Origin of the sequence: Massilia sp. UYP32, from assembly GCF_050434365.1 — a bacterium.
Classification (GTDB): Bacteria; Pseudomonadota; Gammaproteobacteria; order Burkholderiales; family Burkholderiaceae_D; genus Telluria; species Telluria timonae.
Genome location: NZ_JBNDIK010000027.1, coordinates 57672 through 109017, shown reverse-complemented (window position 1 = coordinate 109017; position 51346 = coordinate 57672). Strand labels below are relative to the sequence as shown.

The following is a 51346-nucleotide window of genomic DNA, read 5'->3' as shown; positions in this document are numbered from 1 at the left end:
ACGGTGCCGCGGCCCGAGATCGAGAACACGTCTTCGACTGGCATCAGGAAGGCGCCGTCAACAGCACGTTCCGGGGTTGGGATGTAGGTGTCCAGGGCTTCTGCCAGACGGGCGATGCACTCTTCGCCCATTTCGCCTGGCTGGCCTTCCAGCGCCATACGTGCCGAACCCTTGATGATTGGCAGGTCGTCGCCTGGGAACTCGTACTTCGACAGCAGTTCGCGGACTTCCATTTCGACCAGTTCCAGCAGTTCTGCGTCGTCGACCAGGTCGCACTTGTTCAGGAACACGATGATGTATGGAACGCCAACCTGACGCGCCAGCAGGATGTGCTCGCGGGTCTGTGGCATTGGGCCGTCAGCGGCCGAGCACACCAGGATCGCGCCGTCCATCTGCGCAGCACCGGTAATCATGTTCTTGATGTAGTCGGCGTGGCCTGGGCAGTCAACGTGAGCGTAGTGACGGTTTTCGGTTTCGTACTCGACGTGCGCGGTGTTGATGGTGATGCCGCGTGCTTTTTCTTCCGGAGCCGCGTCGATCTGGTCGTAGGCCTTGGCTTCGCCGCCGAATTTCTTCGACAGGACGGTAGCGATTGCAGCCGTCAGGGTGGTTTTGCCGTGGTCAACGTGACCGATGGTGCCGACGTTGACGTGCGGCTTGGTCCGTTCGAATTTACCTTTTGCCATTTCCTAATTCCTTTAAGAGAAACGATATATTTGTTTAACTGGAGGGATGGGACGTCCCATCCCTCCATTATCTATTACTTGGACTTCGCGGTGACGATGGCGTCAATCACGTGCTTCGGAGCTTCCGAATAGTGCTTGAATTCCATCGTGTAGGTCGCGCGGCCCTGGGTCGCCGAACGCAGCGAGGTCGAGTAACCGAACATTTCCGACAGCGGGACTTCGGCCTTGATGATCTTGCCGCCGCCGCCTGGGATTTCGTCCATGCCCTGGACCATACCGCGACGCGACGACAGGTCACCCATCACCGAGCCAGCGTAGTCTTCAGGCGTTTCCACTTCCACGGCCATCATCGGCTCGAGGATGACCGGATTCGCTTTACGGCAGCCTTCCTTGAACGCCATCGAGCCTGCCATGCGGAACGCGTTTTCGTTCGAGTCGACGTCGTGGTACGAACCGAAGGTCAGGGTGACTTTGACGTCGACCACTGGGTAACCAGCCAGCACGCCGGTGGTCAGGGTTTCGCGCACACCTTTTTCGACTGCAGGGATGTATTCGCGTGGAACCACACCGCCCTTGATCGCGTCGATGAACTCGAAGCCCTTGCCTGGCTCTTGCGGCTCGATCGACAGGACTGCGTGACCGTACTGACCACGACCGCCCGACTGCTTGACGAACTTGCCTTCGACGTCGGTGACTGCCTTGCGGATGGTTTCGCGGTATGCAACCTGTGGCTTGCCGACGGTCGCTTCCACGTTGAACTCACGCTTCATGCGGTCAACGATAATTTCCAGGTGCAGCTCGCCCATACCACCGATGATGGTCTGGCCCGATTCTTCGTCGGTACGCACGCGGAACGATGGGTCTTCCTGTGCCAGGCGGTTCAGCGCCAGGCCCATTTTTTCCTGGTCGGCCTTGGTTTTCGGCTCGACTGCCTGTTGAATCACAGGCTCAGGGAAGACCATCTTTTCCAGGGTGATGACAGCCGAAGGATCGCACAGGGTTTCGCCCGTGGTCGCTTCTTTCAGGCCGACCGCAGCGGCGATGTCGCCGGCGCGCACTTCCTTGATTTCTTCGCGCTGGTTGGCGTGCATCTGCAGAATACGACCCAGGCGTTCTTTCTTGCCCTTGACCGGGTTGTAGACGGTGTCGCCCGAATTGACCATGCCCGAGTAGACGCGGAAGAAGATCAGCTGGCCAACGAACGGGTCGGTCATGATCTTGAATGCCAGCGCCGAGAATTTCTCATTGTCGTCAGCTTTACGGGTGACCGGCTGGTCGTCTTCATCGGTACCGGCGACTGGTGGGATGTCCACTGGCGACGGCAGGTATTCGATGACGGCGTCCAGCATTGCCTGCACACCCTTGTTCTTGAACGCGGTACCGCACATCATCGGAACGATTTCCGACGCGATGGTGCGCTGGCGCAGGGCGGTCTTGATCTCTGCTTCCGACAGATCGCCTTCTTCCAGGTACTTGTTCATCAGCTCTTCGCTGGCTTCAGCAGCGGTCTCGACCAGCTTCTCGCGCCATTCGTTGGCTTGATCGACCAGTTCCGCAGGGATGTCGCGGTAGTCGAACTTCATGCCTTGCGAAGCGTCGTCCCAGATGATTGCTTTCATCTTGACCAGGTCGACCACGCCCAGGAAGTTTTCTTCCGCGCCGATCGGGATCTGCAGAGGGATCGGGTTTGCCTTCAGGCGAGCGCGCATCTGCTCGTAGACCTTGAAGAAGTTCGCGCCGGTACGGTCCATCTTGTTGACGAAGGCCAGACGTGGGACTTTGTACTTGTTAGCCTGACGCCACACGGTTTCCGACTGTGGCTGCACGCCGCCGACTGCGCAGTAAACCATGCAGGCGCCGTCGAGCACGCGCATCGAGCGTTCGACTTCAATGGTGAAGTCAACGTGGCCCGGGGTGTCGATGATGTTGATGTGGTGAGGCTCGAAGTTACCGGCCATACCTTTCCAGAAGCAGGTCGTCGCTGCCGAGGTAATGGTAATGCCGCGTTCCTGCTCTTGCTCCATCCAGTCCATCGTCGCTGCGCCATCGTGCACTTCGCCGATCTTGTGGTTGACGCCCGTGTAGAACAGGACGCGTTCGGTGGTGGTGGTTTTACCAGCATCGATGTGAGCCGAAATACCGATATTGCGGTAGCGCTCGATGGGGGTCTTGCGTGCCATAATTTTTCCTAAATCTTTGAATGGACAAAACCGAGCATCATCTTGATGATCAAAATGAGCCCGGCCTGAACAACAGATACTGCAGGGGCATATTCAGGAGAAAAATCCCCCTGCGGTCTGCCCATTTTTTTAGAAGCGGAAGTGCGAGAACGCCTTGTTCGCTTCTGCCATGCGGTGGACTTCGTCACGACGCTTCATTGCGCCGCCGCGGCCTTCAGCCGCTTCCATCAGTTCACCACCCAGACGTTGCGGCATGGATTTTTCGCTGCGCTTGTTTGCGGCTTCGCGCAACCAACGCATGGACAGCGCCATACGACGAACCGGACGAACTTCCACTGGCACCTGGTAGTTGGCGCCACCGACACGGCGGGACTTGACTTCCACCAGCGGTTTAGCGTTGTTGATCGCGGTCGTGAACACTTCCAGCGGGTCTTTGCCCGACTTGGATTGAATGTGTTCGAATGCACCGTAGATGATGTTTTCTGCAACCGACTTCTTGCCGGACAGCATCAGAACGTTGACGAATTTGGCGACATCGGTGTTGCCGAATTTTGGATCCGGCAGGATCTCGCGCTTGGGTACTTCACGACGACGTGGCATTTCAATTCCTTCCTGTCTTCAGTTGAGTGCGGATTCCACACTCGCGAAAGGCCCTCATGACCCTTCACTTACTCGGCCTTGCGGCCGGCTCAACTTATCTAATTAATGTGACGTGTCGATGACACGCACCTCGAAGATTACTTCTTCGCAGCCTTGGCACGCTTGGCGCCGTACTTCGAGCGCGCTTGCTTACGGTCTTTGACGCCCTGGGTATCCAGTGCACCGCGAACCATGTGGTAACGCACACCTGGCAAGTCTTTCACACGACCGCCGCGCAGCAGCACGACACTGTGTTCTTGCAGGTTGTGGCCTTCACCGCCGATGTACGAAATGACTTCGAAACCGTTGGTCAGACGCACTTTAGCGACTTTACGAAGTGCCGAGTTCGGCTTCTTCGGGGTGGTGGTGTACACACGGGTGCACACGCCACGTTTTTGCGGGCAGTTTTCCAGTGCCGGCGACTTGCTCTTCACAACCGCGGCTTCACGCGGCTTGCGAATCAATTGATTGATGGTTGGCATCGTTCCTAATCCAACTAAATTGCTGCTACGTTGACGACCCGGGACGGCAAACGAGCTGGCCCGGGGACTAAAACCTAGTCCCGTAAGAATTGACAGCGCAGGCGACGAAAGCCACTCGACGAAAGGAGCGGCTGCGAATGCGTATACGATGTGCAGAATAAAAACGAGAACTCGCGAATATACGCTGAATGTGACGGCGGGTCAACCGATTTGCCACTTCGCTCAGCTCGCCTGGGCGAGCGGGCCGGTAAACCGTGGTGAATGTGGCATCACCGCGACGGGCCTGCCCCATGACGGTGCAAAACGTGCCTGCGGGCACTCACGCTTGACGCGCGATCTCCACGAACGCTTCCAGGTAGGCGGTGCCGGCATCCACTTCGCGCGTGCCCAGGAAGATCTGCTTGAACACCCCTTCGTGCCCCAGCCGCACCGGCGCTACCGCCATCCTTCCCGCATACTCGTCCACCAGCCAGCGCGGCAGCGCCGCCACGCCGCGGCCGCTCGCCACCATCTGCAGCATGATGTCGGTGGTCTCGATGGTCTTGCGCTGGCGCGGCGCGCAGCCGGCCGGCAGGAAGAACTGGTTGTAGATGTCGAGCCGTTCGACGTCGACCGGATAGGTGATCAACACGTCGTCGGACAGGTCGGCCGGCTCGGCGTGGGAACGCCCGGCCAGCGGATGGCTGCTGCCCACCACCAGTACCTGCTCGTAGTCGAACACCGGCACGAAGCGCAGCCCCGGCTTGAACAGCGGGTCGGGCGTGACCAGCAGGTCGATTTCGTAGCCGTGCAGGGCCTTGAGGCCGCCGAACTGGAAGCGCTGCTTGACGTCGACGTCGACCTCGGGCCATGCGGCCAGGTAAGGATCCACCACTTTCAACAGCCACTGGTAGCAGGGATGGCACTCCATCCCGATGCGCAGGGTGCCGCGCTCGCCGCGCGCGTATTCATGCATCAGGCGCTCGGCATGCTCGAGCTGGGGCAGCACCCGTTCGGCCAGCGCCAACAGATAGCGCCCGGCCTGGGTCAGGCGCAGCGCCCGCCCCTCGCGCGTCCAGACCGGCGTGCCGAGCTGCTGCTCAAGCTTCTTCACCGTGTGGCTCAAGGCCGATTGCGTCAGGCACAGCACGTCGGCGGCGGCGGTCAGCGAGCCGCGCCGGTCGACCTCGCGGATCAGGGACAGGTGGATGCGTTCGATCATGTCACATGAATGAAATTAATGGATGGATTAAATCATACCAATTTTATTCATGAATCAAGCGGCCTATCATGAACTCATCCATTCTTATCAGGCTGACTTCACCATGACGACTACCCACACCCTCGGCTTCCCGCGCATCGGCGCGCGCCGCGAACTGAAATTCGCCCTCGAACGGTTCTGGAAGGGCGAGGCCTCGGCCCAGGAACTCGGCGCGCAGGCGGCAGCGCTGCGCCAGCGCCACTGGCAGCAGCAGGCCAGGCTCGATTTCGCCGCGGTCGGCGACTTTTCGCTGTACGACCAGGTGCTGGACATGAGCTTCACCCTCGGCAACGTGCCAGCGCGCGCGCATGCGCACCATGGCGATGCGCTCGACGCGCCGCTTCATTCTTATTTCCGGGTGGCGCGCGGCCGCAGCCAGGGCGATCACGACCACGCCTGCGGCGGCGTCCATGCCGGCGAAATGACCAAGTGGTTCGACACCAACTACCACTACATCGTCCCCGAATTCAGCGCCGACACCGGTTTCAGGCTCGACACCGCGCGCCTGGACGAACAGCTGGCCCAGGCGCGCACGCTGGGCGTGAAGGCCAAGCCGGTGATCATCGGCCCCCTCACCTATCTGTGGCTGGGCAAGGCCAAGGACGGCAGCGACCGGCTCGACCTGCTGCCCAAGCTCCTGCCGGTATATGCCGAGCTGCTGGCCTGGTTCGTCACGCAAGGCATCGAATGGGTGCAGGTCGACGAGCCGGCGCTGGTCACCGAGCTCGATGCGCGCTGGCAGGCCGCCTATGCGAGCGCCTACGACCTGCTCCAGCACAGCGGCGCGAAACTGCTGCTGGCGACCTATTTCGGCCGCCTGGAAGATAACCTGGCGCTGGCCTGCGCGCTGCCGGTGGACGGCCTGCACCTGGACGCGATCCATGCCCACGCCGAGATCGCGCCGGTGATCGACGCCCTTGGCCCGGACAAGGTGCTGTCGCTGGGCGTGATCGACGGCCGCAATATCTGGAAGACCGACCTGCACGCCACATTGGAATGGCTGGAGCCGGTGCAGCGCCAACTGGGCCAGCGCCTGTGGATCGCGCCATCGTGCTCGCTGCTGCACGTGCCGGTCGACCTGCAGAACGAGACCACGCTCGATCCCGAAATCCGCTCGTGGCTGGCGTTCGCCGTGCAGAAGCTGGAAGAATTGCGCATCCTGGCCCATGCGCTCGACCACGGCCGCTCGCAGGTGCAGCTCGAACTGGTCGAGAATGCCGCCGCGATCGACCGCCGCCGCGCCTCGAAGCGCGTATCGAATCCTCAAGTAGCGCAGGCCCTGGCCGCGATCACCCCCGAGCTGGGCCAGCGCGCCAGCAGCCACGCCGAACGCAGCCTGCAACAGGCCGCCCTGCTCCAGCTGCCGAGCTACCCGACCACCACCATCGGCTCCTTCCCGCAGACGGCGGCGATCCGCCAGGCCCGCAATGCCCATAAAAAAGGCGAACTGGATGCGGCCGCCTACGAGGAAGCGATGCGCGGCGAGATCGCGCGCTGCGTGCGCGAACAGGAAGCGCTGGGGCTGGACGTGTTCGTGCACGGCGAGGCCGAACGCAACGACATGGTCGAATACTTCGGCGAGCAGCTCGACGGCTATGCCTTCAGTCAGAACGGCTGGGTGCAATCCTATGGTTCGCGCTGCGTGAAGCCGCCGATCCTGTTCGGCGACGTGCGCCGCCCACAGGCGATGACGGTCAAGTGGACCACCTACGCACAGTCGCTGACCGACAAACCGATGAAGGGCATGCTGACCGGCCCGGTGACGATCCTGAACTGGTCGTTCGTGCGCGACGACCAGCCGAGGTCCGTGAGCTGCCGCCAGCTGGCGCTGGCCATCCGCGAGGAAGTGCTGGACCTGGAGCGCGCCGGCGTGCGCGTGATCCAGATCGACGAGGCGGCCCTGCGCGAAGGCTTGCCGCTGCGGCGCGGCGAATGGAAGGACTACCTGGACTGGGCGGTCGAGTCATTCCGCATCACGGCCAACGGCGTGGCGGACGAGACCCAGATCCACACCCACATGTGCTATTCGGAGTTCAACGACATCATCGCCGCGATCGCCGCCATGGATGCCGACGTGATCACGATCGAGACCTCGCGCTCTGATATGGAACTGCTGGACGCTTTCGATGACTTCAGCTATCCGAACGAGATCGGGCCGGGCGTGTACGACATCCATTCGCCGAACATCCCGAGCCAGGACCACATCGTGGACCTGATGCGCAAGGCCGCCACCCGCATCCCGGCCGAGCGCCTGTGGATCAATCCCGACTGCGGCCTCAAGACCCGCAATTGGGAAGAAGTGCTGCCGGCGCTGCGCAATATGGTGGCGGCGGCGCATACCCTGCGCGCCGCCTGAAGCCAGCCCTCAGTTGGTCTTTTTCAGGAAGTCGCTGACCGCCTTCACCAGCAATGGCGAGACCGGCAGCGACGGGTCGCTGTAGGCCGCGGCCTGCAGCGCCGGGTCGGCCCGTACGTGCTTGAAGATATGGTTCATGCCGGGGATGATGGCCAGGGTCGCATCGGGCTTGGCGCGATGCAGCCCATAGGCCTGGGCCACCTCCACCTGGATGTCGGTATTGCCCTGGACGATCAGCACCGGCATGGTCAGGGCGGCGATGCGCTGCGACGGCACGTACTTGAACCACGAGATCACATAGGGCTGGATACTCGGCCGGTAAGCGGCCATCAGCGCGGGCGGCACCTGGTCGACCGTCGCGCCGTTCTCGAGCGCCGCCAGGATGCGCTCGTTTTCCTTGTCGAGCTCGGGCGGCAGCTTGCCGGCAAGCTGCTTGCGCAGGATGGCCGGGGCGCCGTCGGCGGCGCCGGCGATCGAGACGAAGGCCGCGGCGCCGGCCTGCTGCGCCGCCAGCATGCCGATCAGGGATCCCTCGCTGTGGCCGATCACGGCCACCGGGCCGAAGCGCGAATCGGCCTTCAGCTTGCCGAGCCAGGCCGCGGCATCGTCGACGCCGGTCTCGAAGCGCAGCTCGGATTCAGGCGGTCCGGCCGCCAGGCTGGCGGCCACGCCGCGCTTGTCGTAGCGCAGCGAGGCGATGCCCTCCTCGGCCAGCGCCACGGCCAGCATCCTGAGGCTGTCGTTGCGGCCCGGGATCAGGGGGTTGTTGCCATCGCGGTCGGTCGGGCCGGAGCCGGCGATGATCAATGCGACACGGGGCTTGCCCTCTAGGGCGGCCGGCAATTGCAGGGTGCCGGCGATGCGGCCGGTCGGCGTGTCGAGATTGATGTGTTCTTCGGTCGTTTGGGCCGGGGCGATGCCGGCGGCCAGGAACAGCAGCAGCGTGGCAACGAGGCTGGTGGCGGATTTCATGCGCGCTCCGCGGTGATCGTCCTGGGCGAGACCGCCAGGACCGTCAGCCAGCCCAGGAAGGAAAAGCAGCGCTGCAAACCCACGAAACACAGGAACCAGACAGCCCACTGCGCGGCGCTGAACTGGACCGGCTGGTACTGGATTCCGGCCGCGTGCAGCAACCCGATCGTCGACATCGCCGTGAGGATCACCACGGGTATGAAAAACCACCACTTCCTTTCAAGCTCTGACATAGCATTCCTCATTCAATATCATTCACGCCGCCACCGGCAGGCCGCGCTGCGCCAGGCAGAAATCCTGGATCCGTTCCAGCGCCGCCTCGGCTTGACGCTGGTCCAGCCCCGCCCCGAAATGGTAGCGGCGGGTAGCGGTCTCGATCTCGATCCGGCCATGGCCGAAGCCGAGGGCATCCCACTTGGCTTCCGGCGTCCAGGCCTCCGGCGCCGGCAGCAGCCGCAGCGCGCGGATCTCGTCGGGCCGGAAGGCCAGCTCGATCGGCGGCAGCTCGCCCGCAGGGGCGATGTACAGCTCATCCCGGAACACGAAGTTGCGATACAGCGCCCAGGCGGCCACGCTCACGATGGCCAGCGCGCAGGCGGTGAAGATGGCGACGCCGGGCGACAGGTCGCGCTGCGCGCCGCTGGCCAGGCCATAGACCAGCAGGCAGACGAAGCAAAAGGACATGCACGCGGCAAAGCCGCGCTTCTGGGTTGGACAGACGATATGCAGGACCAGGCTGGCGCTCATTCCTTTTCTTCGAAAACGGCCTTGACCGTGAAAGATACCACTTCTCGGAGAATGGAATATGCGCGGATTCTCTCGCGTCCTACATTCCCGGCTCCAGCGCGCCCATGAACCAGCCCAGCTCTCCGTCCAGCGCGGCCCGGATCGGACCCGGCGTGAGGCCGGTCCAGCGCTTGAACGAGCGCCGGAAATTGGCGGCGTCATGAAAGCCCAGGTAGCGCGCGACCTGCTCGTTGTCGGCCCGCTCGACCTGGAACAGCCACAGCGCCACATGGGTGCGCACCTGGTCGAGCTCACCCTGGAAATGGGTATGGTGGCGCAGCAGCTGGCGCTTGAAGGTCGCCGGGCTGACGCCGAAGTCGGCGGCGGTGCGCTCCAGCGTCGGCGCCGTGCGCACGTTGGCCAGCAGATAGTCGTACAACGCGGCCAGGATGCCGGGTGCGCGCGCCTCTTCCTGCTCGGCGGCGCGCTGCGCCAGGCGCGCCGCCATCTCGCTGGCGCGCGGCCATGGCCGGTCGAGCCAGGCCGCCGGCAGCAACATGGCGTCGAGCTGGCAACCGAAGCGCAGCTCGGCGCCCAGGTGGACGTGGTGCTGTTCGACGTGGCGCGGGGCGCCGCGGTTGAAGCAGAAGCGCCACGGCAGGCGCTCGCCGCCCAGCCAGCGGCACAGGGCGACCACCGCCGTCATGTGCATCTCGACCAGGGCCGGCCGGAGGCCGGGCGCGCCATAGGCGTCGACCCAGTACAGCAGCGCCACCTCGCCCCAGGTCTCGAAGCGCGGCCGCAACAGCGGCGTCAGGCGCGCGTGGAAACGGCACAGGGTTTGCAGCAGCGCGCGCAGGTCCGGCGCCTGCACCAGCGCGTGGCTGGCGGCGCCGTCGTGACCGGGCAGCAGCAGCTGGCCCAGCATGAAGCTGGTGTCGGGGCTGTCCAGCGCATGCAGGGTGTTCGCCAGTTGCTGCAGGTACTGCGCCGGCGCCACCAGACGGTCGGGATGCAAGCCTGCCAGCAGACCCGTATCGCGCAGCAGGTCGGCGTCGCTCGCATCGCGCGAGCGGCCGTATTCCAGCGCCAGCGCGGGCTGCTGCCGCGCCGGGATCGACGGTTCTCCGGCCGGCTGCCAGGCGATCACACGGCGTCCATCTGGCGGCACAAGTCGGACAGCAGCGCATCCGGCGCGCCCTGGGCGGGTGCGCAACCGTGGCGCAGCGAGATCCGCACCCGGCCCTTGGGCGCATGGTGGCGCATCGAGGACACCATGCGGCACAGGTGCTGGGCGGCGTCGCGCGCCTCACCCTCGTGCAATCCGGGCATCAGCACCGCGAAGCGGTCGCCCGCATAGCGGCACAGCAGGTCTTCGTTGCGCAGGTTCAGGAGCAGCATGTGCGCCACCGCCTGCAGCACGCGGTCGCCCTCCGCCTGGCCGTGTTCGCGGTTGATGCGGTGGAATTCGTCGATGTCGAACAGCACCAGCGCGCAGCCCTGGCCATCGTTGCGCCGGCTCTCCAGGCGCAGCTGCTCGCGCAGGTAGGCGGCGTCGGCCAGCTGGGTGATGCGGTCGAACGGGCGGTGGTTGCGAAACAGCCGCTCGCGCTTGCGCATGTGGTCGGACAGCGTGGCCTGCTCGAGCCTCCAGTAAGCCATGCCAACGGTGAGGATCAGCATCCCGAGCGGCAGCAGCGACTCCAGCGCGTTGTCCCACAACGCCGCCTTGTCGACGTCGACCACCTCGTCCAGGCAGTCGGCCCAGGAACCGAGCATGATGCAGGCCAGGCCCCCGGACAGCAGCCGCGTGACCAGCCCGTCCGGTCGGCTGGACAGCACGATCAGGCACCACAGCGCCGCCAGCAGCGAGGTGCCGCCCTCGCTGGCGATGTCGACCCAGTCCCATTCGGCCACCGGGATGACCATTCCGGCGCCGACGAACAGGAAGGCAAAGGCGCCGAGCAGCGCGCCGATCAGCAGGGCATGGCGGATCACGTTGGACATGGGGGCAGCGTTCGAAGTGGATCGCCGGAACATAGCGCAGCCAGATGACCGCAGGATGACAGGATGGCAAAGCTGTGGCATCCCGGCACGGGGTCCGAACGGCTCACGTCGCATGGCGTCCGATCGCATTCACCCGCCGCCGCCCTACGGCGTGCGCCATGGGTGGCGGGTCAATTCAGCTCATCTTCGGTCTACGCAGGCGCTCTTGCGGACCGGCGTCACCAGATCGTCACATTGAGACACCAGAATCCGCCCCACTCCAACTATCTTCTTGCCCCCATGCGCCATCTCGCCCTCCCCGCCGTCACCGCCAGCCTGCTGGCCGCCGCCGGCGTCCACGCCGCGCCGGCTCCGGCCCCGGCCGTCGAATCCAGCGTGGTCGTCACCGGCCAGCGCGCCAGCCTGGCGCGCGCCATCGCCGCCCAGGAACAGGCCGACAACATCGTCAGCGTCGTCAGCAGCGACGACATCGGTCACCTGCCGGACAAGAACGCCGCCGAGGCGCTGGCGCGCGTGCCGGGCCTGTCGGTCCAGCGCGACCAGGGCGAAGGCCGCTACGTGGTGGTGCGCGGCCTGGACGCCGACTACAACAGCGTGACCATCAACGGCGCCCTGGTGCCCTCGCCGGAAGCGACGCGCCGCGCGGTGGCGCTGGACGTGCTGCCGGCCGGCCTGGTGCGCTCGCTCGAAGTGACCAAGTCGGCCACGCCCGACCAGGACGCCAACTCGCTGGGCGGCACGGTCGAGGTCAAGACCCTGTCGGCGTTCGACCTGCCGGGCAAGCTGCTCAGCGTCGGCGTGGCCGCCAGCCACGACACCAACACCGACCAGAACAGCCCCGGCGCCAACCTGCTGTGGGCCCAGCGCTTCATGGACGGCAAGCTGGGCATCGCCGCCGGCCTGTCGGGCGAGAAGCGCAAGTTCGGCTCGGACAACGTGGAAACAGGCGGGGCCTGGGACGGCGACCGCCTGGAAGGCTTCGAGATGCGCGACTACCTGCCCACGCGTGAGCGCCGCGCCGGCGCCGTCAACCTCGACTACCGCCCGGACGCCAGCACCAGCTACGCCCTGCGCGGCTTCCTCAGCCGCTTCTCGGACGAAGAGTCGCGCGACCGCATGACCGTGGGCGACTTCGAGAACGACGACGAAAGCGTGGTCGAAGGCGAGCTCGCCCCGGCGACCGTCGAGCGCCGCCTGCGCCAGCGCAAGTACACGCAAGAGATCCGCTCGCTCACCGGCTCCATGGACCGCCGCTTCGGCGACGCCTGGAAGATGCACCTCGAAGCCGCCACCAGCCGCGCCACCGACGAGACGCCGAACGCGATCAGCGACGCGCGCTTCACCAACGTCGAGAGCTTCGAGGGTGTCGGCTTTACCAACACCCGCGCCCCGCACCTGATCGCCCCGGCCGGCGTGCTTGATGCCGCCAACTACGAGCTCGATTCGTTCGCGATCGAGCGCGCCTACGCCAGGGACACCAGCCACCAGCTGCGCCTCGACCTGCAGCGCGAATTCGACGCCGGCGACTGGAACGGCGCGCTCAAGTTCGGCGCCAAGGCCACCCGCCGCGACAAGCGCACCGACACCGACGCCTGGGAATTCGGCAGCGACGACCCGGAAGACGGCGATTACTGGGGGGCCGGCCCGACCTCGATGAGCGCCTTCGTCAATGGCACACGCATCGACTACCCGTTCGGCAACCTTGGCTACACGCTCGACCCGAACCTGGTACGCGCCCGCTTGGCCGGCCTGAACCGCGAGGGCGCGCGCGCGATCGTCGACTCGGCGCTGGACGACTTCAAGCTGCAGGAAGACATCGACGCCGCGTACGTGCAGGCCAGCCTGCGCAGCGGCGCCTGGTCGCTGCTGGCGGGCGTGCGCGCCGAGCGCACCCGCTTCAAGGCCGACGGCTCGCAAGTGACGGACGAAGAAGAGATCACGCCGCGCGGCGCTGCGCGCTCCTACACCAACTGGCTGCCGGGCGTGCACCTGCGCTACGACCTCGACCAGCACACCAGCCTGCGCGCGGCATGGAGCAACTCGGTGGTGCGCGCCAATTTCGCCCAGCTGGCGCCGGGCGTCAGCCTGGATGGCGACGATGAAGCCACCATCGGCAACCCGGACCTGAATCCGCTGCGCTCGCACAACCTGGACCTGGGCATCGAGCGCACCATCGGCGGCGACGGCGTGGTGTCGGCCTATGTCTTCACCAAGGATATCAAGGACTTCACCTACGCCACCGACCTGGCCGGCCGCGGAGACTGGGTCGACTTCAATAGCGCGATCTCGTACGCCAACGGCGAACAGGCGCGCGTGCGCGGCATCGAACTGGCCTGGCAGCAGCCGCTGCGCATGCTGCCGGCGCCGTTCAACGGCCTGCTGATCGGCATCAACGGCGCCATCACCCACTCGCGCGCCGATATCGACAGCGCCGATGGCGACGGCGGCGTGGCGTCGCGCAGCATCCGCATGCCGGGCCAGTCGAACCGCATCGGCAACCTGATGGTCGGCTACGAGTCGGGTCCGTTCAGCGCGCGCCTGGCGATGAACTACAAGTCGCCCTACCTGCTCGAACTGGGCGAGGACGTGCTCGACGCGAGCCAGGACCGCTACGTCGACACCCAGAAGCAGCTGGACTTCTCGATGTCGTTCAAGCTCGACAAACGCTGGCAGCTGACTTTCGATGCCAGCAACCTGAACAACGAAAAATACTACGTCTACATGGGCGACAAGTCCCGCAATGCGCAACATGAACAATACGGCCGCACCTTCAAGATCGGCCTGAAAGCGAGCATCTTCTAATGAAAAAAATCGTTTCCCCGATCGTTGCACTCATCGTCCTGGCGGCGCTGCACGGCGCCATGTCCGCAGCACTCGCCGCGCCGCAAGTGGCAAAGGCGCCGCTCGACGCCGAAGAACTGGCTGCCCTGCCTGGCGGCGCCTGGCTGGCGCTGGACAAGCGCGGCCTGCGCCTGGTGGGCGCCGACGGCATCGACCGCGCGACGCTGGCCCTGCGCGGCGAGCGGCTCGACGTGCGGGCTGACGTCCATCCTTCTTCAGGCGGCGCGCTGGCGGTGCTGGTCGACTCGAACCTCGAACAGGCCCAGCCCGTGCGGATCGACCTGGCGGCCGGCACGCTGACCCGCCTGCCGGCGATTCCGAGCGCCGGCTTCGGCATCGAGGCGGCCTGCATGTACCGCGACGCCCAGAACCTCGACCACGTGTTCCTGGTGGGCGCGGATGGCCAGGCGCAGCAATGGCTGCTGGGCGAGCCCCACCGCCTGGTGCGCCGCCTGGCGCTGCCGACCGGCGTCGAACACTGCCGCGTCGACGACGCCTACGCCACCCTGTTCGTGGCCGAGGAAGGCATGGGCCTGTGGGCCTATGGCGCCGACGCCGAAGGCCCGTCGGCGCGCACGCCGGTGGCGCTGCGCGCCCCCTATGGCAAGCTGAAAGGTGAAGTCAAAGGCTTGGCCGTGCTGCCGGGCGGCGTCGCCGCCCTCGGAGAAAAAGGCGAGCTGCTCGGCTGGCGCCGCGCCGGCGCCGCATGGCAGGCATTGCCGGCGCGTGCGCTCGGCGCCGAACAACTGGTGGCCCTGGGCGGCGCCGCCCTGATGGTGCAGACGAAAAAAGGCTGGCAGTCGCCGGCCCTGGCCTGGAAAGCCGGCAGCGCGCCGCCGCGTTCCCTGCCGATCGTGATGCCGCGCATGCAGACCGCGCCGGTGGCGCAGATGGGCGACGCGGCCGACGACCCGGCGATCTGGGTCAACCCGCTTGATGCCAGCAAGTCGCGCATCCTCGGCTCCAACAAGAAGCAGGGCCTGCTGGTGTATGACCTGGACGGCCGCCAGACCCAGTTCCTGGCTTCCGGCCGCCTGAACAACGTCGACGTGCGCCAGGACCTGCGCTTCGAGGGCCAGCGCGTCGACCTGGCGCTGGCCACCCAACGCGACGAGCAGGCGATGGTGCTGTACACGATCGACGCCGGCGGCGAGCTGGCGGAAGCGGCGCGCCTGCCGACCGGCCTGGGCGACATCTACGGCACCTGCCTGTACCGCACGCCGGAAGGCGGCCTGGATGCTTTTGTGAACGACAAGGACGGCCGCTACGAGCACTGGCAGATCACCCGCAGCGGCGGAAAATACGGCGCCAGGCTGGCGCGCCAGTTCAGGGTCGCGACGCAACCCGAAGGCTGCGTGGCGGACGACCGCAGCGGCCTGCTGTTCGTGGGCGAAGAAGACAAGGCGCTGTGGGTCACGTCGGCCAGGGCCGACCAGCCGGCCAAGCTCGAGATGGTGATGCCGGTGGGCGAATGGCTGCACGACGACATCGAGGGCATGGGCATCTACCACGGCGACAAGCGCAGCTACCTGGTGGTGTCGAGCCAAGGCAACAGCAGCTACGTGGTGTTCGATGCGGCGGCGCCGTTCAAGGTGCGCGGCGCGTTCCGGGTCGGCATGGATCCGGTGGCCGGCATCGATGGCGCCTCCGAGACCGATGGCCTGGAAGTGAGCTCGGCGAACTTCGGCGGCCCGTTCGCGCGCGGCATGCTGGTGGTGCATGACGGCTTCAAGCGCATGCCCGAAGGCGCCCAGAACTACAAGGCGGTGGCCTGGGACGACGTCGCCAAGGCCCTGAAGCTGGAAGATTGAGGCGGCGCGGGTTCCGCCAGGTGGCTGCTCAACCAGCGCGCCACCTCGGCCGCCCGCTCCTCGATCCGCGGCCCGAAGCCCTGGCTCGCCAGCAGCGCGATGCCGTTCGGGTTGCGCAACACGCCCGGCGCCAGCACCGGCTGGCCGCTGGCGGTGTCGATGAAGAACGGCGCCAGCTGCTCGCGCAGCAGCGGCGCCAGCACCAGGTTGTGCGAGGACACCAGCACCAGGTCGCGCCCGGCCAGCTGCTCCAGCACGGCGCATGCCGCCGAGACCGACTCCAGGTGGTTCGTGCCGCGGAACACCTCATCGATCAGGCAGATGCCCGGCGGCTGGCCGGCGGCATCCAGCAATTCCTTCGCGCGCCGCAGCTCCGCCATGTACAGGCTCTCGCCGCCCAGCAGCGAATCCTCGCTGCGCATGCTGGCGCGCACCGGCAGCGCCGGCAGGCAGGCGCGCGTCGCGTAACAGAAGCCGAAGGCGCGCGCCGCGATCGCGTTCAGGCCCACCATCCGCAGGAAGGTGCTCTTGCCCGAGGCGTTCTGGCCGGAGACGAAGGCGCCTTTTCCTTGCAGCGTCACCGACAGCGCGGCCGGCTGCGCCATCAGGGGGTGGACGCCGCCCTCCAGCACCAGCGTGCGCGCGTCGCCGCGTTCAGCCCAGCACCAGCGCCCGATCGATGCCAGGTGGCGCGCCAGGGTCACGTCGGCCTCCAGGTTGGCGCAGGCGAGGTAGCACTCGCGCAGGAAGGCACGCTCGGTGTGGACGATGCGCAGCGTCTTGAAGTAATGCGCCACGTTGTCGGCCGCGAACCAGTCGGCATACTGCTTCGCGGCCGGGATCATGCGCAGGCTCGGCGAACGCGCCAGGCGCACGTGCAGGCGCTCGGCGCTGGCGCGCGCCTCCATGAAGGTCTCCAGCATCGGCCCGCCCTGCTTGCCCAGCAAACTGGTCGTGCGCAGCAGCGCGTGCAGGGCGCGGATGGTGGCGGTCCATTCCTCGACCGGGCGGTGATAGCGGATCTGCAGCGCCATCAGCGGGGCGAGGGCCGCCAGCGTCAGCGCCCACCCGAACGGCAGGGTGACCAGGGCCGCGAGCGACAGCAGCAGGGCCAGCGGCAGCAGCCATAGCCAGCGCGACCAGAACGGGATGGTCGGCGCCGCATCCTGGAGCAGCAGGTCGGCCACCTCGGCGTCGGCATGGCGCAAGGTCGACAGGCTGGCGTCGATCGCCTCCAGGCGCGCGCGATCGTCCATCAGCGCCTGCAGGCGAGTGCGTTGCATCGTGCAGGCGGCATCGTCGATGCCGGCGCGCAGGCGCTGGTGCAATACCTGGCGCCCGAAGATGCTGGCGTCGGGCGCCAGTTTGTCTTCGAAGGATGCGAGCAGCAGGTCGTCCCAGGTCTGGTCGTCGATGCCTGCGGCGCCATCGAGGCGGTGCAGGCGTCCGATCTCTTCAGAGGTAAAGAAGTGGCGCGGAGGCGGCGGGGTCACTGGCGCGAGGCTGCGCCACAGGTCTTGCAGGCGGTCGAACAACGACAAGGTCTGTCCTTGGGGGAGAACCGGCGGCGCCGGGTGCCAGTCCAACATACGGACGGGATTGCCAACTTGCAAGATCGCAAACAGTTGCTGGGTGAAATTACCCGTGACGGGTAGGCGACATTGAATCCGACAACGTACGTTTCCCGGCGCGCCGGTCACGGTGGCCAACCGCGCCAGCGCCCACGGCCTGGCGATCCGCGACAACAAGCTGTATCTCGTCACCGTCAAGGAGCTGTTCGTCGCCGACATCAGGCCAGACGGCCGCCTGGGCGAACTGACCATGCTGGTCGGCGACCTGCCCGATTCGGGCCAGCATCCGAACCGCGCCATGGCCTTCGGCCCGGACGGCATGCTGTACCTGAGCGTCGGCAGCACCTGCAACGAGAGCAATGTGGAAAACGCCACCCTGCTGCGCGTATCCCGCGACGGCAAGAGCCGCACCATCTTCGCCAGCGGCCTGCGCAACCTGATCGGTTTCGGCTGGCATCCGACCACGGGCGAGCTGTGGGGCTTCGACCACGGCATCGACTTCCTGGGCGACGACGTCCAGCCAGAGGAGATCAACAAGATCGAGCTGGGCAAGCAATACGGCTGGCCGCACGTGTATGGGGCCGGCGAGATCTACCCGCAAAGCACGCCGCAGGGCGAGATCACCAAGCAGCAGTGGAAGGAACGCAGCACCCCGATGGTGCTGGGCTACACCGCCCACGAGGCGCCGATGCAGTGGGTATGGGGTGCCGGCAGCGCCTTCCCCGCGGAGTATCAAGGCGACGCCTTCGTCACCATGCGCGGTTCGTGGAACCGGGTGCCGGCATCCGGCTACGAGATCGTGCGCGTGCGCTACCAGGACGGCCAGCCGACCTCGGTGGAACCGTTCGTCACCGGCTTCCTGACCGATGGCGGCAAGACCCATATCGCGCGTCCGGTCGGCCTCGCGCTGGCCAAGGACGGCGCGCTCCTAATGGCGGACGACGCCAACGGCGTGATCTACCGCATCGCCTATACCGGCGGCAAGGCGGCCGCCGCCACGCCGCCGAAGGCGCCAGCGGGTCCGATGGAAGAGCAGGTCAACAAGGGCAACAAGGTCCCGCTGGCGAACCAGCGTCCCGAGACCGAAGCCAAGGGCCAGTTGAGCGTGACGTCGCCGAGCTTCAGCGCCAACGGGATGATGGACGAGCGCTACACCGAGTATGCGGACGGCGTCTCGCCGGCGCTGTCCTGGAAAGCCGTGGCGGGCGCGAAGTCGTACGCGGTCATCGTGGAAGACCCGGACGCCAAGCCGGTCACGCCCTTCGTACACTGGGTGATGTGGAATATCCCGGCCACCATCACCAGCGTACCGGAAGGCGTGCAGGAGCAGCCGCGCCTGTCCGACCCGGACGGCGTGCTGCAGGGCCGCACCACGCGCGGCGCGCCCGGCTACTATGACCCCAAGCCGCCGGTCGGCGAGGCGGCGCACCGCTACCACTTCCAGGTCTATGCCCTCGACAAGATGCTCGACGTGCCATTCGGCGCCGACCGCGACCAGGTGCTGGCGGCGATGAAGGGCGATGTGCTGGCCAAGGGCGAAATCGTCGGCAGGTACGGCCAGAAGCAGCAGCCGCAGAAGTGAGCGCGACGCGGACAGTCCTGTCCGCGAACGACCGCAGGGAGGCCGGACGGACATCGCGGACAGCGGCGTTCGCCGGCCCTCACCTTAGGAATCAATAACTTACATCCTGGCATGGATCGTGCTGTAACGACAAGCAACCCGTCGTTACTGGACACGCCATGATTCGCGATACATCCCTGCAAGACGCCGTCGTCGCCCCGCCGGCCGGCCACAAGATCAAGCGCCGCGCGCTGCTGCTAGGGGGCGCCGTCGCCCTGGCCGCCGCCAGTTTCTCCCTGTACGCCGCCTGGAGCGGCAGCGAACATTCCGTCTCCGCCAGCCGCGTGCGCATCGCCGAAGTCCAGCGCGGCACGCTGGTGCGCGACGCCGCCGTCAACGGCCGCGTCGTGGCCGCCGTCAGCCCCACCCTGTATTCCACCGCCCCCGCCACCGTCAACCTGAAGGTCGCCGCCGGCGACACCGTCAAGAAGGGCGACGTGCTGGCGGTGCTCGAGTCGCCCGACCTGACCGACGCCCTCAAGCGCGAAGTCTCGACCTACGAACAGCTCAAGGCCGAGGTGGCGCGCCAGCAGATCCTGGCGCGCAAGCAGCAACTGCTGGCCCGGCGCGAAGCCGACACCGCCGAGATCGAGCGCCTGTCGGCCCAGCGCACCGTGGAGCGCTACGACAGCGTGGGCGTGGTCGGCATCATCGCCGAGATCGACTACCAGAAGGCCCAGGATGCCCTCAACTCGGCCGGCATCCGCGCCAAGCACGCGGCGCAGGCGGCCAACCTCGAAGGCGACGACGTCCAGCTGGCGATCCGCACCAAGACCAACGAGATGGAGCGCGCGCGCCTGTCGATGGCCAACGCCCAGCGCAGGGTCGACGAACTGACCGTACGCGCGCCGGTGGACGGCTTCATCGGCACCCTGAACGTGCAGAACCGCATGGTGGTGATCGCCAATGCCCCCTTGATGACGCTGGTCGACCTGTCCAAGCTCGAAGTCGAGGTCGAGGTGCCCGAAACCTATGCCGGCGACCTGGGCCTGGGCATGAGCGCCGAGATCACCCTGCCCTCGGGCCGCGCCACCGGCAAGCTGTCGGCGCTGTCGCCCGAGGTGGTCAAGAACCAGGTGCTGGCGCGGGTGCGCTTCGACGGCGAGCAGCCCAAGGGCCTGCGCCAGAGCCAGCGCGTCAGCGCGCGCCTCCTGATCGAGGAAAAGCCGAACGTCCTGATGGTGCAGCGCGGCCCCTTCCTCGAAAACGAAGGCGGCCGCCACGCCTATGTGATGCGCGACGGCGTCGCGCAGCGCACCCCGATCCAGGTCGGCGCCACCAGCATCTCGGCGGTCGAGATCCTGTCCGGCCTGCAGGCCGGCGACAAGGTGGTGGTGGCCGGCACCGACGCCTTCGAGAACGCCGCACGTGTTTCGATCAACTGACATTATCCAGAACAAGGAGCCAACCATGCTGCGCATGACCAACCTGAGCAAGGTGTACCGCACCCACATGATCGAGACGCACGCGCTGCGCGGCTTCGAGATCCACGTCAGCCAGGGTGAATTCGTCACCGTGACCGGTCCGTCCGGCTCGGGCAAGACCAGCTTTTTGAACATCGCCGGCCTGCTCGAGGAATTCACCTCGGGCGAATACGTGCTCGACGGCGTCAACGTGAAGGGCCTGGACGACGCGGCGCGCTCGCGCCTGCGCAACGAGAAGCTGGGCTTCATCTTCCAGGGCTTCAACCTGATCCCGGACCTGAACCTGTTCGACAACGTCGACGTGCCGCTGCGCTACCGCGGCTTCAATGCGCGCGAACGCAAGGAGCGCATCGAGGACGCGCTGGCCAAGGTCGGCCTGGCCTCGCGCATGAAGCATTACCCGGCCGAGCTGTCGGGCGGCCAGCAGCAGCGCGTGGCGATCGCGCGCGCGCTGGCCGGCTCGCCCAAGCTGCTGCTGGCCGACGAACCGACCGGTAACCTGGACACGCAGATGGCGCGCGGCGTGATGGAGCTGCTGGAAGAGATCAACGCCGCCGGCACCACGATCCTGATGGTGACCCACGATCCGGAACTGGCGGTGCGCACCCATCGCAACGTGCACATCATCGACGGCCAGGTGTCCGACCTGGTGCGCCGTTCGCCGTCGCTGGTCGACAGCGTGGCTTCCGTCCCAGCCTGAGGAGCGGTCATGTTCGGCTATTACTTCAAGCTCGGCGTGCGCAGCCTGCGCCGCAACCGCTACCTGACCGCGCTGATGGTGCTGACCCTGGCCATCGGCGTGGCCGCCAGCGTCTCGACGCTCGCCATCCTGCACGCGATGTCGGGCGACCCGATCCCATCGAAGAGCGACCGCCTGTTCGTGCCCTTCATCGACAACGCCCAGCCCGAAGGCTATATCCCGGGTTCCGAGCACATCGACATGCAGATGACCTACAAGGACGCGATGAACCTGCTGCGCGCCAAGCCGGGCGACCGTGGCACGGCCATGTACGGCACCGGCATGCCGATCGAGCCGCCGCGCACCGACATCCCGGCCTTCACCGGCTATGGCCTGGCGCCGACGCGCGATTTCTTCGCCATGTTCGAGGTGCCCTTCCTGCATGGCCAGCCGTGGAGCGTCGAGGACGAGACGCGCGGCGCCAACGTCGTGGTGCTGAGCCGCGCGGTGGCGGAGAAGCTGTTCGGCGACGCCAGCCCGGTCGGCCAGCGCCTGCGCATGGGTGGCGAACCGTTCACCGTGGTGGGCGTGCTCGACGAATGGAATCCAATGCCGCGCTACTACAAGCTGATCGGCAGCGGCCCGGCCACCGGTGAAGATTTCATGATTCCCTTCACCACCGCGGTGCGGCGCGAGTTGCCGGCTTACGGCAGCGTCAACTGCAGCGAGTCGCGCGATTCAGGCTTTGCCTCGCTGCTGGCCTCGGAATGCACCTGGATCCAGCTCTGGCTCGAAACCCGTTCAGGCATGGACCGCGCCGACCTGCACGCCTTCCTCGAAAACTACGCGAGCGAGCAGCGCAAGCTGGGCCGCCTGAAGCGCCAGGCCCCGGTCGAGCTGTACAACGTGATGGAATGGATGGAAAAGCAGAAGGTGGTGGGCAACGATACCCGGCTGTCGGCCTGGCTCGCCTTCGGCTTCCTGCTCCTGTGCCTGGTCAACACCGTCGGCCTGCTGCTGGCGAAGTTCTCGGTGCGCGCCTCCGAGGTCGGCATCCGCCGCGCGCTGGGCGCCTCGCGGCGCGACATCTTCCGCCAGTTCCTGATCGAGACCGGCGTGGTCGGCCTGGCCGGCGGCGTGCTGGGACTGGCGCTGGCCTTTGGCGCGCTGGCCCTGATCGGCATGGAAAGCAAGAGCATGGCGGCCGTGGCGCGCATGGACTGGCAGATGCTTGCCTTGACCTTCGTGCTGTCGATCTGCGCCGCGCTGGTCGCCGGCCTGCTGCCGACCTGGCGCGCCTGCCAGGTGACGCCGGCCATCCAGCTCAAATCGCAATAATCATCAGGGGGACTGAATATGGAAATCCGACCAATCCTGTCCGCGCTGCTGCGCAACAAGACCGGCCCGATCCTGGTGGCGATGCAGGTCGCCCTGAGCCTGGCGATCCTGGCCAACGCCCTGCACATCGTGAACGAAAGGCGCGAGGTGGCGTCGCGCCCTTCCGGCCTCGACGACGAAGCCTCGACCTTCTACTTCTCAGTGCGCAACCTGAACCAGGACACGCCCGAGCAGATGCTGGCCACCATCAAGCGCGAGCTGGACGTGCTGCGCGCCGTGCCAGGTGTCGTGGCCGCGGGCCAGGTGTCGCAGATGCCGATGTCGCAAAGCGGCAGCACCACCAGCGTCGCCGCCGATCCGCGCCAGGAGCGCGAGAGCGCCTATGCGTCGGCCTATATGTCGGACGGCTCGATGGTCAAGACTTTCGGCCTGAAGCTGGTCGAAGGCCGCGACTTCCTGGCGCACGAAATCCCGGAAGTCAACCAGGCCACCAACCGCGAGCTGCCGACCATGATCCTCATGACGAAGGCGCTGGCCGAGAAGCTGTGGCCCGACGCGCCCGCGGTCGGCAAGACCATGTACTTCGGCACCGGCAGCGAAGCGCGCGGCGCCCAGGTGGTCGGCGTGGTCGAGCGCCTGCAGACCATCCACGCCGAAGTGGGCCAGGATGCCGAGTATTCGATCCTGATCCCGGCGCTCATGTACGGTACGCCCGGCACGATGTATGCGCTGCGCAGCGAAGCGGGCGAGCGCGACCGCGTGATGCGGGAAGCCGAACAGGCGCTGCGCAAGTCGTCGGCCACGCCGATGATCCTGCGCATCGCGACCGTCGAGGGCGACCGCAAGGACCGCTACCGCGCCGACATGGCGCTGTCGTGGATGCTGGTGACGGTGAGCGCGCTGCTGCTGCTGGTGACCTGCAGCGGCATCGTCGGCATGGCCAGCCTGTGGGTGACCCAGCGCCGCAAGCAGATCGGCGTGCGGCGCGCGCTGGGCGCGCGGAGAATCGACATCCTGCGCTACTTCATCCTGGAAAACGTCATGATCACCAGCGGCGGCGTGGTCGGCGGCGTGCTGCTGGGCGTGGGCCTGAACCAGCTCCTGGTGAGCAAGCTGGAAATGACGCGCCTGCCGCTGCCCTACCTGATCGCCGGCGCCCTGCTGTTCTGGGCGATCGGCATCCTCGCCGCCTATGGCCCGGCCTGGCGCGCGGCCAGCATCTCGCCGGCGCTGGCCACCCGCAGCACCTGACCCGGACAGTGCTATGCTGGCGGCCATGCCCACAGTTCTCATCATTGACGACAATGCCGCCGTCGCCATGGCGCTCGAAGTGCTGTTCTCGCTGCACGACATCGCGGCGCTGCGCGCTGCCTCGCCCGAGGAGGGCCTGGACCTTCTCGGCCGCGAACCGGTCGACCTGGTGATCCAGGACATGAACTTCACGGCCGACACCACGTCGGGCGAGGAAGGCGTGGCGCTGTTTCGCGAGATCCGCCTGCGCCATCCCGACCTGCCGGTGATCCTGCTCACCGCCTGGACCCACCTGGATGCGGCGGTCGACCTGGTCAAGGCGGGCGCCGCCGACTATCTTTCCAAACCCTGGAACGACGAGCGCCTGCTGGCCACGGTCGGCAACCTGATCGAGCTGGGCCAGGCCAATCGCGCGCTCGGTAGCCGCCTGCAGCGCGAACGCAAGGCCAAGCGCGAGCTCGAGCTGAACTTCGACCTGCGCGGCCTGGTGTGGCAGGACCCGGCCACCGAACGCGTGCTGCACCTGGCCTGCCAGGTCGCGCGCGCCGACGTGCCGGTCTTGATCACGGGGCCCAACGGCACCGGCAAGGAGCGCATCGCCGAAATCATCCAGACCAATTCACAAGTGGCCGCCGGTCCCTTCGTGGTGCTCAATTGCGGCGCCCTGCCGTCCGAGCTGATCGAGGCCGAGCTGTTCGGCGCCGATGCCGGCGCCTATACCGGCGCCTCGAAGGCGCGCGAAGGCAAGTTCGAGGCGGCCGACGGCGGCACCCTGTTCCTCGACGAAATCGGCAACCTGCCGCTGGCCGGGCAGATGAAGCTGCTGCGGGTGCTGGAAACCGGCCGCTTCGAGCGGCTCGGCTCGAACCGCGAGCGGCAAGTGAAGGTGCGCGTGATCAGCGCCACCAATGCCGATCTCTCCGCGATGATCCGCGCCGGGACCTTCCGCGAAGACCTGTTCTATCGCCTGAACGTGATCGAGCTGCGCCTGCCGCCGCTCGCGAGCCGTCCGGGCGACATCCTGCCGCTGGCGCAATCATTCCTGGCGCACGGCAAGGCCCTGCATCCGGCGGCCGAGGCGGCACTGCTGGCCCATCCCTGGCCCGGCAATGTGCGCGAACTGAAGAACGTGATGGCGCGCGCCAACCTGCTGTCGGGCGGCGCCACCATCACGGTGGCGGACCTCGGCCTGCCCGCGGCCAGCCTGCCGGCCCAGGACCTTGATCCCGACCGCGACGCCATCGTGGCGGCGCTGGCGCGCGCCGGCGGGGTGGTGGCGCAGGCGGCAAACGAACTTGGCCTGTCGCGCCAGGCGCTGTACCGCCGCATGGAGCGGCTTGGGATCGAACGTCCGTGAGCGAACGCCAGGCGCCGGCCCGGACCAGGTTCTCGCTGGTCACGCGCCTGTCGGCGCTGGTCGGCACCCTGCTCGTGCTGGCCATGCTGGCCGCGCTCGGCCTGGACGCCCTGTTCCCCGGCCGCCCGCTGCTGGTCGCGGGCCTGTGCCTGCTCGGATTGCTGCCGGTCGCGATCATCACCCTGCGCGCGCAAGTCCAGCCGATCCTGTCGCTGTTTCGCGCGCTGGAAGGCACGGTGGACAGCTACCGCGACGGCGACTTTTCGTTCAGCCTGCATTGGCCGCACAACGACGAGCTGAGCGACCTGATCGCGGCCCATAACCGGCTGGGCGCCGTCCTGCGCGAGCAGCGCCTGGGCCTGGCCCAGCGCGAGCTGCTGCTCGATTCGATGGTGCAGAACACGCCGGTGGCGATGCTGCTGGTGGCGGATACGGTCGGCCACGCCGGCGTCATCGTCTATGCCAATGTCGCCGCCCGCCAGTTGCTGGCGCATGGCCGCAAGCTCGAGGGGCACGCCCTGCGCGCCGTGCTCGACGAGGCGGCGCCGGCCCTGCGCGAAGCGCTGGCGCGGGGCGGCGACGGCCTGTTCAGCGCCGGCGAAGGCGAGAACGAAGAGGTGTATCACCTGGCGCGCAGCACCTTCAACCTGAACGGCCGCCGCCACGAGTTGCTGCTGCTGCGCCAGCTGACGGCCGAACTGCGGCGCCAGGAAGTGCAGACTTGGAAGAAGGTGATCCGCGTGATCAGCCATGAGCTCAACAACTCGCTGGCGCCGCTCGCCTCGCTCGCGCATTCCGGCGCCGAGCTGGTGCGGCGCGGGCAGGTGGAGCGCCTCCCGCAGATTCTCTCGACCATCGGCGAACGCACCCGCCACCTGGAGAGCTTCATCCTCGGCTATGCGTGCTTCGCCAAGCTGCCGACGCCGCGCCTGGAAGCCTGCCCGTGGTCAGAGCTGGTCGCACGCCTGGCCGGCCAGGTCGATTTTTCCGTCGAAGGCGAGCTGCCGCCCGACCCGGCCTGGGTCGACGCCGCCCAGCTCGAGCAGGCACTCCTGAACCTGCTCAAGAACGCGCACGAATCCGGATCCAGGCCAGACCGGGTCCAGCTGCAGGTGCGGCGCGTGCAGGACCAGCTGCGCATCGACGTACTCGATCGCGGCAGCGGCATGAGCGAGGCGGTGCTGACCCAGGCGCTGGTGCCCTTCTATTCGACCAAGCGCAGCGGCACCGGCCTGGGGCTGGCGCTGGCGCGCGAGATCGCCGAGGCCCACGGCGGACGCATCCTGCTCGCCAACCGTGACGGCGGCGGGCTTGCCGTCACGCTGTTCCTGCCGGGGCTGCCGGCAGCTTCCCCCACCTGAAAGGACATCATGCTGACCGTCATCGGCAAGGCCACCTCGATCAATGTGCGCAAGGTGCTGTGGACCTGCACCGAACTGGGCTTGCCGTTCGTGCGCGAGGAGTGGCAGGACGGCCACGCGGCGCTGAACCCGAACCGCATGGCGCCGGTGCTGGTCGACGACGGCTTCGTGTTGTGGGAATCGAACACCATTTGTCGCTACCTGTGCGAGCGCCACGCCGGGGCGTCGCTGTGGCCGGCCGAGGCGCGGGCGCGCGCCCGCGTCAGCCAGTGGATGGACTGGCAGGCCACCGAATTAAACACGGCCTGGCGCTATGCCTTCATGGCGCTGGTGCGCAGCAGCCCGGCGCACCGGGACCCGGCGCTGATCGAGGCCGGCATCGCAGGCTGGAACCGCCACGTCGGGCTGCTCGATGCGCACCTGGGCGACAACGGCCCCTGGATCGCCGGCGCCGGCTTTTCGCTGGCCGACATCGTGCTCGGCCTGTCGGTCAACCGCTGGCTGATGACGCCGATGGCGCGGCCCGACTATCCCCACGTGGCGGCCTGGTACGCGCGTCTTGGCGAACGTCCGGGCTTCGGCGCCTGGTGCGGCAACGGGGTGGCATGAGCCGTCTCTGGTAAGATCGGCTCTGATTTTCCAGCCGCTCGACCATGCCGCCGTCCACCATCGATCCCCGCTTCGCCCAGCCCGGCCATCCGCCCGCCACCATCGACGAATTCGAAGGCGTGCGCTTCCTGCACCTCGGCACCTCCTGGGTGCAGGGCGCGATGCGCCTCGCCAAGCCGGACACGATCGAGCTCGAATACGTGCAGATGATGATGATGTGGACGCTGTTCCAGCGCGCGCCGCGCCACATCGCCCAGCTCGGGCTGGGCAGCGCCGCGCTCACCAAGTTCTGCTACCAGCGCTTTCCCGAGGCGAAGGTCACGGCGATCGAACTCAATCCCAACGTGATCGCGATCTGCCGTGCGCTGTTCGGCCTGCCCGACAACGATGCCCGCCTGGACGTGCGCGAAATGAATGCGCTCGACTTCGTGCTCGACCGCGCCAACCATGGCAAGTTCGACGTGCTGCAGGTCGACCTGTACGACCAGGACGCGCGCGGCCCGGTGCTCGATTCGGTCGAGTTCTATCAGGGCTGCCGCGATTGCCTGGCGCCGGGCGGCATCGTGACCGCCAATGTGTTCGGCGACTTCAGCAACTACGACAAGAACTTCCTGCACATGGAGCAGGTCTTCGACGCCGTCGCCTGGCTGCCCGAGGTGCACGATGCGAATATCGTCGTGCTGGCCTTCGGAGAGGCTCCCGAACTCGACTTCGCGGAGCTGTACGAGCGCGCCGGCGAGATCAAGCGGCGCCTGAACCTGCCGGCCAAGAACTGGGTCAACGGCCTCAAAGAGTGGATGCGCGACCACTCGTGATCGTGTGGCGCGGCGTGGGCGGGCGGCGTCCTGGACGGGGGCCGGTCACGCCCAGTTCGGACGCCGGCACCGGCGCGCCGAGCAGCGCGAACACCGCGCCGCAGGGTTCGCGCTCCAGCGCCAGCACCGGGAACACCCGTTCGAGATTGGCATACTTGGCCCAGGCGCCGGCGCCGCGCGACTGGCTCGGCGGGATCGACATCGCGGCAAAGCCGCGTGCGCCGTTCTCGAGCGCCGCGATGCTGCGCACGCGGGCGGCGCACGCGTTTCCGTCCAACCTCGCGTCGGATACGTGGGGCTCGCCGGCGTCCATGCAGCGCACCCGCAGCTGCGCGCCGGGCAGCGGATGGTCATGGATCTTCTGGTTGGGAGCGTGCCAGAGCTGCATCAGCACGATGCCGGTCGGCCCGTGGGCGTCCCAGGCGCTTTCGAGGCTGCCGTGGTGCTGGAGGCCGTAGCGCTTGCATAGCTGGGTGATATTCATCTAGTCGTTCCGTTGCCGTTGGCGCCGCTCGCGGCTGCGGCGAGCGGCGGGATCCTGCATGGCGCGCAGCAGGATCTCTCGTGAGACATCGCAGCTCTCGAGGTACACCAGCCCGGCCGACACGCCGCGCGTCTCGGCCAGGAACAACGCATATTCGGTAGCGAGCGCGGACCGCTCGTCGATTCGTCGTTGGATCATGATGTGGCTGCCTACGAAGTGCGGCGAAAGCGCCGGCTTGAGATGTAATGCTAAAGCCACTCGGCAGCACACCCTTGGAAATCTTGTTAGAGAACGTAACAATCCAGCAAACTCTCTGCAGCAACATTTCTTACCAAAAATTTCTTTATTCTCAATGCATTACCCGACACTCATGAAAATGTCGTGAAGTGTGAGGGCGCGTCTCTTTTGCGCGACGGCCACCCTACCTATTTACCTTCGTATTTACTTATTTCAATAACTTCGTGGTGTGCAGACATATCTCATTGCTAACATCAAATGACATCCGGACAGGCGGATGACATGACAAAACTCAATGCAGGGGGAAGAGGATGACCAGGAAGTTGAACAAGAAAACACTGCCGCAACGCGCCCTGCTGGCGTCGGCACTGATGGCGGCGCTGGCGCCGGCCAGCGCCCAGGAGACGGACAGCAATATGTCGCAGGTCGTGGTGCTCGGCTCGCGCACCCAGGCCAAGACCGCGCTCGACACCGCGGTTCCGGTGGGCCTCATCAACAGCAAGGACATCCAGTCCGCCGGCACGCTCGAGCTGGGCAAGGTGCTGCAAGACCTCGACCCTTCGTTCAACTTCACCAGCACCTTCGTGAGCGACGGCACCGACATCATCCGCCCCGCCACCCTGCGCGGCCTGGGCCCGGACCAGCTGCTGGTGCTCATCAACGGCAAGCGCCGTCACCAGCAAGCCCTGGTCAACGTGCAGCAGACCATCGGCCGCGGTTCGGCCGGCACCGACATCAATGCGATCCCGCTGTCGGCGATCCAGTCGATCGAGGTGCTGCGCGACGGCGCGGCGGCGCAGTACGGCTCGGACGCGATCGCGGGCGTGATCAACATCATCCTCAAGAAGGGCGCCGGCAACGGCACTTTGAGCGCCAGCGCCGGCACCACCGACGAAGGCGATGGCGACACCTATTCGGCCAGCGCCAACCGCGGCTTCGCGCTGGGGGCCGACGGCGGCTACCTGAACCTGTCGGTCGAGGCCAGGAAGCGCGACGAAACCAATCGCGCCGGCCCGGACACCCTGCGTGTCGACCCGCCGCGCGTGACCCAGCGCCTGGGCGACAGCAACGCCAAGGACTACTATCTGTGGATGAATTCGGCCATCCCGACCGCCGGCGGCGAACTGTATGCCTTCGGCGGCGCCTCCAGGCGCAAGGGCGATTCGGGCGGCTTCTTCCGCCCGGCCGAGGATTCGCGCAACGTGCCCGAGCTCTATCCGAACGGCTTCCTGCCGAATATCGTGACCACCGTGCAGGACGCTTCGCTGGCCGTCGGCTACCGCCACGACCTGCCCAACGGCTGGAACGCCGACGTCAGCGTCAACCACGGCCGCAGCCAGCTCAAGTTCCACGAGCGGAACTCGGTCAATGTCAGCTACTGGTACGAGAACGGCGAATCGCCGACGTCGGCCGACACCGGCACGCTCAAGTTCGAGCAGACCACCTTCAACCTCGATTTCAAGGGGCCGGTGAACGTGCTGGGCGGCGAGCTGTTCGTGGCCGCCGGCTTCGAATGGCGGCGCGACAACTACGAAATCGAGGCTGGCGACCCGGTCTCGTACCAGTATGGCCGCAACAACAATCCGGCCATCATCATCCGCGACCAGAACGGCGGCATCGCCGCCTCGGGCATCCAGGGCTTCCCCGGCTACACCCCGAGCACCGCGGTCGACGAGGGCCGCCACAACACCGCCTACTACCTGGACCTCGAGCGCAAGTTCGGCGCCAGCGTCACGCTCGGCGCCGCGGCGCGCCACGAACGCTACTCGGACTTCGGCAACACCACGATCGGCAAACTGAGCCTGCGCTGGGACCCAAGCCGCACGGTCGGGATCCGCGGCAGCGCCTCGACCGGCTTCCGGGCGCCGGGCGTGCAGCAGAAGTTCTACAGCTCGGTCTCGACCAACCTGAACGCCGCCGGCGTGCTGACCGAGACCCTGACCGCGCGCGAAGACAGCGCCGTCACGCGCGCCTTCGGCATCGCGCCGCTGCAGGAAGAAACCTCGAAGAGCGCCAGCATCGGCATGATCCTGCGCCCGAGCCAGGGCTTCTCGCTCACCGCCGACGTCTACCGCACCAAGATCGACGACCGCATCGTCTTCTCCAGCAATATCGCGCCGGAGTCCGGCCCCTGCCCGACGCCGGCCGCCTGCCCGATCCGCAACATCCTCGATCCGCTGCGCGTGGGCCAGGCCCAGTTCTTCACCAATGCGATCGACACCACCACCACCGGCTTCGACCTGGTGGCGCAGCAGACCATCCGCAGCCAAGGCTCGACCCTGGTGCTGTCGGGCCAGCTGGGCTTCAACAAGACCGAGGTCGACGACCGTCACTCGCAGTCGCCGGTGCTCACCGGCGCCCAGCTGTTCGACGACGCCCAGGTGACGCTGATCGAACGCGGCCAGCCGCGCAAGCACCACGTGGTGTCGGCCGACTACACCACCGGACCGTGGAACGTGACGGCGCGCGCCAACTACTTCGGCGAGGTGCAGGGGCAAGGGTTCACGGCGCCGTTCGTGCAGACCTGGGAGGCGAAGTGGATCGTCGACCTGACCGGCCGCTATGCCTTCAACAAGAACCTCAGCCTGTCGGCGGGCGTGAACAACCTGTTCGACACCTATCCGACGCGCTGGGACCCCGAACGCGCGGCGCCTTTCCCGCAGATGGGCTTCACGCACTGCTGGGAGACCTGCCCGTTCGGCATGAATGGGCGCTCGGCCTACGTCAAGGCGGACTATACGTTCTGAGACTGGCGCGCTCGGCTCAGCGCAGTGCCGAGCGCAGTCCGGACGCCTCGAAATACACATGGCGGACCACCGGATTGGCGGCGCCGATCGCCGTTTCGATGCGGGCGATCGCCTGCTCCACTTCGCTGATCTGCAGCCCACGGCGGAACTGCACGGAGGCTGCGAGCAGCACCTCCTCAGGGCCCAGCTGCATGGTGCGCAGGCTCGCCACGCTCTCGAGCGCCGGCTCGCGCAGGAACAGCGCGCGCAACGACTCCAGTTGCGCGCCGTCGATGCCCTCCCCCACCAGCAGGCCGCCGGTCTCGCGCGCCAGCGTGACGGCCGCCCCCACCAGCAGCAGCCCGATCAGGATCGACGCCGCCGGGTCGGCGTAGGGATTGTCCAAATAATGGCCGACAGCGATGCCGGCCGCAGCGATCGCGATGCCCAGCAGCGCCGCCGAATCCTCGATGAATACAGTAAATATCGAGGCGTCCTTGCTGGCGCGGACCGTTTGCCACAGCGTCATGCCGGGACCGCGCTTCGCGTTGAGCGCCTTGCGCGACACATTCCAGCTATAGCCCTCGAACAGGGCGGCGGCGCCCAGGACCACATAGTTCCATAGCGGGTCCTCCAGTGGCGGCGGATCCTGCAGCGCCGCGACGCCGTGGTAGATCGACAGTCCGCCGCCCAGCGAAAACACCGACAACGCGACGATCAGCGCCCAGAAGTACAGGGATTTTCCATAGCCGAAAGGATGCTTGCGGTCGGGCTTGCGCGCGCTACGGCGTTCGCCCAGCAGCAGAAGCAGCTCGTTGCCGGTATCCACTGCGGAGTGGATGCCCTCGGCGACCATCGCGGCGCTGCCGGTGATGCCCGCTACGATGAACTTGGCGATGGCAATCCCAAGATTGGCCACGATGGCCGCGTAGATTACCTTGCGCGAATCCTGGCGCGGCGGTTCGGGCGCCGCGCCGCGTTCGCCGACCCGTGCTGCTTGAGTCATACTTTTCTCCTGTTCGAGTGCACATGATGGAGCACTGCGTTACGGAGATCCGTACGGCCACGCACCTGCCGCTACCTGCGTTCGCGCCACCATAGCAGCAGCATCGCGGAGGCGAAGGCCAGGGCGAACGGCCAGGCCGGCATCGGGCGGGTCGGCCCTTCCCGGGCGCCAAGCGGCGTGCGAGTGGCGTAACGCGCCGTTGCGTCGCGTTTTTGCATGGCTTGCCATTGCGGCCAGTCGTTTTCCGCATACACGTAGACGGCATGCGCGCCCGCCTTGCGGTCCGCGATCTGCAGCCAGCCGGACTTCTGCGGCCACAGCGCGACGCAGGAAGCGTCGGTGCGATCGGCGCGGGCTTGCCAGCGCAAGGCCTGCTTCAGTTCGGGGAACGCGACCTCGCCCTCGACGCCGCGGGCGCAAACTTCCAGGCGCTGCCCGGGCAGCGGCATCCCGGCGCCAGCCAGCCATTCGGTCTCCTGGCGGCGCTCGACGCCGACGCGGTCGAGCACACCCTGCCACCAGAGCGCCAGCTTGCGCGGTTCGGCGATCGCGTGGCGGTGCCATTCGCTCACGCCCAGCCAGGCGATGCGGCCCTTTTTCCAGTCGCGGGTCCAGACCATGTCGTCCGCGCCAAGCCAGGGTCCGGCCTCGCGCGCCGTCGGCAGCATCGGCGCCAGCGGCATCTCCAATGGCGCCTCCAGCTTGCCTCCCAGCGGCTGCACGCGCAGCGGCAATTGCAGGGTGCGCGACCAGACGCCCGGATCGTTCGCATTCCCGCCCAGCACCAGGAGCGGCATGCCGGCGGCCACGCGCTCGAGCAACGCGGTACGTTCGCCGCCACCCATGCGCTCGAAGCGGGCGGCGTCGATCACCATCAGGTTAGGCGCCGTCATCTCTTCGCGCGGCTGTTCGAGGCGGGTGATGTCGCGCCCCAGCGTGACCTGCCAGTCGAGCAGCGCGCCGCTGCCGGCCAGCAGGTCGTTGAGCACGCGCAGGTCGAACGACGGCGCGCCGAAGCGGCCCACGACCTGCAACTGGACCGGCTCGTGCACGGTAAACGGCACCGGACCTTCGGCGACCACCTTGTCCTTCGCGTCCAGCAGGCGCGCCTTGAGGACGACGCGCTCGGCTACCGGCGGCATCCACTCGACGGTCAGACTGCCCGCGCCGCGCGCCTGCGCGATCGGCTGGCCGTTCTCGGCCAGCAGTTCCAGGCGCGCTTCACTTTTGTCTTCGCGCTCGACCGTCAGGGTGAACAGGCGGCCCAGGGCCACCTGGCTCGGGAAGTCGAGGCGCAGCGCCCCGCCCTTCGGCGCCTGCCACGCGAGCGGCAGGGCCGGCAGGTCGTTCCATGCCGCGGCGCGCAGGCCGTCGCCTTCGAGACGCAGGGAGCTCACTCCCTCAAGGGATACCGGCGGCGCGGCCGGGTCGATAGCCAGCGTGCGGCCGGCCTCGCCGGGCACGCGCAGGTCGGCCGCGAACAGGCCCAGGGCGGTGGCCGCGACGACGACCAGCAGCGCGTCCAGCCACTGGCGGCGGCGCAGGTAGAGCGCGGCGCTGACGACGCCGGCCAGGGCGATGAGGCCGATGAGCAGGGTCTGGTTCATGGCGCGCCCGCCTCGCGCCAGTGGCGTGCAAACGGGGTCTCGACCTTGCTGCTGGCCTGCAGCAGCACCTGGCCCTCGCCGGCGCCGGTGCGCAGCCAGGCGCGCAGCACCGGACGGCAGGCGATGCAGCCGTCGGCCACGTCCTGGATCGCGCGCTGGGCGGCCAGGCGCTGTTCGTCGTCCTTCAGGCGCGTACGCACCCAGTCGTTGGCGGTGCGCATCCACAGCGCAGGCAGCGCGGCCTCGCCTGACAGGGAGGCCACCAGCGCGCGCAGCTCCTCCGGCAGCGGCGACGCTTCTGCCGCCTGTTCGCGGCGGTAACTGGCGGCGCCGGCCATCTCGCCGGTCATGCGTTTTTCTTCCTTGATCGGCGGCGGGGTGAAGGCGGTCTTGTGCAGGTAGATGCGTTCGGCCTGCTGCAACTCCTTGATCGCTTCCAGGGCCTTGTGCTCGGGCGGCAAGGCGGTCCTGGGCGCGATCGCGCGCAGCGACTTCTCGGCGTCCCACATCGCGACCAGCGCGCGGCGCAGCACCTTCTTGGTGCCCTCGTCGTACATGGTCGCGTTCTCGGCCTCGTCGTGGGCGTGGCCATAGGTTTCGAGGATGTGCTGGGTCTGGTTCACGATGGCGCTCTTGCGGGTGTTCGGGCTGCCGTGGTCGTGGCCGTGGCCTTCCTCCTGCGGATGCTCGCCGGGGCCGTGCTCATGACCTTCGTGATCGTCATGCTCGTCCTGCTTTTGCGCGCCGCCGGTGCCGGAACCGGCGTTGTCGGCGAACAGCGTCGACTCCTCGCCCAGGAACTGGCCATAGCGGCGGCGCAGCTGCGCCTGGTCGTTGGCGATGCGTTCGCTGCGGTCGCGTACCTCGTCGGCCGCGATCTTCGTCCCGCGCATGTCGGCGATGAGTTGTTCGGTGTCGATGATGATCTGGCGCTGGCTGCGCAGCGACGCCGGCTTGACCAGCGACGGCATCGCCGCGCTCTCTTCTTCCGCCTCCTGCTCGGGCGCCGGCCGGCGCACGGTGTAGGTGGGCGACTGCACGGTCTGGGGACGGCCGGCGTTGTCGGTCGCGCGCACGAAGAAATACAGCTCGTCGCCCGGCTCCATTTCCAGCTCGGCGAGCGACCATTGCTTCGACCAGTCGCGCCGCTTCGGGTCGCTCGATGCCGGCAGCGGCATCTCGCGGTCGGTGAACTTGACGTTCTCGCCGCTGCCGCGCGCCAGCGTCATGTGCAGGGTGGCGCGCCGGATCGCGTAGTCGTCGCGGATCCGGATCGCCATCGCAGTGCCGGTCGCGTTCTCGCGCAGGTCCTGGATCATCTGGGTCGGAGCAAGAATCGTGATCTCGGGCGGCTGGTCGGGGATGACGCGCAGCGTGTGGCGCTGGCCGCGCCAGCGCCACACCACCGATTCGGTGGCGGTCCAGCGCGCGCACTCCTTGCCCGGCTCGAGCACCTGGCCGTTGCCCAGTTCGATCCTGTTGTCGCCTGCCGTGCCGTCCTTCAGGCACCAGCTGACCACGGTCTGCTCGGGCGCCTGCAGGTCGCGCGGCGCCGATTCGGATGCCTTGATGCCGGTATAGGCCGGCGGCGCCAGCTTGATGGTGAGTTGGGCCAGCGTGGCCGCGGTCGCGCTGCCGACCGGGCTCGGCGCCACAGGGGCCGCGCCATCGGACGGCCTGGTGGTGGCATACCACACCATCCCCGCCAGCACGGCGCTGACCAGGATGATCGGATAACCGCTCGACACATGGCGCGCGACGATCCGGCGCAGCTGGGCCGGCGAAATGACGGCGTCCAGGCGGTCGAACAGGCGCTGCTGCTGCAGGCGGGCGATCGGCGAATCGGCCTGCTCGAGCAGGGCCGCGCTATCCTCCATCTCGGGCACGGCGCCGTCCAGCCAAGCGGTCCACTCGAAGGTGACGCGGCGGCGCAGCTTGACCCAGTCCAGCGCGCACCAGCCGGCCCAGGCCAGCAGGCCCGGTCCCGATGGAATCGCCAGCCATGGCAGCGCGCCGCCTATCCACAGCGGCAGGCGGCGCAGCTGGGCTGCGCGCCATACCCGTTTGGTGATCTCAACGCCTCCGTGCATGCGTGAGACTCCTTTCCAGTACGAAGAGTGCGGCCAGGACGGCCAGCAGGACGCCGCGCAGCGCGCCGCCCGGTTCCGGCGCATCGGCGGCGCCGTTCGCCGTGAATGCCTGCGACGCCATCATGAATGGACGCGGGCCGACGTGCAGCTGCTGCCAATCGTCGAGCAGCGCGCGGGCGGCGTCCGGATCTTGCGGCGGCCAGTCGGCATGATGCCACAGGCGGCCGCGCGCGCTGTCGGCGTAGCGCAGGCCGTCCAGCGCAGGCGCCTTGGCCAGTTCGGGGAAGGCGGATGGGTTCGTCACCCACCACAACGACGCGCGCAACGAGGCTGGCGGGGCTGCGGCGCGGTCCCAGACGATCAGCGACGTCGCGGCGCCCGGCGTGTCGTCGATGATGATTTTCTCTGGCCCTCCCTGCTCGATGAACATGCGGCGCCACTCGGCGGCGCGCTCGCTGGCGATGTGGACGTGGCGCTCGACCCTGGCGGGCGTGGCGGCCTGGGTACGCACCTCGACCGCACGGCCGAACGCCGGCCTGGCGGCCGGCATCGGCACCTCGCCCAGCACCAGCAGCCGCGCGTCCGGTCGCCACTCGCGTTCGTGCGTGTGCACCCAGCCCAGGGCCTGCGCGGCGGGCAGCGTGACGCGCTCGGCGTCCGCCAGGCCGGCTTGCGTCGCTTCGCGCTCGACCCATGCGGGGTCGGCGCCTTGCGTCACCACGACCGTATCGCCGCGCCACGGATAGACCGGGTCGGCCAGCCAGGCAATGAGCGCCAGCAGCAGCAGGCAGCGCACCAGCAGCAATAGCGGATTGCTCCAGCGCCAGACCCGGGTCTGGCGCGGCTCGGTGCGCGGCAGGAAGCGCGCGGTCGCCATTGGCGCCGCCTGGTTCTGCACGCGCTTCTTGCGGTGCCACCAGATCGGCAAAATGAGAACAGGCAGCGCGAGCCACCAGAGTGCATTCATGAGTTACCTTCCCGGACGTCGCAGCCAGCGCCGCAGCACCTCGATCGGCGACTGCTCGATCGCGGCCAGGGTCAGCGGCATATCGTTCTTGCGGCACTGCGCCGTGAGGGTGTCGAAGTGGGCTTCGCGGTTGCGGCGGTAGCCTTCCTTCAGGTCGGCGCCGAAGCGGAACACGCCCTCTTCGCGTTCCGGATCGCGGTAGGCCAGGTCGCTGGAAAAGCTGGCGTCGACCTCGGCCTGCGTCTGCAGTCCCAGCACGCGCACGTCGTGGCGCATCTGGCGCAGGCGAATCAGGGCGACCGACAGCGGCGACGGCCAATCGAGCAGGTCGCTGGCCGCATAGATCGCGCTCGGCGACTGGGCGAAGTGCAGGCTCGCCTTCAGGGTCGCGGCATCCGGCAGGTCGCCATCGGGCTCGGCGCGCTGGAGCTGGGACAGCACGCGCTGCAAGTGGCGCGGTCCGCGCAAGGCCGGCGTGAACGCCACCTTGCCGCCACCGAGCACCACCAGGCCGAAGGCGTCGCCCTGGCGCTGCGCGATCGCGGCGACGCAGCCGAGCAGCATGCGCGCGTAGGCCAGCTTGTCGAGGCCGGGGATGCTGCGGCTCGGTTCGGCCATCGAGGCGCTGGCGTCGAGCACCAGCCAGACCGCCACGTGGCTGTCGCGCTCGGCCTCGCGCACGAAGTGGCGGTCGGCGCGCGCCGCCAGCTTCCAGTCGACGCGGCGCCACTCGTCGCCGGGCACGTAGGCGCGGTATTCCGAGAACTCGACGCCCGCCCCGCGTTCGCGCCCGGCGTGGATGCCATGGCCCAGGCCCGCCAGCACGTGGCGGATCACGAGGTCGAGCTTTTGCGTGTGCGCGATCAGCGCGGTATTGGCTAACGACATGCAGCGAACGCCCGTTACGGAACCTTGATCTCGCTCTGCAGCGCCTGCAGCACGTCGGCGATGGCGATGCCGTCGGCCTCGGCCTCGAAGTTGCGCAGCACACGGTGCGCCAGCACCGGCAGCAGCATGGCCCCGATGTCGTCGCGGGTCACCGCCAGCCGGCCCTGCATCAGGGCGCGCGCCTTGGAGGCCAGCACCAGCGCCTGGCCGGCGCGTGGGCCGGCGCCCCAGCCGATGTGCTTCTTGACCGCGTCGACCGTGGTCTCGCTCGGACGGGTGGCGCGCACCAGGCGCGTCGCATAGCGCACCAGGTGGTCGCCGATCTCGATGTCGCGCACCAGCTGCTGCAGGCGCAGCAGGGTCTCGACGTCCATCACCGGTTCGGCATCCTGCAGGCCGGCATGGGTGGTGCGCGAGACCATCAGCACTTCCTCGTCCTCGGTCGGATAGACCACGTCGATGCGCAGCAGGAAGCGGTCGAGCTGGGCCTCGGGCAGCGGATAGGTGCCGGCCTGTTCGATCGGGTTCTGCGTGGCCAGCACGAAGAAGGGCCGCGGCAGCTTGTGGGTCTGGCCGGCGAAGGTCACCGAACGCTCCTGCATCGCCTCCAGCAGCGCCGACTGGGTCTTGGGCGGGGCGCGGTTGATCTCGTCGGCCAGCAGCACCTGGGTGAACACCGGGCCGGGCTGGAAGCGGAACACGCGCTGGCGAGTGCTCGCGTCTTCTTCCAGGATCTCGGTGCCGACGATATCCGACGGCATCAGGTCGGGCGTGAACTGCACGCGGCGGAACTGCATGTCGGTGGCTTGCGCCAGCGATTTGACGAGCAGGGTCTTGCCCAGCCCCGGCACGCCTTCGACCAGCGCGTGGCCGCCCGCCAGCAGGCAGGTGACGAGCAGTTCGACCACCTCTTCCTGGCCGATGATCACGCGCGCCATGCTGGCCTTCAATGCGCCCACTTTCGCCGTCAGGGCGGCGATATCCTGTTCATTCCACGCTACTGCATCTTGTTGCGACACTGGTCATGCTCCCAACGCATATTGAATGATGTTCACCGCGAAGCGGGTATTGTCGACCGCGAGGAAACGCTTGTTGCGGAAGTCGTAATCCCATTCGCAGCCATAGTCCTTGTTCGAGTACAGCACGCGCACACGCCCCCCGATCTCGATCGCCTTCAGGTACTCGTGCACCAGGTCGTCGCCCCAGCCATTGAGTTCCATCGACGTCGTCGGCGGCCCGTCCTCGAACTTGAAGAAGCACGAGTACAGCGGATGGTTGTTCGGGATCTTCTTGAGCGCATGCAGCCCGAAGATCTTCGCCATCTCGGCCTCGAACGACTTGGCGAACAGGCCGTCGATGTCGTGGTTGCAATCGTCCACGAAGACGAAGCCGCCGCCGCGCACGTACTTCTCGAAATTGCTCCGTTCCGCCGGGGTGAACTGCACCAGCTTGTGGCCGGCCAGGTAGCAGAACGGCGCCTGCAGCATCTTCGGATCCGACAGGGCCACCATGCGCTCGGTCGTATCCACCCGCAACGTGGTGTACTCCACCAGGGAGTTCAGCACGTTGCTGGGCATGCGGATATCTACGTCCCAGTTGCCCGATTCATACATCAGGCGCGTGAAGTAGAAGTCGTAACTCGCCATGTAAACGCTCGATCGTCAGACCGCGTCGGACAGCGAGGTGAAGTTGAAGTCGCGCACCTTCATCGGCGGCAGCACCATCTGGAACGGCACTTCGTCGCCGCCGATGATCTGCGGCTTGCCCAGTTCGTCGATATTGTTCAGGATCGTGACCGGGCTCTCGTTGAAGCGGAAGTTCTTGAGCGGGTACTTGATCTTGCCGTTCTCGACGTAGAAGGTGCCGTCGCGGGTCAGGCCCGTGAGCAGCAGCGACTGCGGATCGACCATGCGGATATACCAGGTGCGGGTGACCACGATGCCCTTCTTGGTGCCTTCGATCAGCTCTTCCAGCGACTTGGTGCCGCCCGCCATGATCATATTGCCGTGACCCGCGGTGGCGCGCTTGCCGGTCTTCTGCGCCCAGTAGCGCGAGTAGTCGAGCGAGGCGACGCGGCCATCCTTGACCAGCTCGGTGCGTTCGCGCGCCAGCAGCGATTCGTTGTCCCATGGCGCGACCGGCACGTCCTTGTCCCACGGGTCGGCCCAGATGTTCACCTGGCTGTCGAACAGCTTGTCGCCCAGGCGGTTCTTGCCGCCGGCCTTCGACAGGAAGCTGCGGCCCTCGTCGGCCGAACGCGCGTCGAAGGCGCCGAACATATTGCCGAGGATTTCCGAGGTCGCCGCCGGCTCCAGGATCACGGTGTAGCGGCCCGGTTCCAGCGCGCGCGCCTCCACCGAACGCAGCGCCTTCTCGATCGCGATCTCGGCCGCTTCGCGCGCGTCGAAGCGCGCGGCGTCGACCGCCGAGCGGGTCACCCAGCCGGAACCGCGGCCGTCCTCGGTGCGCGCGGTGAGGCTGAACGACAGGTCGGTGAAGTCCTGGTGGCCGAACACGCCGTTCGAGTTGGCGATGGTCGAGAAACGGGTGCTGTCGGTGAAGAAGCCGGCGGTGACCAGCTTGTTCTTGCGCGCCAGCTCGATGCAGGTCGCCGCCACCTCGGCCCGGAAGTCCGGGTCGATCGCCGCGGTCTTGGGCACGAAGGTGGTGGTGGCGCGGTATTCCTGCTTGGCGATGGCGGGCATGAATTCCGGATTCTCCGGCGCCAGCTTCGCCAGTTCCTCGGCGCGGCGCACGGCCTTTTCCAGCGACTTGTCGTCGAATTCGTTGATCACGGCGGTGCCGCTGCGCTTGCCGAAGGCCACGCGCACGACCAGCTGCATGTCTTCGGTCAGGCCGGCGGTCGACACGCTGTTGCGCGCGAAGCGCACGTTGCCGACGCGGCTGCCTTCGATCCCCACGGTGCACTCGTCGGCTTTCGACAGCGACAGCACGCGATCGGTGATACGTTTTGCTTGTTCCTGATTCAGGGATTTCATCCTGGTCTCCTTATCCGATCTTGCGTGCGGTATTGATGACGTTGATGCCGTTGAAGCGGGTGGTGCTCGATCCGTGCGACACCGCGCTCACCTGGCTCGGCTGGCCCTTGCCGTCGAAGAAGGAGCCGCCCATGCGCCAGTCGCGCTCGTCGCAGATGGCCGAGCAGGCATTCCAGAATTCCTGGGTATTCGCCTGGTAGGCCACGTCCTCGAGCGGGCCGGTGATCTTGCCGTTCTTGATCTCGTAGTACAGCGTGCCGCCGAACTGGAAGTTGTAGCGCTGCTGGTCGATCGAGTAGGAGCCGCGGCCCAGGATATAGATGCCCTTCTTGACGTCCTTGACCATCTCGTCCGGCGTCAGGCGCGCCTTGCCCGGCTCCAGCGAAACGTTCGGCATGCGCTGGAACTGCACCGTGCTCCAGCTGTCGGCGTACGAGCAGCCGTGCGATTCCTTCTCGCCGATGATGTGGGCCTGGTCGCGCGTGGCCTGGTAGTTGACCAGGACGCCGTTGCGGATGATGTCCCACTGCTTGGCCGGCACGCCCTCGTCGTCGTAGCCGATCAGGCCCAGCGAGCCCGGCGTGGTGCGGTCCGCGACAAAATTGACGCGCTCGGCGCCGTACTTGAATTTCTTGCTCTGCCACTTGTCGAGACCCACGAAGCTGGTGCCGGCATAGTTGGCTTCGTAACCGAGCACGCGGTCCAGTTCCGTCGGGTGGCCGACGTTTTCGTGGATGGTCAGGAACAAGTGTTCGGGACTGAGCACGAGGTCGTACTTGCCCGGCTCGACCGACTTGGCGCTGAGCTTCTCGCGCGCCTGCCTGCCGGCCAGGCGCGCATCCTCGACGATGTCGTAGGACTTGGTGTACAGCGTGGTGACGCCGCCGGCGGCGCGCACCTTGTCTTCGGGACGCGCGTCGAAATATTCATAGCCCATCGAGGCCGGGGCGCCCAGGCCGCCGCGCGAGCGGAACTTGCCGGTGGCCTTGTCGACCGCGGTGGCATTGATCGGGGCCCACAGGCGGTGCACGTCCTGGTCGATATAGGAGCCGTCGGTCGAGGCGAAGTATTTTTGCTGGTTGATCTGGAACAGCGAGGCGGTCATGAAGTTCGCGCCCGCATCCAGGCCGGCCTTGTTGGCGGCGATCAGCATGTCGGCCTTTTCCTTGACCGGCAGGGTGCGCCAATCCTTCTTGATCGGCGTGGCCCATGCCACTTCGCCCACGCCCTTGACCGGCGCCAGGCGCACCGGCTCGATCTGCAGCCTGGCGTTGGCCTTGGCGATCGCCACCGCCTGGCGCGCGGCCTGGGCGACGCCGTCCGCGGTCATGCTGTTGGTCGAGGCGAAGCCGTAGGCGCCGTCGGCGATCACGCGCACGCCCACGCCGCTCGATTCGGTATTGTTGATGCTTTCGACGTTCAGGTCGCGCGTGACGATGAACTGGTTCAGGTAGCGGCCGATGCGCACGTCGCAATACGACGCGCCGGCCTGGGTGGCCGCGCCCATGGCGGTGTCGGCCAGGACCTTCTTGGCGCTTGCCGCCATCGGCTTGAGCAGGTCTTCGGCCGCGATCGCGTTGCCGAACACCGGAATGAGCATGGCGCCGGCAGTGCCGGCGCCGATCTGCAGGAATTGTCGACGTTCCATGAATTCTCCAGGTGCGGTGCCCTCGGGTGGCATCCGCGTGGGCGGACAAGCCGCCCACCCTACGTTAAACGGCGTCCGACAGCGACGTGAAGTTGAAGTCGCGGATCTTCATCGACGGGATCAGCATCGAGTAGCGCGCTTCGTCGGCGCCGATCACCACCGGCTTGCCGATCTCTTCGATATTGTTCAGCATCGTCACCGGGCTTTCGTTGAAACGGAAGTTCTTGATCGGATGCTTGATCTTGCCGTTCTCGACGTAGAAGGTGCCGTCGCGGGTCAGGCCGGTCAGCAGCACCGATTGCGGGTCCACCATGCGGATGTACCAGGTGCGGGTGACCAGCACGCCCTTCCTGGTGTTGGCGATCAGCTCCTCGGTGGTCTTGTTGGTGCCGGCCATGATGATGTTGCCGGCCGCGCCCACCGCGCGCTGCTTCTTCTGCTGCGCCCAGTAGCGCGAGTAGTCGAGGGCGTTGATCTTGCCGTCCTTGACCAGCTCCACGCGTTCGCGCGGCAGCATGTCGTTATCCCATGGCAGCACGGCGACGTCCTTGTCCCATGGGTCGGACCAGATGTTGACCTGGCTGTCGAACAGCTTGTCGCCCAGCCGGTTCTTGCCGCCGGCCTTCGACAGGAAGCTGCGGCCCTCGTCGGCGCGGCGCGCGTCGAAGCCGCCCAGCATGAAGGACAGCAGGTCCGACGTCGCCGCCGGCTCCATGATCACGGTGTAGCGGCCCGGCTCCAGCGCCTTGGCGTCGACCGAGCGCAAGGCCTTCTCGATCGCGATCTCGGCCGCTTCGCGCGGGTCGAACTTGGTGACGTCGCGCGCCGAGCGCTTGACCCAGCCCGAACCGCGGCCGTCTTCGGTGCGCACGGTCAGGGTGAAGTCGAGCGAGGTCGCGACCTGGTGGCCGAACAGGCCGTTCGAGTTGGCGACGGTCTCGAAGCTGGTGCGGTCGGTGAAGAAGCCGGCCGAGACCAGGCCGCGCTTGCGGCACCCCTCGATCGCGTAGGCGGCGGCCTGCGCGCGGTACTCCGGATCGATGTCGGCGGTCTTCTGCACGAAGGTGTCGGACGGCTTGTAGGCGGTCTTGGCGATCGCCGGGATGAATTCCGGATTGTCCGGCGCCAGCTTCGCCAGGTCTTCGGCGCGGCGCACGGCGCGCTCGATCGACTTGTCGTCGAACTCGTTGATGGTGGCCGTGCCCTGCTTCTTGCCGAATGCGACCTGCACCTGCACGCGGGTGTCGTCGGCCAGGCCGGCGGTCGAGACGGCGTTGCGGGCGAAGCGGATGTTGCCGATGGTGCTGCCTTCGATGTTGACGATGCACTCGTCGGCCTTGGTCAGCGACATCACGCGATCGCTGATCTTCCTGGTTTGTTCCTGGGTCAAGATGCTCATGTGCGTCCCTGCCTTAGCCGATCTTGCGAGCGGTGTTGATCACGTTGATGCCGTTGAAGCGCGCGGTCGACGAACCGTGCGAGACGATGCTGATCTGCGGCGGCTGTCCCTTGCCGTCGAAGAAGGAGCCGCCCATGCGCCAGTCGCGCTCGTCGCAGATCGCGCTGCAGCCGCCCCAGAATTCCTGGGTGTTCGACTGATAGGCCACGTCTTCCAGCATCTGGCCGATCTTGCCGTCCTTGATCTCGAAGAACAGCTGGCCGCCAAACTGCGAGTTGTAGCGCTGCTGGTCGATCGAGAACGAGCCGTCGCCGATGATGTAGATGCCCTTCTTGATGCCCTTGACCATCTCGTCCGGGGTCAGCCTGGCCTTGCCCGGCGCCAGCGACACGTTCGGCATGCGCTGGAATTGCACCGTGTTCCAGCCGTCCGCGTACGAGCAGCCGTGCGATTCCTTCTCGCCGATGATGTGGGCCTGGTCGCGCGTGGCCTGGAAGTTGACCAGGATGCCGTCCTTGATGATGTCCCAGCGCTTGGTCTTGACGCCTTCGTCGTCGTAGCCGATCGCGCCCAGCGAACCCGGGGTGGTCTTGTCGGCGAAGATGTTGACGATCGGGGCGCCGTACTTGAAGCTCTTCGACTTCAGCTTGTCGACCGTGGCGAAGCTGGTGCCGGCGTAGTTGGCCTCGTAGCCCAGCACGCGATCGAGCTCGGTCGGGTGGCCGACGTTTTCGTGGATGGTCAGCCACAGGTGTTCCGGCGACAGCATCAGGTCGTACTTGCCCGGCTGGACCGACTTGGCGGTCAGCTTGCGCTTGGCGTCGCGGCCCGCGGCGCGCGCGTCCTCGACGATGTCGTAGGTCTCGGTGTACAGCGTGGCGACGCCGCCGGCGGCCTTGATCTTGTGCTCGGGGCGGGCGTCGAAGTATTCATAGCCCTTGCCCACCGGGGAGCTCAGGCCGTCGCGCGAGCGGAACTTGCCGGTGGCCTTGTCGACCGCCGTGGCCGACAGCGGCGCCCACAGGCGATGCACGTCCTGGTCGATATACGAGCCGTCGGTCGACGCGAAGTACTTCTGCTGGTTCACCTGGAACAGCATCGTGCGCATGAAGTTGGCGCCGCCTTCCATGCCTGCCTTGTTGGCGGCGATCAGCATGTCGGTCTTCTCGGCGATCGGCACCGTGCGCCAGTCCTTGGTGTACGGCGTGCTCCACGAAACCTCACCGACGCCCTTGACTGGTGCAAGCTGCACCGGTTCGGTCTGCAGCCTGGCGTTCGCTTTGGCGATCGCCACCGCCTGGCGCGCCGCGTTGGCGATGCCGTCGTTCGACATGTCCGAGGTCGCGGCGAAGCCGTAGGCGCCGTTCACGATGACGCGCACGCCGACGCCGGCCGATTCGGTATTGGCCACGTTCTCGACGTTCAGGTCGCGCGTGGTGATGAACTGGTTGAGATAGCGTCCGATGCGCACGTCGGCGTAGCTGGCGCCGGCCTTGGTGGCGGCGTTCAGCGCGACGTCGGCCAGGGCCTTCTTGGCGGCGACGGGCATCGTGCTGACCAGTTCCTCGGCAGCGATCGCGCGACCGAATGGCAACAGCATCGAGGCGGCGGCCAGGCTGCTGAGATTGAGAAAGGTACGGCGTTCCATGTGTTCTCCTGAATGACCTACTTCCGGGCAGCGGTTCCGCAAACAGCTCGGCGCCGCTCTTGTATGTACATCGCTATTGTTTTGGATTTGCCTGTGTGCCACGCGGCAAACCTCTCAACGATAGCATCGACTTAACGTTTTGAATAGGCAATCTTTGTGCCACCTCAATGCAATGTTCTCTGCCTGTGCAAGGCACTGTCAGTACAATGAATATTCCACGCATATGCATATACGGCGAACGCTTGACTATGGAGGTTGCCTGTTCGATCATCCTCGGGCTGACGGCGGCGAACCGCCTGCCGTCCCACCCACCAAGGAGACCTCGCACGATGAAACGACTGATCCTGGCCGCGATGCTGGCAACCGGCCTTGCCGGCGCCGCGCACGCGGACGACGCCCTGAAATCCGCCATCGCCGGCGAACACCGCGCCGCCGCCAGCAAGGCCCGCGACACCTACCGCCACCCTTACGAAACCCTGACCTTCTTCGGCATCAAGCCGAACATGACGGTGATCGAGCTGTCGCCGGGCGGCGGCTGGTACACCGAGATCCTGGCGCCCTACCTGCGCGACCAGGGCAAGCTGTATGGCGCCGTGCCGGACGCCGAGAGCCGCGGCGGCAAGGCCTTCCGCGACAGGCTGGCGGCCAATGGCGCCGTGTACGGCAAGGTGAGCCCGGTCCAGTTCGCGCCACCGGGCAGCATCGCGCTGGGCGCGCCGAACAGCGTCGACATGGTGGTCACCTTCCGCAACCTGCACAACTGGCTGGGCAATGGCGACGACGCCGTGCTCACCGTGCTGAAGGAAGCGCACAAGGTCTTGAAGCCGGGCGGCGTGCTGGGCGTGGTCGAGCACCGCCTGCCGGCGAAGATGGAGCAGGACGCCAAGGCCTCGAGCGGCTATATGCACGAGGCATACGTGATCCGCATGGCCGAACGCGCCGGCTTCAAGCTGGCCGCCAAGTCGGAGGTGAACGCCAATCCGAAGGACACCGCCGACCATGAAAAAGGCGTGTGGACCCTGCCGCCGGTGCTGGCCAACAAGGACAAGGACCGCGAGAAGTACCTCGCCATCGGCGAGAGCGACCGCATGACGCTCAAGTTCGTCAAGCAGTAGGCATAAGCGCCACGTCGCGAAGGAGGGCCGGTATTCCTTCGCGACGATTCCCGTATTTCCTTTTGCGCCGCCTGTGGTTATTCTTCTGGATGCATCCTGAACCGTCCATTCGAAGGAAACCATGAAGACTCTGCCGACATTGCGCCTGGCCGCCCTCCTCCTTGGCGCCTGCGGCGCCGCGCACGCCCAGGACACCGTGCCGCCCGAGGCCCAGGCCATGCCTGCTCCTGCTCCTGCTCCCGCTCCCGCTCCTGCCACGGCGCCCGCCGTCGCGCCCGCCGTCGCTCCCGCAGTTGCTCCCCCTGCCGCCAAGAGCGCCGTGCCGGCGCCGGTCCTGCCCGCGGTCGAGAACTCGGTCGTGAAGATCTTCGCCACGATCCGCCGCCCCGAACCCTATAAACCCTGGACCAAGGCGGCCCCAAGCTCGGTCACCGGTTCCGGCGTCATCATCGAGGGCAAGCGCATCCTGACCAATGCCCACGTGGTCGGCTATGCGAGCCAGGTCGAGGTGCAGGCCAGCCAGTCCGGCGACAAGGTGGCGGCCAGGGTGATCGCGCTGGCGCGCGGCATCGACCTGGCCGTGCTGGAACTGGAAGACCCGTCCTTCTTCGACAGGCGTCCGCCGGTGCCGAGGGCGCCCGTGCTGCCCGACGTGCGCCAGCAGGTGTTCGCCTACGGCTATCCGGTCGGCGGCAATTCGCTGTCGACCACCACCGGCATCGTCTCGCGCGTGGAGTTCGTCAACTACGGCGCCTTCAGCTCGGGCCTGCGGATCCAGATCGACGCCCCGATCAATCCCGGCAACAGCGGCGGCCCGGTGGTGTCGGGCGAGCGCATGGTCGGCCTGGCCTTCGCCGGCGCGGCCAATGCGCAGAATATCGGCTACGTGATCCCCAACGAGGAAATCGAACTGTTCCTGCGCGACGTCGCCGACGGCCGCTACGACGGCAAGCCGCTGCTGCACGACAGCGTGCAGACGCTGGAGAATCCGGCGCTGCGCCAGTTCCTCAAGCTGGATAAATCGGTCGAAGGCGCGGTGGTGCACCGCCCCTACCGGGTCGACGCCAGCTGGCCGCTGAAGGAGTGGGACGTAATCACCCATATCGGCGAGCACGCGGTCGACAACCAGGGCATGGTCAAGCTGGACTCGAACCTGCGCGTGCGCTTCCAGTACCGCATCCAGCAGGTGGCGAAGAACGGCAAGGTCTTGATGACCATCATCCGCGGCGGCAAGCAGATGAAGGTCGAGGTGCCGGCCACCGGCCCGCGTCCGCTCCTGATCTCGGACCTGGACGGCGGCTATCCGTCCTACTTCATCTATGGCCCGATCGCCTTCTCGCGCGCCACCAGCGAATTCATGAGCTTTGTCGCCGGCAGCGCGCCGGGGATGAACGCCTACGCCTTCAACGCCAGCCCGCTGGTCACTCAGCGTGGCGACTCGCCGACGCCGGAGCGCGAAGAGCTGGTGGTGATCAGCGCGCCGTTCTTCCCGCACAAGCTGGTGAGCGGCTACAACAACCGCTTCGGCTCGGTGGTCGAGTCGGTGAACGGCGAGAAGGTGCGCAGCCTGCGCCACCTGGTGGAACTGCTGCGCGACCTGAAGGACGAGCAGGTGGTGCTGCGCTTCGACCAGCGCTACGGCGAAACCATGATCCTGCCGCGCCAGGCGACGCTGGCGGCGACCGAGTCCATCCTGTCGGACAACGGGATCAGGACGCAGGGGTCGGAAGACATGATGAAGGTGTGGGAGCGCAAATAAGCTCCCCACCACGAAAAACGCCCGCGAACATGCGGGCGTTTTTTTTTCTTACTTCGCCTTTTTCACCGGCGTGAACAGCAGGTCCTGGAAGTCGTAGCTGAAGTCGGTCTCGGTCGATACCGGCTTCATGCGCATCCGCTCGATCGAGCCGTCGTGGTCCAGCGAGAAGGTCGCATAGGCGTCGGCATTGAAGTTGCGTTCCTTCCAGCGCACGATGAAGGTGTCGTGCTGGAAGTGCTCCATCTCGCCGGTCAGGTCGGGGGTGCGCGAGAACGACATCACCAGCTTGCTGCCCTGGCGCTTGACGGTCGCCTTGCCATACCAGGCGTCCTCGTACTCGCCTTCGTAGTCCCACAGCGGCAGCGACGGCTTCGAGGCCTTGGCGCGGCTGGCGCTTTCACCCTTTACGCGCGCTGCTTCCTTTTCGCGCGCTTCGCGGTCGACCTCGGCGATGCGGCCGATCCAGTCGGTCGGCGCCACGCCCAGGTACTGGTCCAGCAGGCGGTATTGCAGCGCATTGAGCGACGGACCGCTTTCGGCATTGGTGAAGATCGCGATGCCCAGCTTCGCTTCCGGCACCAGCATGACGCGCGAATAGAAGCCCTGCAGCGCGCCGCCATGCATCGCCACCAGCTTGCCCTGGTAGTCGCGCAGCTGGAAGCCCAGGCCATAGGCGAAGAAGTTCGGCTTGGTCGCCGCCAGCGGTGGGCGCGGCTGGTTGATCTTCATCGGCGTCTGCGCGGTCCACATCTCGCGCGCCTGTTTCTCGGACCACAGCCGCACTTCCTTGCCGCCGGCGTCCGTTTTCACGCGCCCGTGGTCGAGCAGCACGTTCATCCAGCGCGCGATGTCCTCGGCATTGGTGTTGATGCCCACCGCGCCGATCGCGTTCGCCACCGGCATCGGCTTCACCACCGCCGCCTTGCCATCGATCTTGCTGTGCGGCGCCGACACGTTCATGCCCGGCTTGTGCTGGTCCAGGCTGGTGGTGGTGGCCTCCATGCCGACCGGATCGAGGATCCACTCGCGCATGGTCGCGCCCCAGTCCTTGCCGGATTTCCGGGCGATGATCTTGCCGGCCACGATGTACAGCAGGTTGTCGTAGGCGTAGCTGTTGCGGAAGCTCGTCGCCGGCTTGATGTAGCGGAGGTTGTGGATGATCTCGTCGGTGCTGAAGGTGGTGGTGGGCCACCACATCAGGTCACCGGCGCCGAGTCCCAGGCCGCTGCGGTGCGTGAGCAGGTCGCGCACCGTCATCTCGGCCGTCACATATGCATCGTACATGCGAAAGTCCGGCAGGTGCTTGATGACCGGGTCGTCCCATTCCAGCTTGCCCTGGTCGACCAGCATCGCCAGCCCCGCCGCCGTGAAGGCCTTGGAGTTGGACGCGATCTCGAAGATGGTCTTGCCGTCGACCGGCGTCGGGTCGCCCAGCTTGCGCACGCCGAAGCCCTGGGTGACGACGACCTTGCCGTCCTTGACCACCGCGATGGCGATGCCGGGGACGTCGAAGGTCTTCAGGACGCGGTTGACGTCGGCTTCCAGGTCGTAGGCGGGCGCCGCCGCGGTGGCGGCTGGCGCGGCGGCGGTCTGTGCAACAGCGGCGGTCGCGCACACCGCGAGCAGCAGCGCGCCGGCGAGTCGGTTCATGGTCATCATTGCTTGCCCATCGCCTTGTCGACGCTCGATTGCGTCTCGGGGTGGTAACGCTCGCGCGCCTTCTTGTAGATGCCTTCGGCCCAGGCGCGGTCGTCCGGTTTCTCGCGCAGCGCGGCGTACAGCGGCACCACGAACTTCTGGCGGCCGACGCTCATCAGGAAGGCTTCGAGCTGCGGACGCACGGCGCGGTAGCCGGCGTGCACCGAGGCGCGATAGAAGCGGAACGCGACTTCGTTGTTCTTCGTGTTGGCCAGGCCGTAGGCGCGGTCGAGTTCTTCCAGCTTTTTCGCATCGGCTTTGTTGTCGATGTCGTTCAGGAACTTCATCCACTCGGCGGCGTTCCAGTCCCTGGCCTTCAGTTGATCGGTCGAGACCGTGCCCTTGATCCAGCCGTCGATCGAGGCATTCAGCTGCGCCAGGCGCTGCGAGACGGCGCGTTGGCCGCTTTGCGGGATGCCGGGACCGTAGATCCACTCGTCCAGCTCGGCCTCGCTCATGATCTTCGGATTCTTCGCCAGCAGGTTCTTGCGCAGGTAGTCCAGGAACTGGTCGTTGGTTACGCTCTGGAAGGCGTGGCCGTCGAACCAGCCGCGCAGGAAGGTGTCGAAGGCGGCGCGGCCGGCGCGCTGCTCGAGCGTGTGCAGGAACCAGGCGCCCTTCGGATAGGCCAGCGAGGTGTCCGGATAGTATTCGGCCGACGTGTCCGGCTGGCGCGAGACCAGCGCCTGCTTCGCCGGCGGCAGGTCCTTCAGCATCTCCAGCGCCTCTTCCTGCTCCAGCTGCAGGTTCATGAGGGCGACTTCCTTGCCGTAGATCTCTTCCAGGATGCGGGTGGTGACGTAGGTGGTGAAGCCTTCGTTGAGCCACCAGTGCTTCCATGAGGCGTTGGTCACCAGGTTGCCCGACCAGCTGTGCGCCAGTTCGTGGGCGATCAGGTCGACCAGGCTGCGGTCGCCCGCGATCATGGTCGGGGTAAGAAAAGTAAGGCGCGGGTTTTCCATGCCGCCGATCGGGAACGACGGCGGCAGGACCAGCATGTCGTAGCGTCCCCAGCGATACGGGCCGTACAGCTTCTCGGCCGCTTCCACCATCTTCTCGGTGTCGGCCAGCTCGTACTCGGCGGCCTTGATGCGTTGCGGCTCGGCGTA

The 51346-nt window shown here is 66.7% G+C and carries 41 protein-coding genes (1 of these 41 running past the window's edge); 15 read left to right on the top strand and 26 right to left on the bottom strand.

Annotated elements, in window-relative coordinates; genetic code table 11:
- The 5 genes from ABIB42_RS20680 to ABIB42_RS20660 all read right to left on the bottom strand — a co-directional run.
- On the bottom strand, positions 1-686 hold a 686-nt coding region (locus ABIB42_RS20680; RefSeq protein WP_184238386.1), incomplete at its 3' end, for a GTP-binding protein.
- 74 nt (positions 687-760) lie between these two features.
- Positions 761-2866 carry an elongation factor G gene (gene fusA, locus ABIB42_RS20675; protein ID WP_005663513.1) on the bottom strand — a complete coding sequence of 702 codons (2106 nt, stop codon included), beginning with the start codon at positions 2864-2866 and terminating at the stop codon, positions 761-763.
- 129 nt (positions 2867-2995) lie between these two features.
- A complete protein-coding gene (gene rpsG, locus ABIB42_RS20670; RefSeq protein ID WP_005663516.1) occupies positions 2996-3466 on the bottom strand; it encodes a 30S ribosomal protein S7 in 471 nt (156 codons plus the stop codon).
- Positions 3467-3603: 137 nt separating this feature from the next.
- Entirely contained in the window at positions 3604-3987 is a 384-nt protein-coding gene (gene rpsL, locus ABIB42_RS20665; protein ID WP_005663517.1) for a 30S ribosomal protein S12, read from the bottom strand.
- A 319-nt stretch (positions 3988-4306) separates the two neighbouring features.
- Entirely contained in the window at positions 4307-5188 is an 882-nt protein-coding gene (locus ABIB42_RS20660) for a LysR family transcriptional regulator (protein ID WP_005663519.1), read from the bottom strand.
- Positions 5189-5291: 103 nt separating this feature from the next.
- On the opposite strand from ABIB42_RS20660, the gene metE reads away from it, so the two are divergent.
- On the top strand, positions 5292-7583 hold the full coding sequence (metE, locus tag ABIB42_RS20655; protein ID WP_429248924.1) for a 5-methyltetrahydropteroyltriglutamate--homocysteine S-methyltransferase: 2292 nt from the start codon (positions 5292-5294) through the stop codon (positions 7581-7583).
- Positions 7584-7592: 9 nt separating this feature from the next.
- Here metE and ABIB42_RS20650 read toward each other — a convergent pair whose 3' ends face one another.
- From ABIB42_RS20650 to ABIB42_RS20630, 5 genes are all read right to left on the bottom strand, one after another.
- Positions 7593-8555, bottom strand: a complete 963-nt coding sequence (locus ABIB42_RS20650; protein ID WP_429248923.1) for an alpha/beta hydrolase — start codon at positions 8553-8555, stop codon at positions 7593-7595.
- Positions 8552-8788, bottom strand: coding sequence for a hypothetical protein (locus ABIB42_RS20645; protein ID WP_429248922.1), 237 nt, complete (start codon positions 8786-8788; stop codon positions 8552-8554). The genes ABIB42_RS20650 and ABIB42_RS20645 overlap by 4 nt, the downstream gene beginning before the upstream one ends.
- Before the next feature lie 22 nt (positions 8789-8810).
- The gene (locus ABIB42_RS20640; RefSeq protein WP_005663525.1) at positions 8811-9302 is read right to left on the bottom strand and encodes a hypothetical protein; all 492 of its coding nucleotides are present in this window, start codon (positions 9300-9302) and stop codon (positions 8811-8813) included.
- A gap of 79 nt (positions 9303-9381) precedes the next feature.
- The gene (locus ABIB42_RS20635) at positions 9382-10431 is read right to left on the bottom strand and encodes an AraC family transcriptional regulator (RefSeq protein WP_184239987.1); all 1050 of its coding nucleotides are present in this window, start codon (positions 10429-10431) and stop codon (positions 9382-9384) included.
- Positions 10428-11288 (bottom strand): GGDEF domain-containing protein, encoded by an 861-nt coding sequence (locus tag ABIB42_RS20630; RefSeq protein ID WP_429248921.1) that lies wholly within the window; start codon positions 11286-11288, stop codon positions 10428-10430. Before ABIB42_RS20630 ends, ABIB42_RS20635 begins: the two co-directional genes overlap by 4 nt.
- Before the next feature lie 279 nt (positions 11289-11567).
- On the opposite strand from ABIB42_RS20630, the gene ABIB42_RS20625 reads away from it, so the two are divergent.
- Together ABIB42_RS20625 and ABIB42_RS20620 are read left to right on the top strand one after the other, a co-directional pair.
- Entirely contained in the window at positions 11568-14090 is a 2523-nt protein-coding gene (locus ABIB42_RS20625; RefSeq protein WP_429248920.1) for a TonB-dependent receptor, read from the top strand.
- Positions 14090-15940, top strand: a complete 1851-nt coding sequence (locus tag ABIB42_RS20620) for a phytase (RefSeq protein ID WP_429248919.1) — start codon at positions 14090-14092, stop codon at positions 15938-15940. Before ABIB42_RS20625 ends, ABIB42_RS20620 begins: the two co-directional genes overlap by 1 nt.
- On the opposite strand, the gene ABIB42_RS20615 is transcribed toward ABIB42_RS20620, so the two are convergent.
- The gene (locus ABIB42_RS20615) at positions 15886-17481 is read right to left on the bottom strand and encodes a MutS-related protein (protein WP_429248918.1); all 1596 of its coding nucleotides are present in this window, start codon (positions 17479-17481) and stop codon (positions 15886-15888) included. The genes ABIB42_RS20620 and ABIB42_RS20615 overlap by 55 nt on opposite strands.
- 160 nt (positions 17482-17641) lie before the next feature.
- Here ABIB42_RS20615 and ABIB42_RS20610 point away from each other — a divergent pair, with 160 nt between their 5' ends.
- The 9 genes from ABIB42_RS20610 to ABIB42_RS20570 all read left to right on the top strand — a co-directional run bounded on the left by ABIB42_RS20610 (position 17642) and on the right by ABIB42_RS20570 (position 27966).
- Positions 17642-19093, top strand: coding sequence for a YbhB/YbcL family Raf kinase inhibitor-like protein (locus tag ABIB42_RS20610; protein ID WP_429248917.1), 1452 nt, complete (start codon positions 17642-17644; stop codon positions 19091-19093).
- A gap of 158 nt (positions 19094-19251) precedes the next feature.
- Positions 19252-20517, top strand: a complete 1266-nt coding sequence (locus tag ABIB42_RS20605) for an efflux RND transporter periplasmic adaptor subunit (RefSeq protein WP_429248916.1) — start codon at positions 19252-19254, stop codon at positions 20515-20517.
- Between the two features lie 25 nt (positions 20518-20542).
- Entirely contained in the window at positions 20543-21256 is a 714-nt protein-coding gene (locus tag ABIB42_RS20600) for an ABC transporter ATP-binding protein (RefSeq protein ID WP_005663539.1), read from the top strand.
- Between the two features lie 9 nt (positions 21257-21265).
- Positions 21266-22573 carry an ABC transporter permease gene (locus ABIB42_RS20595; protein WP_429248915.1) on the top strand — a complete coding sequence of 436 codons (1308 nt, stop codon included), beginning with the start codon at positions 21266-21268 and terminating at the stop codon, positions 22571-22573.
- Between the two features lie 18 nt (positions 22574-22591).
- Positions 22592-23824, top strand: coding sequence for an ABC transporter permease (locus ABIB42_RS20590; protein WP_429248914.1), 1233 nt, complete (start codon positions 22592-22594; stop codon positions 23822-23824).
- Positions 23825-23849: 25 nt separating this feature from the next.
- Positions 23850-25181 carry a sigma-54-dependent transcriptional regulator gene (locus ABIB42_RS20585; RefSeq protein ID WP_040775492.1) on the top strand — a complete coding sequence of 444 codons (1332 nt, stop codon included), beginning with the start codon at positions 23850-23852 and terminating at the stop codon, positions 25179-25181.
- Positions 25178-26542, top strand: a complete 1365-nt coding sequence (locus tag ABIB42_RS20580; protein ID WP_005663545.1) for a sensor histidine kinase — start codon at positions 25178-25180, stop codon at positions 26540-26542. The genes ABIB42_RS20585 and ABIB42_RS20580 overlap by 4 nt, the downstream gene beginning before the upstream one ends.
- A gap of 9 nt (positions 26543-26551) precedes the next feature.
- Positions 26552-27151, top strand: a complete 600-nt coding sequence (locus ABIB42_RS20575) for a glutathione S-transferase family protein (protein ID WP_005663546.1) — start codon at positions 26552-26554, stop codon at positions 27149-27151.
- Between the two features lie 44 nt (positions 27152-27195).
- Positions 27196-27966, top strand: a complete 771-nt coding sequence (locus ABIB42_RS20570; RefSeq protein WP_219862146.1) for a spermidine synthase — start codon at positions 27196-27198, stop codon at positions 27964-27966.
- Here ABIB42_RS20570 and ABIB42_RS20565 read toward each other — a convergent pair.
- Together ABIB42_RS20565 and ABIB42_RS20560 are read right to left on the bottom strand one after the other, a co-directional pair.
- Complete coding sequence (locus ABIB42_RS20565; RefSeq protein ID WP_005663548.1) at positions 27938-28450, bottom strand: hypothetical protein; 513 nt, start codon at positions 28448-28450, stop codon at positions 27938-27940. The genes ABIB42_RS20570 and ABIB42_RS20565 overlap by 29 nt on opposite strands.
- Positions 28451-28648, bottom strand: coding sequence for a hypothetical protein (locus ABIB42_RS20560; protein WP_005663549.1), 198 nt, complete (start codon positions 28646-28648; stop codon positions 28451-28453).
- 362 nt (positions 28649-29010) lie between these two features.
- Here ABIB42_RS20560 and ABIB42_RS20555 point away from each other — a divergent pair, with 362 nt between their 5' ends.
- On the top strand, positions 29011-31434 hold the full coding sequence (locus ABIB42_RS20555) for a TonB-dependent receptor plug domain-containing protein (RefSeq protein WP_429248913.1): 2424 nt from the start codon (positions 29011-29013) through the stop codon (positions 31432-31434).
- A 16-nt stretch (positions 31435-31450) separates the two neighbouring features.
- Here the strand turns inward: ABIB42_RS20555 and ABIB42_RS20550 are convergent, their stop codons facing one another.
- The 11 genes from ABIB42_RS20550 to ABIB42_RS20500 form a co-directional block, all read right to left on the bottom strand.
- A complete protein-coding gene (locus tag ABIB42_RS20550; protein ID WP_429248912.1) occupies positions 31451-32419 on the bottom strand; it encodes a cation diffusion facilitator family transporter in 969 nt (322 codons plus the stop codon).
- Positions 32420-32490: 71 nt separating this feature from the next.
- The gene (locus ABIB42_RS20545) at positions 32491-34026 is read right to left on the bottom strand and encodes a hypothetical protein (RefSeq protein WP_429248911.1); all 1536 of its coding nucleotides are present in this window, start codon (positions 34024-34026) and stop codon (positions 32491-32493) included.
- Entirely contained in the window at positions 34023-36116 is a 2094-nt protein-coding gene (locus ABIB42_RS20540) for a hypothetical protein (protein ID WP_005663553.1), read from the bottom strand. The genes ABIB42_RS20545 and ABIB42_RS20540 overlap by 4 nt, the downstream gene beginning before the upstream one ends.
- Positions 36100-37083 (bottom strand): BatA domain-containing protein, encoded by a 984-nt coding sequence (locus tag ABIB42_RS20535; RefSeq protein ID WP_005663554.1) that lies wholly within the window; start codon positions 37081-37083, stop codon positions 36100-36102. Before ABIB42_RS20535 ends, ABIB42_RS20540 begins: the two co-directional genes overlap by 17 nt.
- Before the next feature lie 3 nt (positions 37084-37086).
- Positions 37087-37971: a DUF58 domain-containing protein gene (locus ABIB42_RS20530; protein WP_005663555.1), complete on the bottom strand. Its 885-nt coding sequence runs from the start codon at positions 37969-37971 to the stop codon at positions 37087-37089.
- A gap of 14 nt (positions 37972-37985) precedes the next feature.
- Positions 37986-38990 carry an AAA family ATPase gene (locus ABIB42_RS20525; RefSeq protein WP_005663556.1) on the bottom strand — a complete coding sequence of 335 codons (1005 nt, stop codon included), beginning with the start codon at positions 38988-38990 and terminating at the stop codon, positions 37986-37988.
- Positions 38991-38993: 3 nt separating this feature from the next.
- Positions 38994-39617, bottom strand: coding sequence for a DUF4159 domain-containing protein (locus ABIB42_RS20520; RefSeq protein WP_005663557.1), 624 nt, complete (start codon positions 39615-39617; stop codon positions 38994-38996).
- Positions 39618-39632: 15 nt separating this feature from the next.
- A complete protein-coding gene (locus ABIB42_RS20515) occupies positions 39633-40970 on the bottom strand; it encodes a TldD/PmbA family protein (RefSeq protein WP_005663559.1) in 1338 nt (445 codons plus the stop codon).
- A gap of 10 nt (positions 40971-40980) precedes the next feature.
- Entirely contained in the window at positions 40981-42618 is a 1638-nt protein-coding gene (locus ABIB42_RS20510) for a TldD/PmbA family protein (protein ID WP_005663561.1), read from the bottom strand.
- A gap of 64 nt (positions 42619-42682) precedes the next feature.
- A complete protein-coding gene (locus ABIB42_RS20505; protein WP_273029615.1) occupies positions 42683-44017 on the bottom strand; it encodes a TldD/PmbA family protein in 1335 nt (444 codons plus the stop codon).
- 13 nt (positions 44018-44030) lie between these two features.
- Positions 44031-45665 carry a TldD/PmbA family protein gene (locus ABIB42_RS20500; protein ID WP_005663565.1) on the bottom strand — a complete coding sequence of 545 codons (1635 nt, stop codon included), beginning with the start codon at positions 45663-45665 and terminating at the stop codon, positions 44031-44033.
- Between the two features lie 329 nt (positions 45666-45994).
- On the opposite strand from ABIB42_RS20500, the gene ABIB42_RS20495 reads away from it, so the two are divergent.
- A complete protein-coding gene (locus ABIB42_RS20495) occupies positions 45995-46780 on the top strand; it encodes a class I SAM-dependent methyltransferase (RefSeq protein ID WP_429248910.1) in 786 nt (261 codons plus the stop codon).
- Between the two features lie 121 nt (positions 46781-46901).
- Positions 46902-48539: a trypsin-like peptidase domain-containing protein gene (locus ABIB42_RS20490; protein ID WP_429248909.1), complete on the top strand. Its 1638-nt coding sequence runs from the start codon at positions 46902-46904 to the stop codon at positions 48537-48539.
- Positions 48540-48587: 48 nt separating this feature from the next.
- Here the strand turns inward: ABIB42_RS20490 and ABIB42_RS20485 are convergent, their stop codons facing one another.
- The gene (locus ABIB42_RS20485) at positions 48588-50198 is read right to left on the bottom strand and encodes a serine hydrolase (protein ID WP_429248908.1); all 1611 of its coding nucleotides are present in this window, start codon (positions 50196-50198) and stop codon (positions 48588-48590) included.
- Positions 50195-51346, bottom strand: partial view of a M1 family metallopeptidase gene (locus ABIB42_RS20480; RefSeq protein WP_429248907.1) — the 3' portion only. It continues 705 nt past the right edge of the window; 1152 of the gene's 1857 nt are visible here — the last part of the coding sequence; the start codon falls outside the window, past its right edge; it ends in the stop codon at positions 50195-50197. The genes ABIB42_RS20485 and ABIB42_RS20480 overlap by 4 nt, the downstream gene beginning before the upstream one ends.

What these genes read in the sequence shown, in the direction of transcription:
- fusA (WP_005663513.1), bottom strand. Translation starts at nt 2,866, where the DNA reads ATGGCACGCAAGACCCCCATCGAGCGCTACCGCAATATCGGTATTTCG.
- rpsG (WP_005663516.1), bottom strand. Translation starts at nt 3,466, where the DNA reads ATGCCACGTCGTCGTGAAGTACCCAAGCGCGAGATCCTGCCGGATCCA.
- rpsL (WP_005663517.1), bottom strand. Translation starts at nt 3,987, where the DNA reads ATGCCAACCATCAATCAATTGATTCGCAAGCCGCGTGAAGCCGCGGTT.
- ABIB42_RS20660 (WP_005663519.1), bottom strand. Translation starts at nt 5,188, where the DNA reads ATGATCGAACGCATCCACCTGTCCCTGATCCGCGAGGTCGACCGGCGC.
- metE (WP_429248924.1), top strand. Translation starts at nt 5,292, where the DNA reads ATGACGACTACCCACACCCTCGGCTTCCCGCGCATCGGCGCGCGCCGC.
- ABIB42_RS20650 (WP_429248923.1), bottom strand. Translation starts at nt 8,555, where the DNA reads ATGAAATCCGCCACCAGCCTCGTTGCCACGCTGCTGCTGTTCCTGGCC.
- ABIB42_RS20645 (WP_429248922.1), bottom strand. Translation starts at nt 8,788, where the DNA reads ATGTCAGAGCTTGAAAGGAAGTGGTGGTTTTTCATACCCGTGGTGATC.
- ABIB42_RS20640 (WP_005663525.1), bottom strand. Translation starts at nt 9,302, where the DNA reads ATGAGCGCCAGCCTGGTCCTGCATATCGTCTGTCCAACCCAGAAGCGC.
- ABIB42_RS20630 (WP_429248921.1), bottom strand. Translation starts at nt 11,288, where the DNA reads ATGTCCAACGTGATCCGCCATGCCCTGCTGATCGGCGCGCTGCTCGGC.
- ABIB42_RS20625 (WP_429248920.1), top strand. Translation starts at nt 11,568, where the DNA reads ATGCGCCATCTCGCCCTCCCCGCCGTCACCGCCAGCCTGCTGGCCGCC.
- ABIB42_RS20620 (WP_429248919.1), top strand. Translation starts at nt 14,090, where the DNA reads ATGAAAAAAATCGTTTCCCCGATCGTTGCACTCATCGTCCTGGCGGCG.
- ABIB42_RS20605 (WP_429248916.1), top strand. Translation starts at nt 19,252, where the DNA reads ATGATTCGCGATACATCCCTGCAAGACGCCGTCGTCGCCCCGCCGGCC.
- ABIB42_RS20600 (WP_005663539.1), top strand. Translation starts at nt 20,543, where the DNA reads ATGCTGCGCATGACCAACCTGAGCAAGGTGTACCGCACCCACATGATC.
- ABIB42_RS20595 (WP_429248915.1), top strand. Translation starts at nt 21,266, where the DNA reads ATGTTCGGCTATTACTTCAAGCTCGGCGTGCGCAGCCTGCGCCGCAAC.
- ABIB42_RS20590 (WP_429248914.1), top strand. Translation starts at nt 22,592, where the DNA reads ATGGAAATCCGACCAATCCTGTCCGCGCTGCTGCGCAACAAGACCGGC.
- ABIB42_RS20585 (WP_040775492.1), top strand. Translation starts at nt 23,850, where the DNA reads ATGCCCACAGTTCTCATCATTGACGACAATGCCGCCGTCGCCATGGCG.
- ABIB42_RS20575 (WP_005663546.1), top strand. Translation starts at nt 26,552, where the DNA reads ATGCTGACCGTCATCGGCAAGGCCACCTCGATCAATGTGCGCAAGGTG.
- ABIB42_RS20570 (WP_219862146.1), top strand. Translation starts at nt 27,196, where the DNA reads ATGCCGCCGTCCACCATCGATCCCCGCTTCGCCCAGCCCGGCCATCCG.
- ABIB42_RS20565 (WP_005663548.1), bottom strand. Translation starts at nt 28,450, where the DNA reads ATGAATATCACCCAGCTATGCAAGCGCTACGGCCTCCAGCACCACGGC.
- ABIB42_RS20560 (WP_005663549.1), bottom strand. Translation starts at nt 28,648, where the DNA reads ATGATCCAACGACGAATCGACGAGCGGTCCGCGCTCGCTACCGAATAT.
- ABIB42_RS20550 (WP_429248912.1), bottom strand. Translation starts at nt 32,419, where the DNA reads ATGACTCAAGCAGCACGGGTCGGCGAACGCGGCGCGGCGCCCGAACCG.
- ABIB42_RS20545 (WP_429248911.1), bottom strand. Translation starts at nt 34,026, where the DNA reads ATGAACCAGACCCTGCTCATCGGCCTCATCGCCCTGGCCGGCGTCGTC.
- ABIB42_RS20540 (WP_005663553.1), bottom strand. Translation starts at nt 36,116, where the DNA reads ATGCACGGAGGCGTTGAGATCACCAAACGGGTATGGCGCGCAGCCCAG.
- ABIB42_RS20535 (WP_005663554.1), bottom strand. Translation starts at nt 37,083, where the DNA reads ATGAATGCACTCTGGTGGCTCGCGCTGCCTGTTCTCATTTTGCCGATC.
- ABIB42_RS20530 (WP_005663555.1), bottom strand. Translation starts at nt 37,971, where the DNA reads ATGTCGTTAGCCAATACCGCGCTGATCGCGCACACGCAAAAGCTCGAC.
- ABIB42_RS20520 (WP_005663557.1), bottom strand. Translation starts at nt 39,617, where the DNA reads ATGGCGAGTTACGACTTCTACTTCACGCGCCTGATGTATGAATCGGGC.
- ABIB42_RS20515 (WP_005663559.1), bottom strand. Translation starts at nt 40,970, where the DNA reads ATGAAATCCCTGAATCAGGAACAAGCAAAACGTATCACCGATCGCGTG.
- ABIB42_RS20510 (WP_005663561.1), bottom strand. Translation starts at nt 42,618, where the DNA reads ATGGAACGTCGACAATTCCTGCAGATCGGCGCCGGCACTGCCGGCGCC.
- ABIB42_RS20505 (WP_273029615.1), bottom strand. Translation starts at nt 44,017, where the DNA reads ATGAGCATCTTGACCCAGGAACAAACCAGGAAGATCAGCGATCGCGTG.
- ABIB42_RS20500 (WP_005663565.1), bottom strand. Translation starts at nt 45,665, where the DNA reads ATGGAACGCCGTACCTTTCTCAATCTCAGCAGCCTGGCCGCCGCCTCG.
- ABIB42_RS20495 (WP_429248910.1), top strand. Translation starts at nt 45,995, where the DNA reads ATGAAACGACTGATCCTGGCCGCGATGCTGGCAACCGGCCTTGCCGGC.
- ABIB42_RS20490 (WP_429248909.1), top strand. Translation starts at nt 46,902, where the DNA reads ATGAAGACTCTGCCGACATTGCGCCTGGCCGCCCTCCTCCTTGGCGCC.
- ABIB42_RS20485 (WP_429248908.1), bottom strand. Translation starts at nt 50,198, where the DNA reads ATGATGACCATGAACCGACTCGCCGGCGCGCTGCTGCTCGCGGTGTGC.